Origin of the sequence: Pseudobutyrivibrio sp. OR37, from assembly GCF_900113655.1 — a bacterium.
GTDB lineage: Bacteria > Bacillota > Clostridia > Lachnospirales > Lachnospiraceae > Pseudobutyrivibrio.
On sequence record NZ_FOQF01000001.1, the window covers coordinates 173,014 to 230,308 of the forward strand.

Genomic DNA, 57,295 nt, shown 5'->3' on the forward strand with positions numbered 1-57,295 from the left:
AGCTTACAGCCAGAGTAAAATCCATGCTTCGTCGCTACTATGTATATAAAGGAAAGGAAGCTGCCCCAAACGACAACTATTTTACCTACGATATATTTAAGGTAGCAAAAGATAGAAACGAGGTCTTCATTACATCATCCACTGGTGAAGAAACTGCCGTAGATTTATCAGAGCTTGAGTATCAAATCCTGCGCCTTTTAATAGAAAGTCCTGGAAGGGTATTTCCCGCGCAGCTTATATATGAAAGCATTTGGAACGAACCATATTTTTACAGCTCAAATGCCACTATTATGGTTCATATTAGGAACCTTAGAACTAAGATTGAGGATGATCCATCCAAGCCAACACATCTGCTTACTGTATGGGGAAAGGGATATAAATTACAATGAGAAAACTAAGAAAGCTCACAACAAAATCTTTATATATAGAGCTATGGCTCACCATTGGCTTTGCCATGCTAACAGGCTTGGTTATCTTTCTTCTACTACAACAGGCTAATGAGGCCATCTACTCCTCTAAATGGTGCAAAAAGGTATACGTGCAAAAACGATTGGAGGAATCTATTGAGGATTTCAAAGATTATATTGAAAAAAATAATGTAGATGGGGATGACCCCTTGACAATTCAGGCCTGGGGCACACAAAACCCTTACGTATATTTCTACATCGAAAAAAATGGTAAAGTCACCTACAATTTTTTGATGGATTATACAGATCCAGATTCGGACTATAATATCTCAGATGAAGATTTGGAAGAAAGCTATGAATACAACCCTTACGCAAAAGAATACACCATAGACTTTGCTGATGGCCAGTATATAATGCATGTCTTTGAAGATTTTCAATATGATTTATACAACAAAATCCACATTATAAATCTATTTATAGCAGCCATAATAATCATCACTATTATCACTAGCCTTGTTAGAAAAAAGATTCACTACATCAAGGAGGTTACCTCTGGTATCAACATCCTGGAAGGCGGTGATTTGAACTACAACATTCCTGTAAAGGGCTATGACGAAATTGCAAACGTGGCAACCAGCCTTAATTCCATGCGTGTCGCTGTTATTCAGCAGATGGAAAATGAAAAGAAAGCCCTGCAGGCAAATAACAGCCTTGTCACTGCACTGTCCCATGACCTTCGCACTCCTCTTACAACACAGATGGGATATCTGGAAATCCTAAGGGAGCATCACTACAATTCCCAGGAGGAACTAGATAAATATTTGGATACAGCACTTACTACCTGCCACCAGATAAAAGAAATGTCTGATAGATTGTTTGAGTACTTCCTTGCATTTGAGCCTAATCCTAAAAGAACTGATGATGCCCTTGAGGAATTTGATGGAATGGAATTTTTTATGCAGCTTATATCTGAGCTTACTCCTCCTCTAATGGATCAGGGATTTAGCTTTGATTTTAAGGAACCTGCTGAAAACTTCACTATTAAAGTAAATGCAGATGATGTATTAAGAATCTTTAATAACGTATTTACGAATATTGATAAATATGCTGATGAAACAAAGCCTGTAGAAATCAGCTTTGTTAAAGACAAGGATTACGCTACGGTTATATTTACAAATATTATTAGAAATGAACCTAGAAAAAATGAAAGCGCCAAAATTGGTCTTATTAGTATATCAAGTCTTATGAAAAGACAAGGAGGCTCTAGCTTAACTAGAACCTCCAATAATAAGTTTACTTTAGAGTTAAAGTTTCCTGTTGCTCTTAGCTAAATAATCCAAAGAATTTCTTAACCTTGATTGATACAGGAGCTGACTCCTCAGAATATACTCTATTTGCACCACTACCCTGGTATGAAACAACCTTGTAGTAGTATGTCTTGTTGTTTGCAACTGCAATATCATATAGGCTGTTAAGTCCACTAATTGTAGCAAACTTTGTGTACTTGCCATCCTTAGATGTGCTCTTGTAAACAACGTAGCCATCTGCATTTGCATCCTTAGACCACTTTACATATACACCAAGGATTGTCTGGCTGATGCTGTTAATCTGTGGTGTCTTAAGTACAGGTCTACCTACAGATACAACATCCTCTAAATCCTGTGCTGCAACTACATCTGTAGCTTCATTGTTAAGACCAAGAACCTTTGTCTTGATAGTAGTATCCTGTAAAGAAAGACCAGCCTTAACTGTAAACTGAACAGTCATAAGTGTTCCTGCTGCAGTCTTTGGTGAATCGTTAACGAATGCATAAGCGATTCCCTTTGCTTCTTCATTTTCGTAATTCTTATTTACATCAACGTCACTAAACTTAATTCCCTCAGAATCAGATTTAAGAACTAATACATTTGGGTCGTACTCAACAGCAACTCTACCATCAGAAACAGTTGTCTTATCAAGTGTAAGCTTGTATGTAATCTTCTGGCTGTCTGCCTTTCCAGTAGATGTAACTGTTGTGTGTACTGGTGTAACATTTGCAGCCTTAGCCACATTTGTGTAAGGAGTAGATGTAAATAGTGTTAGCGCTGCCATGCAAAGAACGGCTGCTCTCTTTATTGATTTATTCATCACTTTCTTCTCCTCCTGTTGTTTCTTCTTCAGAAGCAGTGTCATCCTCTGATGGTGTCTCATCGGAAGCCTTTTCCTCTGTAGCTTCTTCTGTAATATCTTCAACTACATCTTCTGCTTCTTCCTTATCCTGGTCATCAGTTGTTTCAGTCTTTTCTTCCTCTGTCTTTTCATCAGATTTCTTTTCAGCCTTCTTAACAACCTTAACCTTTACTTCAGCTGTAAGGTGCTTACCCTTCTTATCAGTTGCAAGTGTTGTTACCTTAACTACTGTCTCACCTTCTGCAACTGCTGTGATAACACCGTTTGCTGAAACCTTAGCAATGCTTTCATCATCGCTTGACCATTCAACAAGATTGTAGTTTTCTGCAAGCCACTTAGGACCAACTGTTGCCTTAACCTGTGTCTGCTTTCCTACCTCAAGCTCAACCTCATCCTTGTCAACTGTAATATCTGTTACAAACTTTGTATCAGCATGTCCTGTGTTGTTGAATCTGTAAACTGATCCGTTAAGAGCGTAATCATATACCTCTACGTAGAATACATCATCTGGAGCATCGATAAGGATTTCCATATCTTTATCTGCTTCTTCCTGATTTACAGCGTACTTGCCAATTACAGTCTTCTTATCGCTAGCGATTACAAGAACTGATGCTGTGTAGCGGTTATCGTAAGCTGTGATAGAGTACTTACCATCCTCAGTCTTAACAGCGTCTGTTACTACTGGTGCTGTGTTATCAATTGCCATTGGTGTCTTGATAAACATACCAGGAGCATTAAGTGTAGAAACATCTTCTACATCATTGTAGTAGCTTGGAATTGCCTGAAGTGAAATCTCAACCTCTGTACCATCTGCAAGTGGGTTACCATTAGCATCTGTACCAGCCCAGTTAAGATCCTGTGCTGCAATGTTCTCAAGCCATCTTCCCTTGCTTGCGCTATAGAACTCAGCGTACTGGTCTTTTTCGATATGCTCGAAATACTTCTCTCCGGTATTCTTATCAGTAATTGTAAGAATCAATCTACCAGCATTTCGCATTAATGAGTAATACTGTGCACCAAGCTTTGTTCCATTTTCAGAGCTGATTGCATTTCTATCTGCAATATACTTAGCATCATCTGCAAAGTAATTTGGAATGTAATACTTCTCGTTATCTATTCCAAGTGGATAGATTGAAAGGAAGTTTGTCTTTGAAATGCCTGAATATGTTGCAGCATTTGCAGCGTATTCTGAATTGTGAACATACTCCTCAAAATCAAAATCCTCAAACATTGATGAATCCATCCAGCTTCCATAGAATGCAAGGAATGGAACTGACATGTCAACGCCACCCTTTACATAGATGAAACCATCTACATACATACCATTTTCGAAGCCAGCTAAATATTCTCTATCGCTGTCTGAAAGGTTGATTGCTACATTAACCTTTGTGCTATCCTTTACCTCCACTACTTCAAGTGCAAGATCAGCTACTGCCTCACCGCCCTTAAGCTGCTTAGATAAAGCGTAAACATCCTTTGTATCTACAAGTCCGTCATTGTTGAAATCATAGTATTCCTGATTCTGTTCAACGATAGCAACGTCACGTGAACCGTTAACAACCTGAAGAAGAATCTTTCTATCCTTGTTGTTTACCTTGCCATCATCGTTAAGATCGTAAACAAGCTTTGTATCATCAGCTGTAAGAGTTACTTCTGGGTTAAGCTTGTGTGAGCTTCCTGAAATGTAAGTTGTACCGTTTCTGTCATAAAGCTCTTCTGTAAGTACTGTTGAATCAAGTACATAATACTGTGCATCCTCGTCCATGTTATAAACATCGAATGAGAATGAGTAGTTACCTGACTTTGTTGGGTCATCACCAAGAACTGCCTTAACCTTACCGTCATTGCCTTCCTTGTCGCCTACTAAGATGTAAGCTGGTGATGAAATAGCGTCCTGAACATTTGCAAGACCAGCACCCTGCGAACGAGGAGAATACTCAAGACCTGTCTTATCGTTATCCTCATAAAGTGGTGTTGCAGTACTCATAATAAGTGACTGTGCAAGTGTTCTAATTGAAATGTCGTTCTTTGCAGCAAGGTCATTTTCCTTGATGTACTGCTGTACAAGAGCACTCTGACCTGCAAGAGATGGAGCTGACATTGATGTACCTGACATCTGTCCGTATGTACCATTGTCTCTTGTTGAGTAGATGTTTCCACCTGGGCCTGTAATTTCTGGCTTAAGATCAAGTGAACCTGGAACACCGTAAGATGAGAAATCACTCATTGTATATCCGCCAGGAACATCTCTGTCTGTTGCAACTGCTGTGTTAATCTTGATTGTTCCTTCGTATACGCCTTCAGCAACCTCTTTACCTGTTGCAGCAACTGCTTCACCCTCTGACTGCTTGATAGAAACTGCTGGAATAACAGCTGTGCTTCCCTGCATTGTCATTGTGATTGTGCCAGGCTGATTGTTAACAATAACAATTGCCTTTGCGCCTGCTGCCTCAGCATTCATCTGCTTCTGACCGAATGTGATTGCACCTCTGTATACAAATACAATCTTATCCTTTACATCAACGCCTTCGTAATCAGCTGGCTCGCCTTTAGCGTTAAGGAATACGAATGGATACTCTGTACCGCTCTTGTCCTCTGACACATCAAGTGTTAAGAACTGAGGAGCAAGTGTATCATTTGCATCTGTATAGAAGATGTTCTTTCCATCAGAAAGTGTAAAGTTGTTAGCTGTCATACCGCTATTTACTGCTGATGCTACTGTAAATGCGTTTGTGTATGATCCAGGTGAACCTACTGTATCAAGGTTTACATCCTTTGAAAGGTTCACGCCATAGGTTGAGCTATCAGACCAACGACCTGCATTACCAGCTGAAATAGAAACAACTGTGCTTGTACCTTCAAGCTTCTTGAAGATTTCATTTACATACTCTTCTTCATCAGATGAGTTACCAGCTGCTGATGAGCCAAGACTTAAGTTGATTGCATCTGCCTTAAGAAGAAGTGCATCTTCGATAGCTGCCATGTAATCATCTGTGTAAGCACCACCGTTTGTACCGAATACCTTCATTGAGATAAGCTGTGCATCTGGTGCGATACCAACAACTCCTGCTGTCTCTCTGGCAAAGCCAGTAGCTGAAGCTGCGTTCTTTACATAATAGTTTGCTGTAGCAATACCAGATACGTGTGTACCGTGGTCACCCTGCTCATCATTGTCATGTGTGATGTCAAGATTCTTGTCTACATAGTTAAATGCGAATGGAACTTTGTCATTATTGAAAAGTTCATCTGCTGTAAGTCCTTCGTACTGCTTTGTAGCATTAAGATTTGGAAGGACATTTTCAATTTCGTCTGCATTAAGAAGATTGTAATCAGAAACGCTCTTGCTAGCTGCCTCTGCTGTCTCCTCTAAATGAGCATCAAATGCATCTGCATCAAATGATGGATGATCGATATCGATACCTGTATCGATAACTGCGATACGAGTACCTGCACCAGTGTAGCCTGTAGCCCATGTCTCGTAGCTGCCAACCATATCACCAGATGTGATTGTGTTTGGCTCTGCCTCTACACATGGCTCATACTGTGATGCAACATAAACAGCCTCTACACCATCTACCTTTTCGATAGCTTCGATATCCTTAAAAGCTACATCTGCTGAAATAGCATTTGTAAGGATTGAGAAGTTAAAGTTTACATCCAACTCTTCGCCATCTAAAGCTTCATTAGAAATCTTTTCTACCTGCTTCTCCTGAGCTGCTTCAATTTTGTCAGCGGCACGCATTGCTGATTTATTTTCAGCTAAATCCTCTGTGTCGTACCCCTTATCAAGGACGCTGTCGCCCTCCATTACAATAATTACTCTAGTCTGTTCGTTAGGATCCACTTCCTCATTTGGTGTTTCAACATCCTCACCATTAAGAACTTCTGTAAGATCCTCGAGCCCCTCTTCCTTAGGGTCTACCTTTTCGAAGACTGGTAAATCTTCTGTTGCTTCTTCAGCTTCTGATTCTGCTTCAGACTGAGTATCATCGGCTTTGTCATTAGTTGTTTCAGATACAACTGTCTCATCTACCTGTTCTTCTACTGGACTAGCTACTGCAGTGACTGTTGGCGACATAGCAAGTGCTGCTGCCATAATCACTGACAATACCTTCTTAGGTATCCAGCTTTTTCTCATGTTCTTACCTCCCTTTAATAGAATTTATAAAAACTATCTACCTGAGAAAAAATAGATAGCTTATAGCGAAATTATATAAAGAATATGCCCCGGATATTTTTTAAAGCGTAATTTAATATATTGATTTAAAGCATTATCGCTTTTAAGTGCTAAAGCATGAGGGCCAAAAAATAAATGCGCCTGAAACGCATTTATCAAATCTAATGATAAAAGTATATGTTCAGTCGCATTTAAAGTCAAGATATAATTATATTTTATAACGAATTCTAAAAAATATTTTTACCGTTTAAATATTCTTAACAAGCCAAGAAGTTTTCTAACATCTTCTCACCCTCTGGAGTCATTATTGATTCTGGATGAAACTGCAGGCCGTAGATGTCATAATCCTTATGCTTTACCGCCATTATCTCACCATCCTCTGCTGTGGCAATTACCTGTAGATTGCTTGGTAAGGTATCTGCTTCAGCAGCTAGTGAATGATAGCGGGCAACCTTTATTTCCTCTGGAAGCCCTTCGAATATTTTGCTTCTTGTATCAACAGCTACCTTTGACTGCTTGCCATGCATCAGCTCTTTTGCATAAGATATAGTTGCACCGAAGGTTTCACAGATAGCCTGATGGCCTAAGCATACACCCAATATAGGAAGCTTTCCTTTGAAGTGGGCGATTACATCCTCGCAAATTCCTGCTTCAATAGGTCGACCAGGACCAGGCGAAATGATTATATGACTTGGATTTAATTTTTCTATATCACATAGACGTAGCTCATCATTTCTAACCACCTTTATATCAGGATTGAACTTTCCTACCAGCTGATAAAGATTGTAGGAAAAACTATCATAGTTATCTATAAGTAGAATCATCTAAAACCTCCCTCAGCTTCCTTCACCGCATTTACCACTGCCTTCGCCTTGTTGATACATTCTATCGCTTCTTTTTCTGGTACGGAATCATAAACTATTCCGGCTCCAGAACGGATGCAAATACTATCATCCTTTTTATATACAAGCCTGATTGCGATGCACACATCAAGGTTTCCCGTAAAATCCAGATAACCTACGGCACCACCATAAATGCCTCGCTTGCTTTGCTCTAACTCATCTATAATCTGGCAGGCTCTAAATTTTGGAGCACCTGAAAGAGTTCCTGCTGGAAGGATGGCATCTACTGCGTCTATCGCATCCTTCCCCACTGATAGCTGTCCTACCACAGTGGAGCCTATGTGCATTACATGGGAAAAGCGTTCTATTTCCATGTATTTATCTACCTTTACAGAACCAAGCTTTGCTATTTTTCCAATATCATTTCTGCCTAAGTCCACCAGCATGTTATGCTCTGCCCGTTCCTTTTCATCCCCCAATAATTCTTCCTCTAAAGCCTTGTCCTCGGCGCTGTCCTTGCCTCTTGGTCTGGTTCCTGCCAGTGGAAAGGTGCTGACTACTCCATTATCAACCTTTACAAGTGTTTCTGGAGAGGCTCCTGCAAGCTCAATATCAGAGCTTGAAAAATAAAACATGTAAGGAGAAGGATTGCTGGCGCGAAGCAATCTATAGGTATCAAACAGGCTACCTGAAGCCTTGGCCGTAAGGGGATTTGAAAGCACTACCTGAAAAATATCGCCCTCTTTGATATAATGCTTGGCCTTTATGACCATCTGTCCATATTCTTCATTTGTAAATTTAGGCTTAATATCTGTCTTAAGATGAATTGGCTCGAAGATTTTCTTTACTCCATTTTGAAGAAGATATTTAATCTCCATAAGCCTAAGCATAGCCTTATCGTAGCTTTCAGCTATATCTCCATCTTCTACCATCACCCCGGTAATTAGATAGATTTTTTGCTTAAAATTATCAAAGGCTATTACATCATCAAAGAGCATCAAATCCATGTCCTTGAAATCGTCCTGCTTGTCACACTTTAGTCCCAGCTTTGGCTCGGCATATTTTATATAATCATAGGAAAAATATCCTACAAGACCTCCTGTAAATGTAGGAAAGCCTTCTAGCCTTGGGGTTTTATATTTTGATAAGATTTCCCTTAAGGTATCGTTAGGATGGGTTACCTTTCTTTCTTCTACAAGAGTTTTGTTGCCAGCTTTGTTCTCTTTAATAAGAAGCTGTCCATCCTGGCAGGTGATTTCCAGTTTTGGGTTGAAGCCTAAAAATGTATATCGTCCCCAGGTCTCTGTTTGGCTAGCGCTCTCTAATAAGTAGCATTGATGAGATGCATTTCTTATGATTCGCATCACTTCTATTGGAGTGTACTCATCAGAAAGCATTTCAAGCATCACTGGAATTCTTTTAAACTCTTTATTTTGGGCAAGTTTTATAACCTCATCAATACTAGGATGCATGGTAAGCCTCCTTCATTTCCTTAACAAAGCTGCCTACCTTCGATGGTGCATCCTTTCCATATTCTTCAATCACCCTTACGATGGCCGAGCCTACAATTGCTCCATCTGAAATATCTGCCATTTTTGCAGCCTGCTCTGGGGTGGAAATACCAAAACCAACAGCACATGGCACATCAGTGTTCTTCCTAACCTGTTCAACAAGATTAGCTATACTTTCATCAAGCTTTGTTCTTGCTCCTGTAACACCAAGGCTGGATACTACATATATAAATCCCTTGGCTTCCTTTGCAATCATGTCGATTCGCTCCTTTGAGGTTGGAGCAATCATTGAAATGAAATCCACATCATATTTTGAAGCTGTTTCTTCAAATTCTGCTTTTTCCTCAAAAGGTACGTCAGGTAAAATGATTCCATCGATTCCTACATTTTTACATTTTTCGAAAAATCTACCTGTACCATAGGAAAAGACAACGTTGGCGTATGTCATAAATACAAGTGGAACCTGCACCTTATATCTCACCCTTTTTACCATGTCAAAAACATCATCTGTTGTTATTTTATTTTTCAAGGCACGGATATTGGCGCCCTGGATTACAGGACCTTCTGCTGTTGGGTCAGAAAATGGGATTCCAAGCTCAATCAAATCTGCTCCATTTTTTTCAAGCTCTACAATAATCTTTTCAGTGGTTTCTAAATCAGGATCTCCACATGTGATAAATGGAATGAATGCCTTTTTATTATTGAATGCCTCTGCTATTTTACTCATGGATATCCTCCCCTCTGTAGCGTGCGATTGCTGCACAATCCTTGTCTCCTCTGCCTGAAACTGTAACGATAATAATCTGATCTTTATTCATTGTTGGGGCCAGCTTCTTCGCATATGCGATAGCATGGCTGGATTCGATTGCTGCAATGATTCCTTCTGTTTTTGCGATGTATTCAAAGGCATCTACTGCCTCGTCATCTGTAACTGGCACATATTTTGCTCTGCCAATATCATGAAGATGTGCATGCTCTGGACCTACCCCTGGGTAATCTAAGCCTGCAGAAATAGAGTAAACCGGAGCAATCTGTCCATATTCATCCTGGCAGAAATATGATTTCATACCATGGAAAATTCCGATTCTTCCTGTGTTTACTGTAGCTGCTGTTTCAAATGTATCAATGCCTCGTCCTGCAGCCTCGCAACCAATCAGCTGAACTCCTTCATCCTCGATGTAGTGATAGAAGGAACCAATTGCATTGCTTCCACCACCAACACATGCGATAACTGCATCCGGAAGTCTTCCCTCTAACTCAAGAATCTGTCTTCTGCTTTCCTTTGAAATAACTGCCTGAAAATCTCTTACAATAGTAGGGAATGGATGTGGTCCCATTACAGAACCTAAGCAATAATGTGTATCATCAATACGAGTTGTCCATTCTCTCATTGCCTCTGAAACTGCATCCTTAAGTGTGGCTGTTCCTGATGTAACTGGGATAACGTCTGCTCCAAGAAGCTTCATACGATATACGTTAAGGGCCTGTCTTTCTGTGTCCTCTTTTCCCATAAATACAACACATTCCATTCCAAGAAGTGCTGCAGCTGTTGCTGTTGCAACGCCGTGCTGGCCTGCGCCAGTTTCTGCAATAAGTCTGGTCTTTCCCATCTTTTTAGCGAGAAGTGCCTGGCCAAGTACGTTGTTAATCTTGTGACTTCCTGTGTGGTTCAAATCTTCTCTTTTAAGATAGATTTTTGCGCCGCCTAAGTCCTCTGTCATCTTTTTAGCATAGTATAAAAGGCTTGGTCTTCCTGCATAGTTGTTAAGTAAATCAGTAAGCTCTTTGTTGAATTCTGGGTCGTCCTTGTAATGGTTGTATGCCTCCTCAAGCTCATTTACTGCATTCATAAGTGTCTCTGGAATATACTGACCGCCGTGAACACCAAAGCGTCCTTTGCTCTTTGAACTTGTACCGTCTTTACGAACTGCACTGACAAAGCTAATCATCTTTTCCTCATCCTTCAAATGATTTGTTTCAATTCCTGTGCTTACATCTACTCCAAATGGCTTTGTGATTTCTATTGCAGAAGCCACATTCTCCTGGTTTAATCCTCCTGCAAGAATGAAAGGTCTGTCTATAAATGTCAAAAGCTTTAAATCCTTAATTGGAACTCCTTCACCATTTCCCGCATCAAGCATTATCATATCGGCGTTTGATTTTTCAGCCTTAATCAGCTCCTCTGGAGAGTTGGCCTTAAAGGTTTTGATTACTGGAATGTTGTTATCCATAAGCTCCTTGATGTAATCCTCGTCCTCGTTGCCATGAAGCTGAGCCACATCGATTATATTTTCGTCAAACAGCTCCTCCACCTGTGAGGCTGGAGCATCTACAAAAACACCTACAGCTTTAATTTCAGGATTTAACATGCTTTTAAGCTGCTTTGCTTTTGCTTTAGTCACGTTTCTTCTGCTTTTGTCATAAAAAACAAAACCGATATATTCTGGCTTTAGCTTGTTTGCAGTTTTTATATCTTCTTCTCTTGTCAGTCCACATAGCTTAATAGTAGTCATTTTAAATCCTCCTCAATTCATTTAGCTTAGCTGTTTTGTCCTCTGCCTTCATAAGTGTTTCACCAATTAATACAGCGTCTACCTTTGCTCCTCGTAAAGCTCTTATATCTTCATTAGCGGTTATTCCACTTTCTGATACAAAGATTATGTCTTCTGGAATCAATTGTCTTAGGCGCTTGCTATTGCCTGTATCCACTGAAAAGTCCTTTAGGTTACGATTGTTTACACCTATTATTCTGGCACCTGCCTTAATCGCCATCTCTATTTCTACCTCATCATGTGCTTCCACCAAGGCGCTGATTCCAAGCTCATCGCAAATCTCAATATATTCTTTTATTTGACGTTGCTCTAATATGGCACATATCAGCAGGATTGCTTTTGCCCCTAGTAGCTTTGCTTCATAAATCATATATTCATCGACGGTGAAATCCTTTCTTATGCAAGGAATTTTTACCGTATTTGCGATTTCTTTAAGATAATCATCACTTCCTAAAAACCATTTTGGTTCAGTCAATACTGATATGCAATCCGCCCCAGCCTTTTCGTAATCCTTTGCTATTTGTAAATAGTCAAAGCTTTTTGCTATTACTCCTTTTGATGGGGATGCCTTTTTGCACTCACAGATAAAAGCTATATCGTTTTTACGAAGTGCCTTTTCAAATTCAAAATTTCCCCTTGGCATATTGCATGCTTCTTTTTTTATTTCTTCTAGTGACTTATTTTTCATTTTCTCAGCGACTCTTTGTTTTGCATGCTCTGCCAATTGCTCAAGTATATTCATGGCATCTCCTTAACAAGCTCCATTCACAGCCTTTGAAATCTCATCAATTTTGTCTTCTGATAGTTCATTGCTAACTATTATGAACTTCTCAAGTGTTTCTAAAGCCTTACCTGAATCGATTATTTCAGCTGCAAGCTTTACTCCATCCTTAAAGCTATCTGCCTTTCCTCCGATGTAAAGAGCTGCTCCTGCATTTAAAAGCACTGCATTTCTTTTATGCCCCTTAGCTCCACTTAAAATATCTCTTGTTATTTTTGCATTTTCTTCAGGAGTGCCACCCTTTAAATCATCCTTTGTACATCTTTCAAATCCAAAATCCTCTGGCTCAATAATATATGTTTTGTACCATCCATCATTTATCTCGCAAATCTTTGTTGGAGCTGAAAGCGAAATCTCATCAAGCTTGTCCTGACCATACACAACCATTCCTCTTTTTACCCCAAGGCTTATAAGTACCTGAGCCAGTGGCTCTACCAAATACTCATCGTAAACTCCAAGAAGCTGCATACTAGGTGTAGCTGGATTTGTCAAAGGTCCAAGGATGTTAAATACTGTTCTAAAACCAAGCTCCTTTCTGATTGCTCCCACGTATTTCATGGATGTGTGATACTTTTGAGCAAAGAAGAAGCACATTCCAACCTCCTTTAAAAGCTCCACACATTTTTCAGGACTTTGATTGATATTTACTCCAAGTGCCTCCAAGCAATCAGCCGTTCCGCAAAGTGATGAAGCAGCTCTGTTACCATGCTTTGCCACCTTCATTCCTGCTGCAGCTGCCACAAGTGCCGAAGTAGTAGAAATGTTAAAGCTATGAGCATTGTCCCCACCTGTTCCAACTATCTCAAAAACATCCATTCCTGTTTCAACCTTTATAGCATGCTCTCTCATTGCGGCAGCACAACCTGCAATTTCATCAGTAGTCTCTGCCTTGGCACTCTTTGTAGAAAGTGCAGCAAGAAAAGCCGCGTTCTGTGTTGGAGAGCTTTCCCCACCCATGATTTCATTCATGACTGTGTAAGCCTCCTCATAAGTTAAATCTCCCTTGTTTACGATTTTTACAATTGCCTCTTTAATCATGTTTACCTCCTATTAAAGGCTTCCCCTTTTTAGTGGGAAGCTGTCAGCGTTGCTGACTGATGAGGGTTTCTATCATACTTTTGTATAAAAAAAGTCCTTGATAGAAACCAGTTTCTAGTTTCTATCAAGGACGAATAATCTAATCCGCGGTGCCACCTTGAATTCATAGGCTAAACCCATGCTCTTAACAGGATACCATCATATCCCTGACTACTAACGTAAGCCTTACGTCGTGCAATACTTTGATTTTAATCATTTCCTCACGCCCTCAGGAGTCCATTCCCAAATCGCTATCATACCGCATCCCACCATCGCGGCTCTCTCTAATGAATCACGAAGAGGTACTCCTCTCCCTCATCGGTTTAATACTTTATTGTGTTGAGGTAAATATACCATTTACTTAATGTGTTGTCAACAATTATTTTCTGAAAAAAAACAGCCGCAATACGAATTGTATTGCAGCTGTTCCTATTTTATCCTCTTATACTGCCAAGAAGAACTTGATTAAGAATAATACTGAAATTACATAAGTAAGTGCTGAAACTTCCTTAGCCTTACCTGTAAATACCTTAATAATTGTGTATGAAATCATTGCAAGACCGATGCCGTGTCCGATTGAGCCAGAGATTGGCATAGCGATAAGCATGATTGTAACTGGTACACAAACTGAAAGATCATCAAAGTTTACCTTCTTAAGACCTGTCATCATAAGCACACCAACATAGATAAGTGCTGCTGATGTAGCTGCTGCTGGAATGATTGCAGCGATAGGTGCAAGGAAAATGCAAACAAGGAATGCAATACCGCATGTAAGTGCTGTAAGACCTGTGCGTCCACCAGCCTCAACACCTGATGCAGATTCAATGAATGTTGTAACTGTAGATGTACCTGTGCATGAACCTACGATTGTACCAATTGAATCTGAAAGAAGTGCTTCCTTCATGTTTGGCATATTACCCTCACGGTCAACCATGCCTGCACGTGATGCAGTACCAACAAGTGTGCCGATTGTATCAAACATATCAATAACGCAGAATGTAATAACAAGTGTGATTGCTGTGAACCAACCCATCTGAGCAAGTCCTGCAAAGTTGAACTTGAATAATGTTGTTGATGCCATGTCACCAAATGCAGGAACAAATGATGCTGTAGCAAGTGAAGCAAATGGATTGTTTCCAAGGAATGCTGCATCGCCAATCCAGTAAATTACCGAAGCTGCAAGCATACCGATAATAACTGCACCCTTAATTCCCTTTGATGCAAGAACAACGATAATGAAAAGACCTACAAACATAGTAACTGCTGAAAGCACCATCATTGGATAAGCATCTGTCATAGTCTGCTTAGCATATCCTGCTGTAAGTGCTCCAAAGAAATCCTTCATTACAAAGAACTGATTGAAGTTTGAATCTGCAATGTAAACATTTGAGCCAAAGCCAATGTTAAGAAGCATAAGACCGATTGCTGGTGAAATACCAAGTCTGATTCCAAGTGGAATAGCATCTACGATCTTGTCACGAATACCTAAAAGTGAAAGAACAAGGAATACTAAACCTTCGATAAGGATGATGCAAAGCATTGCCTGGAATGATTCAACATATCCCATGCCTGTCATTGCAACAAGGTTACCAATTACGATAGCCATGAATGAGTTAAGTCCCATACCTGGTGCCAAACAAAATGGCTTGTTAGCAAGAAATGCCATAACAAACATTGCAACTGCTGATGAAAGGCAGGTAGCAAGGAATACGCCGTTCCAAAGCTCCTGTCCGCCTGCACCGTAGTTGGTAAGCAAGTTTGGATTTAAGGCAATGATGTATGCCATTGTCATGAATGTTGTGAGTCCAGCGATGATCTCTGTCTTCACTGTGGTGTTGTTAGCGCTAAGTTTGAATCTTTTCTCTAACATATTAAATTCTCCTCCTGGTCCGCCTGTTTATTGCAGGCAAATCTTAAATTTATATCTAATTTTTATAATTAGAAACTGTTTTAGGACCCCAGCCGCTGCTTGGGGGATATATTGCCCTCATCCGCCCCTTCGGGGCACCTTCCCCCAATGGGGGAAGGCTTATTATTTAAGGCTTGCTTTAATAAATGCTGAGAATAATGGATGTGGCTTATTTGGACGGCTCTTAAATTCTGGATGGAACTGTACACCAACATGGAACTTATTTGATGAAACCTCGATAGCTTCAACAACCTCATCGTTAGGTGATGTTCCAGAAATTGTAAGACCCTTCTCTGTCATAAGCTCTCTATATGAATTGTTAAACTCGAATCTATGTCTATGACGTTCTGAAATGTTTTCACTTCCATAAGCTTCAAAAAGCTTTGTGTCCTTGCGAACTGCACATGGGTATGCTCCAAGACGCATTGTACCACCCTTTCTAAGAACAGCCATCTGCTCTTCCATAAGGTCGATTACACAATGCTTACCTGTGCTGTTGAACTCTCTTGAATTTGCATCCTCAAGTCCGCAAACGTTACGTGCAAATTCAATTGCAGCAACCTGCATACCAAGGCAGATACCAAGGTATGGAATATCATTGTCACGAGCAAACTGACAAGCGACAATCTTTCCTTCTACACCTCTATCACCGAAACCACCTGGAACTAGGATACCATCGCACATTCCAAGCTTTTCTTTAACATTATCTTTTGTGATTTCTTCTGAATCAACCCATTCAATTTCAACGTGAGCATCGTTTGCATAACCGCCGTGGTAAAGTGCCTCACGAACTGAAAGGTATGCATCATGAAGTGCAACATACTTACCTACGATTGCAATTCTAGTAGTCTTCTTAAGGCCCTTGATAGTATCAACCATCTTCTCCCACTCTTCAATCTTTGGAGCAGGATTATCAAGACCAAGCTCACGGCAAACAACATCATCTAATCCATACTTATGCATCATAAGTGGAGCCTCGTAAAGGCAATCAAGTGTGTCGTTTTCGATTACGCAGTCCTTCTTAACATTACAGAATAATGAAATCTTATCCTTGATAGACTGCTCAAGTGGATGGTCTACACGGCATACAATGATATTAGGAGCAATACCAAGTGACTGAAGCTCCTTAACAGAATGCTGTGTTGGCTTTGACTTGTGTTCTTCTGAACCAGAAAGCCAAGGTACAAGTGTTACGTGAATGAACAAGCAATTCTCACGTCCCTTTTCAAGCGAAACCTGACGAATAGCCTCAAGGAATGGCTGAGACTCGATATCTCCAGTTGTTCCACCGATTTCTGTGATAAGAACATCACAATCAGATGTTTCAGCACCCATATAGATGAAGCGCTTGATTTCTTCTGTGATATGAGGAATAACCTGAACTGTCTGTCCAAGATATTCGCCCTTTCTTTCACGGTTAAGAACGTTCCAATATACCTTACCAGAAGTAAGGTTAGAATATTTGTTTAGACTCTCATCGATGAATCTCTCGTAGTGTCCCAAGTCAAGGTCTGTCTCGGCTCCATCATCAGTAACGAATACCTCTCCATGCTGATATGGGCTCATTGTTCCTGGGTCAACATTCATATAAGGATCAAGCTTCTGTGAAGCTACCTTATAACCTCTCATCTTTAATAAACGTCCTAAAGATGCTGCTGTGATACCCTTACCTAGGCCTGATACTACACCACCAGTTACAAATACATGCTTTGTCATTTTACACTCCTTAATTTTTATTATTCATTGGATTACATCATTAATAGAAATCTTAATTAAGATAAATGTGACATATTTCCTCCTGAAAATAGAAAAAGCGTTTTTTTTTTGAAGGAATTCCTCCAAAAAAATAAACGCTCAATTACTATGAAATATTACAACATGTATTCCAATTTGTAAAGAGGGAAATTTTACAATTTACAACAGCTCAAAATCTAGCAAAAATATTAAAAATGACCTCTTACTTTATTTAGATTTTTTAATCTTTCTCACTAATGAAACATCAAAAATGCCATTATAAAAAGCCACAAATGTATTCTCTATAAAAAAAGCTACTATAAGTGAAACTATAGTAACACCAAGTATAGATATTATAGCACCTACCCCTTTATGAGTTAGTGAACTAAACGGTGCCAATTTGGGTGTAATTATACCTATGCATATGTGATGAATTAAAATCATTCCGTAACTATACTTGCTTAGAAATCTAATGAAAAAATAATTTTTTAAATGCTTTTGTAAATTATATAATAATGCAAATAATCCACAGGCAACAAAATAACGTAAAACTGAAAAATTGCTACTTATAAATACGGAGTCTGAATCATTAATATATATAACCCACATTGCTATAGCCGAAACTATTCCAGCTATAATAAATAATTTATCATATTTTCGTGTTTCATCCTTAGTAAACCAAAATCCCATAATTGCGATAAGGCACCATCCAAGAAGATTCCAAGCTTTTATATCAATTAATTCAATTGGTATACAGATTTCAATAATCGATAGTACGAATAAAAAAATAATCATTTTACTAAGTAACATATAAGAAATGTCTTTTAGCATATACCTTAAAAAGAAAAAAAGAATATATAAAAATAGTAAAACATACATAAACCAGAAATGCAGAGCATGTACGCTTCCAACTTTTCCTGAAATTATTCTACCAATAAGTACACCAATTGAAACTTTTTCAATATTTCCATCAGCTGAAAAGAATAAATAATAAATATAAAAATATAATATAAGCGGAATTGCTATCTTGCTTAATCTCCTTTTTATAAAGAATATCATTTTCTCATCTCGATATTGTAATAATAATGCCCCCGAAAGCATAACAAAAATCACGTTGCAACTACAACATAGCAGCCGAGTAAAATCCAAGTTTCTATATAAATTGCTCTCTTGAATTTCAGCAGCAACTGCTAAATCAGCGCCAATTTTATGTACTGCAACGACCATAATAGAAGCAACACATCTTAAATAATCATAAACCAATACCCTATTATCAGTTTTAAGCGCAATTGTTTGTTTAAGATAATCATCCTGACTTTGTGATTTAATAATTCCAATAATGCAACCACCAATTAAAGATATAATAACAAAGTAATTTATCGTCCCTATCACGCATTTAAATATATAAATACCGCCTAGCAGCACTCCAGCCCAATATAATAAATAAAAAAACTTTCTAATAGATGAATCATTCACTGCACTTCTTCTCCCATCACACTCAATACTGTCTTTATAATTAGACTAATGTCTCTAATTCAATTCAGGCCAATGATTTTCCATTATTCAATAATTTGTTACCCGATATTACTATATATCCTATTCGGACACAAATTATGATATCACTCCATTCTATAGCTCGCAATATAGATATTATTTTGTGTCCTTTTAGGATATCTGTGTTATTCGCACGAATCCTTTTAAGATATACACTAAATTTGATTAAATACGTAGAGGTAAGTAAGTATGGAACTAGATTACAATGCTATAGGTGTTAGAATCAGACGTTTGCGAAAAGAATTGGGGCTTACACAACAGGCTTTAGCTGAACTCTCAAATCAAGAACCTTCAAACATTTCTCATATAGAACGAGGTGCTACTAAGCTGAGTCTACCTACTATAGTTAATATTGCCAATGCACTGGGTGTTACAGTAGATGATTTATTGTGTGACAGTCTTCAAAATGCCACTAGTACATATTCAAATACAGCATCTAATTTATTGAATGATTGTTCTCATGAAGAATTAATATTTATGACTGAAACTATGCGTGCCATCAAGGATAACCTCAGAAAAAATATCACCTCAAACACTTAATAAAACACTTCTATCTAAATATATTTTCTCATTTTTTAACAGATTTAAGCTTTTGTTTATTGTATATTTTTGAGTCTACATTTATAATAGCCCATGTTGAATTAAAAACATTTTAATAAGAAAGAAAAGATTTTTATGGAAAACAAATTATTTAAACTGGGCATTGATATCGGCTCTACAACGGTTAAAATTGCAGTTTTAGATGACGATGACAATCTTTTATTTTCAGATTATCAGAGACACTTTGCTAATATCCAGCAAACTCTCACCGATTTATTAACCCAGGCCAAGTCATCACTTGGTAAGATTCAGGTTCGTCCTATGATTACAGGTTCAGGCGGACTTACACTTGCTAAGCACCTTGGCGTGGAATTTGTACAGGAGGTTATTGCAGTTTCTACTGCCCTTACTCACTATGCTCCTCAAACAGATGTTGCTATCGAGCTTGGTGGTGAGGATGCCAAAATCATCTATTTTGAGAATGGTAATGTAGAACAGCGTATGAATGGTATCTGTGCAGGTGGTACAGGTTCATTTATCGACCAGATGGCTTCTTTACTTCAGACAGATGCCCCAGGTCTTAATACATACGCAAAGGATTATAAGGCACTCTATCCTATAGCTGCCCGTTGTGGTGTTTTCGCCAAGACTGATATTCAGCCTCTTATCAACGAAGGTGCTTCTAAGGAAGATTTGTCTGCTTCTATTTTCCAGGCAGTTGTTAACCAGACTATTTCAGGTCTTGCTTGTGGTAAGCCTATCCGCGGTCACGTTGCATTCCTTGGTGGTCCACTTCACTTTTTGGATCAGCTTAGAGAAGCATTTATCCGTACACTTAAATTAGATGATGAGCACGCTATCCTTCTTGATAACTCTCATCTTTTTGCAGCTATCGGTTCTGCTCTTAATTCAAAGGAAGAAAACAACGTTCCTATGGACGACCTTATCGACAAGCTTTCTGAAGGAATTAAGATGGACTTTGAGGTTGCCAGACTTGAGCCATTATTTGATGGTGAAGATGATTTCAGAGCCTTCAAGGACAGACATGCAAAGGCAGAGGTTAAAAAGGGCGACTTAGCTAACTATCATGGTAATGTTTACCTTGGTATCGATGCTGGTTCTACTACTACAAAGCTTGCGGTTGTTGGTGATGATGGAACACTTCTTTATTCCTTCTACTCAAGCAACAACGGTAGCCCACTAGCTACTTCACTTAAGGCACTTAAAGAGATTTACTCTATCATGCCTGAGGATACACATATCGTACATTCTTGCTCAACAGGTTACGGTGAAGCTTTACTTAAGGCTGCACTTCAGCTTGATGATGGCGAGGTTGAGACAATTGCTCACTACTATGCTGCAGCATTCTTCGACCCTGATGTAGATTGTATCCTCGATATCGGTGGTCAGGATATGAAATGTATCCGCATCAAAAACGGCGTAGTTGATAGCGTACAGCTTAACGAAGCATGTTCTTCTGGTTGTGGTTCTTTCATTGAGACTTTCGCTAAATCACTTGATTTCACAGTTCAGGATTTTGCCGAGGAAGCACTTTTTGCTTTGAACCCAATCGACCTTGGTACACGTTGTACCGTATTTATGAATTCAAAGGTTAAGCAGGCACAGAAGGAAGGCGCATCTGTTGCTGATATTTCTTCAGGTCTTGCTTACTCTGTAATAAAGAACGCACTCTTCAAGGTTATCAAGCTTTCTGATGCATCAGAGCTTGGTAAGAACATCGTTGTTCAGGGTGGTACATTCTACAATGATGCTGTTCTTCGTTCCCTTGAAAAGGTTGCAGGTGTTAATGTAGTTCGTCCTGATATTGCAGGTATCATGGGTGCCTTCGGTTGTGCCCTTATCGCTAAGGAGCGCTACGAGGAAAATCCTACCACTACTACACTTGGCATTGATGAGATTAACAATCTTACATTCGATACAAAGCTTACTCGTTGTCAGGGTTGCGTGAACCACTGCTTACTTACAATCAACAGATTCTCTGGCGGTCGTTCATTCATCACTGGTAACAGATGTGAAAAGGGTGCAGGCGGTGTTAAAAATAAGGAAAACATCCCTAACCTTTACGAATACAAATACAACAGATTATTTGATTATGAGCCTCTTTCAGAGGAAGAAGCTACTCGTGGTACTGTTGGTATTCCACGTGTACTCAACCTTTACGAGAATTACCCATTCTGGGCTACATTCTTTAAGGCTCTTAAGTTTAGAGTAGTTCTCTCTCCTCGTTCAAACCGTAAGGTTTACGAAATGGGTATCGAATCAATCCCATCTGAGTCAGAGTGCTACCCAGCCAAGATGGCACACGGTCATGTTCAGTGGCTCATTAACGAAGGCAATGTGGACTTCATTTACTATCCATGTATTCCATACGAAAGAAATGAGTTCCCAGATTCAAACAACCACTACAACTGCCCTATCGTTACATCTTATGCTGAAAACATTAAGAACAATGTAGACGAAATCACAACTGGCAAGGTTCGTTTCCTTAATCCATTTATGGCATTCTCTTCTGAGGAGATTCTTACAACTCAGCTTGAGAAGGTATTTAAGGATGAATTCGATATTTCAGCTGCTGAGGTTAAGGCTGCCGCACATGCTGCTTGGCTTGAGCAGGAGCATTTCAGAAATGATATGTATGCTAAGGGTCAGGAGGTTCTCAAGTATCTTGAGGAAACAGGAAAGCACGGTATCGTTCTTGCAGGAAGACCTTACCACGTAGACCCTGAGATTAACCACGGTATTCCAGAGCTTATTAACAGCTACGGCATTGCAGTACTTACTGAGGATTCTATTTCAAACCTTGGTGAGGTTGAGCGTCCTCTTATCGTTATGGACCAGTGGATGTTCCACTCTCGTATGTACTCAGCAGCTAACTATGTTAAGAAGCATGACAACTTAGATTTAATTCAGCTTAACTCATTCGGTTGCGGTCTTGATGCCGTTACAACTGATCAGGTTGCTGATATCCTTACTCATTCTGGTAAGATTTACACTTGCCTTAAGATTGATGAGGTTAACAACCTTGGTGCCGCTCGTATCAGAGTTCGTTCTCTTCTTGCTGCACTTCGTGTTAAGAAAAAGAAGAAAGCTGAACGCGAAATCGTACCAGCTAGCTATAACCGTATAGTATTTACAGAGGAAATGAAGAAGAATTACACAATCCTCTGCCCACAGATGTCACCTATCCACTTTGATTTAATCGAGCCTGCATTTAACGCAGCTGGTTACAATCTTGTGATTCCAAACATCCCTACACGTACATGTGTAGATGTGGGACTTAAGTATGTTAACAACGATGCATGCTACCCTTCACTTATGGTAATCGGACAGCTTATGGCTGCTATCGATTCAGGTGAGTTTGATATGAGCCGTACTGCTCTTCTCATCTCACAGACAGGTGGTGGATGTCGTGCTTCCAACTACATCGGTTTCATCAGACGTGCCCTTGCTAAGGCAGGCTATCCTGATGTTCCAGTTATTTCAATGAACCTTAACGGCTTCGAGCCAAACCCTGGATTCAAGCTTACACCTAGCCTTATCCAGCACGGACTTTACGCTCTTACATTTGGCGATATTTTACTTCGCTGTGTATACCGCGTTCGTCCTTACGAAGCAGTTCCTGGTTCTACAGACGAGCTTCACGAAAAGTGGAGAAAGAAGATTGTTGAATTTGTTTCAAACACAAAGGTACTCTCTCATGGCAAGTTCAAGAGAATGTGCCGCGAAATGATTCGCGATTTCGATAATCTTCCTATTATAGAAGGACTTAAGAAGCCACGTGTTGGTATCGTAGGAGAAATCCTTGTTAAGTTCCTTCCAGCAGCCAACAATCAGCTTGCTGAATTACTTGAGCAGGAAGGTGCCGAGGCAGTTGTACCAGACCTTACAGACTTCCTTCTTTACAGTTTCTACAATGCAAACTTTAAGGAAGAAAACCTTGGTGCTAGCCGCAAGACTAAGTTCATGTGCAATCTTGGAATTAAGTTCTTTGAGTGGCTCAGAAGCGCTGCTAGAGATGAATTTAACAAGTCTAAGAGATTCACTGCTCCAGCATACATTACAGATACTGCAGCAAATGCTAAAGAAATCGTATCAATTGGTAACCAGACTGGTGAGGGATGGTTCCTTACAGGTGAAATGCTTGAGCTTATCGAAACTGGTGCAAGCAACATCGTATGCATCCAGCCTTTCGGATGCTTACCTAACCACGTAGTAGGTAAGGGTGTAATCAAACGCATCCGCCATGAGCATCCAGAAGCAAACATCGTAGCCATCGACTACGATCCAGGTGCATCTGAAGTTAACCAGCTGAACCGAATCAAGCTTATGCTTTCTACAGCAAATAAGAATTTAGCTAAAGCATAAAAAAGGCTTCTCCCTCCGGGAGAAGCTGTCACCGCAGGTGACTGATGAGGGAATTCATATAGTTGACCCTCATCCGTCTGCTGCGCAGACACCTTCTTCTCCGCTGCCGCTCCGGTCGGCTCAGAGCAGAGGTCCACTGGACCTCTTGAGCCCCAAAGGGGGAAGGCTATTTTATATGTTGGATGCTACGATGCGGAATTCGTAGGGTTTCAGGAAGTTGTTTTCTACTTCTTCTATATTGTAGTTTCCGAAGACTATTTTGTCTCCATAGAATTCTACGGCTCTATTGTAGCTGGATAGGTTGCAATAAATGTAGAGTCTTTGGTCGATGGATTCGCGAGTGAAAATGTATACATCACTTGGTGATGCTACCCTGCGGTAGGAGCCTTCGTTAAGAGCTTGAGAATTTTTTCTAAATTCTATCATGTGCTTATAGAAATTTAGTATACTTTCCTCATCTACCTTCTCGTCTTCTACATTTATATAGCTTTTATTAGCATTGATTTTTAACCAAGGTGTTCCAGTGGTAAAACCGGCACCTTCTGATGAATCCCATTGAACAGGCGTGCGGGCGTTGTCTCTAGTGGTGCGAAGAATAAGCTTTCTTCTTATTGAATGAACCAGCAACAACTTCTTCATAGATTGATTTATGCTTGATGATTCAATATCCTTTAAATCTCTAAGGCCTCTGAAATCACCGTTAGTCATTCCAATTTCTTCACCTTCGTATATAAAAGGAACTCCCTTAAGGGTAAGATTTAGACCACATAAAAGCTTGGCACTCATTGCCCAAAATCTACCCGTGTTTCCAAAATGATTAACTGAACGTATCTGGTCGTGATTTTCAAGATAGTTGGCAGGAACCTCCAAGGCCTGCTGCCATTTATCCAAAATCTTAATGAGCTTACATGGTTTATAGGCTTTTTTGAACCATTTAATTCCTCTGCTATCTACATCCATGTGCTCAAAAAAGAAAATTGCATCTAACTCTTTTCTGCTTTCATCACTAAGAAGCTTGGCATCGTTAGGTGTCACAAATACGGTTTCACCTACAATAAAGGTTTTGTATTTGCTCCAAACTTCTGAATTGAATCTTTGAATCAACTCATGGCAGCCTTCTGTGTTAAGGTAATGTTCCTTACCTGTAAGAGCAAATCGTCTCTTGCCATCTTCCAAGGATTTCTTATATATAATATTGATAACATCGCATCTAAAGCCTGCTATTCCTTTATCCAGCCAAAAGCGCATGATATCGGTAATTTCTTCATAAACCTGTGGGTTATGCCAATTCAAATCTGGTTGCTTTTTACTAAACAGATGTAGGTAATATTCACCATTTTCTGTTTTGCTCCAGGCCTTTCCTCCAAAGAAGGAACCCCAGTTGTTAGGAGCCTTGCGGCCATTAGGAGATCTGAAATAATAGTAGTCTTTATATTTTTCATCACCGGCTAAAGCCTTTTTAAACCATTCATGCTCATCAGAGGTGTGATTGATAACCAAATCCATAATGATTTTTATTCCCAGTCTTTTAGCACGACTGATAAGCTTTTCCATATCCTCCATAGTTCCAAATTCAGGATTAATGCCCTTATAATCAGAAATATCATAACCATTGTCATAATTAGGGCTGGGATAAACAGGGCTTAACCAGATGACATCTACGCCCAAATCCTTAAGATAATGAAGTTTAGAAATGATACCAGGAATGTCCCCAATTCCATCCCCATTGCTATCACAAAATGATCGTGGATATATTTGGTATACTATAGCATTCTTCCACCATTTTTTTGTATTAGAATTTGCCATAACCGCCCCCCATAATCATAATTCTCTAAAAAATATGATAACGGATTCTTCATACTTTTTCAATGATTTATTCACAAATTCATCACACACTGAAACAAAATTAAGATAATTCAGACTCAATTTATTTTATAGTCAAAAAACGGCAGACGCTTCCGTCTGCCGTTATATTTTTATGCAAGTATAAAATCACGATTTTCTGTATAACTATTCTGACATTACTTCTATTTTGCAAGAAGAGTCATAATCTTGTTTGATCTAGCAATAAACTCTGCCATTGCTTCTGGAGCAAGTGGAGCATTTGCAATCTTAGCAAGATCGTAAAGCTGAGCTGCAAATACAGGAGCATTCTCAGAATCCTTATTGTTAAGGATGTAATTTACTAAATCATTATTAGCATTAAGCACTAATGTTTCTGAAGCCGAACCGAACATGCCCATATCCATACCGCCCATAGCGTACATCTTCATCATATCCTGCATACGACGGCTCTCCTCTGATACAGTAAGCATTGAAGAAAGCTCTTTATTCTTAAACTTCTCAACCTTAACCTCAAGGCCTTCGTTGTTAAGTGCCTTTCTAAATACCTCTGTAAGTGTCTCTGTCTCAGCCTTAAGCTCATCCTCTGATGTCTCTTCAACCATTGAATCTGTAACATCAGCATCGATACGACAGAACTTGTAATTCTCATTACGCTGCTCTAGCTGAGTAATGAAAGAAGTATCAATAGCATGATCAAGAATAACTGCATTCATGCCCTGCTCTTTGAACATGCTTACATACTGGCCCTGCTGATTCATATCAGTTACATAGTAAACTGTCTTTCTATTATCCTCTGGCTCCTTTGTTTCATCAGCAGATTTGTTTTCATCAACAACCTCTGCCTCAACCTTTTCGCCATTTTCATCAGTAGCCTTTTCCTCTTCCTTAACAAGAAGCTCTGGAAGTGTGATGTATTTATCGTTAATATCCTTGAATAAGATGTAATCGTTCATCTTATCGCAGAACTTGTTATCCTTTAAGCAACCAAACTTGATGAATGGAGCGATATCATCCCAATATTTCTCGTAAGCTTCTTTATCTGTCTTGCACATTCCAGTAAGCTTATCAGCCACCTTCTTTGTAATATACTCAGAAATCTTTGTAACAAAGCCATCATTCTGAAGTGCTGAACGAGATACGTTAAGTGGAAGGTCTGGACAATCAATCACACCCTTAAGAAGCATTAAGAACTCTGGGATAACCTCTTTAATGTTATCAGCGATGAATACCTGGTTGTTGTAAAGCTTGATTGTACCTTCGATTGAATCGTACTCTGTATTAATCTTAGGGAAGTATAAGATACCCTTAAGGTTGAATGGGTAATCCATGTTAAGGTGAATCCAGAAAAGTGGCTCCTTGTAATCATGGAATACGTCACGATAGAATGCCTTGTATTCTTCCTCTGTACACTCTGAAGGATTCTTTGTCCAAAGTGGATGTGTCTCATTGAGAGCAACTGGACGCTTAACAATCTTAAGCTTGTCCTTTGCAGGTGAAACCTCTACCTGCTCCTTAGTACCATCTTCCTTTTCCTTCTCTTCGAATTTAGCATCCTCATGAATCTCTTCGATAACCTTATCTGTATCACGCTTATCAGCAGCATCGATTGTCTCGTATTCTTCAGGAGCATCCTTCTTTGAAAGGAAGATTTCTGTAGGCATGAATGAGCAGTACTTTTCGATTACTTCACGTGCTCTGTATTCATTAGCAAATTCAAGACAATCCTCATTTAAGAACAATGTGATTTTTGTACCTACCTGGTCCCAATCACCATCGCCCATTTCAAATTCTGTGCCGCCATCGCACTCCCAGTGAACTGCTGTAGCGCCATCCTTATATGAAAGTGTATCGATGTGAACCTCATCAGCTACCATGAATGCTGAATAGAAACCTAGGCCGAAGTGTCCGATAATCTGATCACTATCTGCCTTATCCTTATACTTCTCAAGGAAATCTGTTGCACCTGAGAATGCAATCTGATTAATGTACTCATCAACCTCTTCTGATGTCATACCAAGACCATTATCAATAAATATAAGAGTCTTGTCCTCTGGGCTAACGATAACCTGAATCTTTGCCTTATAGTCAAGTGGAAGTGAATACTCTCCCATCATATCAAGCTTTTTAAGCTTTGTGATAGCATCGCAACCATTTGAGATAAGCTCTCTATAAAAAATGTCGTGATCAGAATATAACCACTTCTTTATCACTGGAAAAATATTTTCACTTGTAATTGATAAACTACCTTTTTTGTTACTCATTTTCCTCACTCCTTCTATATCTTAAGTGCTGTTAATTACAGCACTTGTCTTACTAATGAGTATGATAATACTACAAAAACCCAAAGTCAATAAAAAATTAGCACTCATTCGCAATGAGTGCTAATAATGTTCATTCTTTATGAAATTCTCGGCTATATGTACTAATACTAACCCTTTACAGCGCCTTCTATCATACCTTCCATAATCTGCTTCTGAGCGATGAAGAATAAGATAAGAATAGGAACAATTGCAAGTAAAGCAGCTGCCAAAATCAAGTTCCACTGCTTAACGTAAGAACCTACGAATGCCTGTACTGCAACTGGTAATGTCTTTACTACACCATTCTGTCCAAGCATCATTGATGGAAGAAGGTAATCGTTCCAGATCCACATACCATTTAAGATAGTTACTGTTGTAATAACTGGCTTAAGAAGTGGCAAAATTACGATGAAGAAAGTCTGCTCTGGTGAACATCCATCGATTGAAGCTGCCTCTTCAAGCTCCATTGGAATACCCTTAATGAAACCATTAAGAATAAATACTGTCATAGCGCCGCCGAATCCAAGGTAAGCAAAAATGATACCAGGAATTGACTGAAGCATTGAGATACCAATGAACTTTCCTACATCTCTGAATGTAGAGATAAGTGGAAGCATAACTACCTGGAAAGGAATAATCATTGATGCAATAAATGTAAAGTAAATAACTACTGACCACTTTGTCTTGTTACGGCAGATTACCCAAGCAGCCATAGCTCCAAGTAAAGCTAAAAGCACTAAAGATAATACTGTGATGATTACTGAGCAACCAAATGCTGACCAGAACATAAAGTGTGTATTGTTAATTACATCTGATAAGTTAGTAATTAAGTTTGAAATAGATACACCATTTAATCCAATTGGGTTTGCTGTGATGTCGTTTGTTGTTTTGCATGAGTTAATCACAACAAGGAAAAATGGGAACAATACGTATACTGCAACAAGCAGTGCTACTACTGTCTTTATAACAACCCTGGAGGTCTTCTCTTTAATTTTCATTATAGCTCTACCTCCTTCTTGTTAGACATACGTACCTGTACGATAGATACAAATGCAAGGATGATGAAGAATAATACGGCCTTTGCTTCACCAAATGCATATTCGTTGTTAATAACTGCAGTGTCATAAATGTTAAGAGCAAGCATCTGAGTACCCTTTGTAAGGTAGCTTCCAAGGAAGCTTGAAACAGAGCCTGTACCATTTGTTAATGCAAGGTTAACATCGAACTGTTTGAATGCACTAGTAAGTGTTAAGAATGTACAGATTGTGATTGTTGGTGCAATCATAGGGATCTTAATCTGGAAAAGTGTCTGGATAGGTGTTGCTCCATCGATAGATGATGCTTCGATAACATCTCCTGGCACCGTATTAAGACCTGTAATATAAATAAGCATTATATAACCTGCGTACTGCCAAATGTAAACAATGATGATTCCAATAAATGCTGTTCTTGTTTCAGATAGCATTGAATATCTGGAATCAAATAAAGCTGTGGTAAATTTGGTAACAACATTTGAGAAAATGAACTGCCAAATATAACCTAATACGATACCACCAATAAGGTTTGGTAAGAAATATGCTGCTCTAAAGAAGCCTAAGCCCTTAAGCCTAGATGTGCAAAGAAGAGCTAACATAAAAGCTACTAAATTAACTAAAATAATGTTGAATACTACGAATAAAAATGTGACTAAAATTGACCAGATAAACTGTGGCTGCTTGAACATTCTAATGTAATTTTCAAGACCAACAACATTTCTGATTCTAATACCATCCCAATCTGTAAATGAATATCCTACACCAAGAATAAGTGGGATGATTACTGTTACCGCAAATGCAAATAGCAATGGGAACAAAAACATAAAATTAATAATACCTCTGTGATGCTTTAATGTTGGGAAGAAATATAATCCAACAAAAAATACAACACACCCAATAATTAGTAACATTCCTCGAATTCCGAGAGCATCTGTTTTTGATATAGCTAAATATAGGCCCATCAGCATAAGCACGATACCTGCAATCATGCAGCCGAATGATGAGATTTTTCTAGTTGCCGAGAACTCGCCCATAATTTTCCCCTTTCGTATGTCTCTTTAAAAGAATAGAGGCAGTGCTAAAACGCCCTGCCCCTAAATAATACCTCAATTAGTTTGCGTAGTAATCCTTAATTACGCTTTCAATTGTAGATACGAAACTATCAGCGTCAAGTTTGCCCTGTGCATAATCTGCAAATACCTGGCAAGTAACATTCTGAAGACCATCCTTCTTAAGCATTGTGTGCCATCCGCTGAACTTACCAGCATCGATATAGCTCTTCATGCTCTTATAGAATGGGTTAACTGCCTCATACTGGCAATCATCAAATGGTGAAACAAGACCTGCATCATTTACTAAGATGTTCTGAGCAGAGTCACCTGAGCACCAGTCAAAGAATTCCTTTGCGCCATCAACATTACCATCATTGTATGCTACCCAGTAGCTTGGTGGTCCAGCGATGATTGTGTCAATACCATCTTCGAATGCATATGGAGCAAATCCACATTCAAAGTCAACATCATCAGGTGATGTTACACACCAGTTACCCTGTGTGATGAATGCATAGTCACCAGCTGTAAATCCAGCAACCTGTGCATCATATGTACCATCTACTAAAAGTTCAGGATCAGAGTACTCATTCATCATTCCGATGAACTCAGCAAAGTGCTTCATTCTGTCCTTATCAATTTGTCCACCGTCATTTAAAAGGTCGATGTATGTTGTATCATCAGCCTTAAGACCTGCATCTAAGTACTGACCAAATACGTGTGTACCTGAACTCCAACCTAAGTTAGCTGGCTCTGCACACCAACCAAGAACTGCCTTGATTCCAAGCTCATCCTTCTTGCTGTCCAGTGTTTCGAAAGCTTCCTTATAAGCTGCTGGGCTTGTAAGTGTTGAAGGATCGATGCCTGCTGCCTCAAGAACGTCTGCGTTGTAGCCAAGTGCTGTTGCCTCAACTGTGTAAGGGAAACCGATTGTTCCCATTTTATCGTTTTCAAGCTCGAACTCAGTCTTGTCTGTCCAAGCAGAACCAGAAAGATCTGCAAGCATTCCGTCCCAAGTATCAGCCTGGTTTGCTTCGATTACGAAGATATCTGGCATGTTGTCTGCCTGATACATTTTCTTTAATTCGTCTGCTGCGTTTGTGTCGCCACCAATTGTCTCAACTACAAGTGTGTTGCCTGTCTCCTCGTTGTAAAGCTTTGCTAAATCCTGAAGCTGAGCATCAATCTCTGGCTTACCATTAAGAAGTCTAACTGATGAACCTTCTGTTGTTGCAGTACCATCTGCTGTGTTTGTATTAGCTTGATCTGTGTTAGGCTGTCCACAAGCTACAAGGCTTGCTGCCATAGCACCAACTAATAGAGTAGAAAGTAACTTCTTCTTCATTTTAATATTCCCTCCTAATACGTTAAAACGTTTTCTTTTTGTGTAGAATATTGAGACGTTTTGTTGTGCATATTGTACAATCCGACATCTCTATTCCGTTCAACTTTTGCGCATAAGTTTGTTGTAACTAAAACATACCATAACAGTTATGATTGGTCAAGTACCATTTTTAATTTTTTGAACCATTGTAAAGTGGAAGCCTTCTAGGCTTTGTCACAGTGTCCCTAATTACAAGCTTTGTAGGCAGTGTAATCTGGGCTGCTGTCTCCTCTCCAGCCACCTTTTTAAGCAGTGTTTCAGCTGCAATAATACCCTTATTTTTAACATCCTGATGAACAGTTGTAAGGGCTGGACGGTATAAGCTTCCTAGCATATTATCATCAAAGCCAGCTATAGAAATTCCCTCTGGCACTCTGATTCCTCTGTCTGTTAATGCAGACATTAATGTAACGGCATAAAGATCTGATACGCACATAATCGCTGTATAATTCATAGCCTTAATGCATATCTCATCCAAACTTTCTTCAATTTCAGCACTTGCAGGTCTGATTTTTAAGAAATCCTCCTGCTCAAACTGTATGCCAGCTTCTTTTAAAGCCTTAATGTAGCCCTGGAATCTGGCTAAATCTACACCGTTTGTATTATCTGAAAGGAATGCTATTTTCCTGTGACCGCAGGAAATCATATATTTAACCATTTCATAGGTTCCACCTAAGTCATCAAGACCTACATTAGTGAAATGCTTCAAGCCTTCCATACTGTATGTATCTATACATACGATAGGCTTTTTGTACTTTTCACTGACACGCACTCCGTCATCATCCAACATACCAAATAGAATAAGACCATCAACATTCCATGTAGAAACATGTCTCATAATCTTCTCTGTATCCCTTGAAATATAAAGCATCATGAAGTATCCGGCGTTTCTGATTGTCTCTTCTATACCACCGATAAGCTCTGATACGAATGGGTCCATAATAAGATTCTCATATTTATCTACTCTGGCCTTAAGGGCTAGTCCGATTATCTTAGATTCATTTTGTGCAAGATTTCTGGCGTTGATGTTTGGAACATAATCAACCTCATTTAAAAATTCCTGCACTTTTTTTCTAGTTTCCTCAGAGACTTCCCCTTCTTTTCCATGAATTACGTTAGATACCGTAGTTGTAGACATATTGAGCCTTTGAGCTATCTCTTTAATAGTTATCATTAAAAAACCTCTTTACAAAATTTGAATTGTATTGTATTGTGATGTCAATATATCACTTATGCGCATAAGTTGTCAATAATGCGCATGTTTACAAAGTTACACATATATTTTTATATCATTTTCACAAAAGAGGTAAGGTTATGAACAAGAATTATGAAACAGTATCTATTGATTTAGCAAGAATCGAAAAGCTTACAGAGCAGGTTGATTCAATTTGCTCTCTTGATATCCCAGCTGATATCCCAAATGGAGATATGCCTGGTGACAAGATTGAAATTGGTGAGTCTCACATTGAAAAGGCTCGTACAATTTTCCCTGAGCTTGTAAAGGAAATTCAAAAGGCTGCAAGCGCAAACCCATATCATCGTGCAACTGTATGTGTATGTGGTGGTTCAGGCGTTGGAAAAAGCGAAATTGCTTCTATCCTTTCATATATGCTTACAAAGGCTGGTGTTAAGAGCTACACAATGAGTGGTGACAACTACCCTCACCGTATTCCTATGTACAATGATGCAGAACGTCTACATACTTTTAGAGAAGGTGGTATGCGTGCACTTGCAGATGCTGGTATCTGCGATGCAAAGGTATTCGAGACAATATCTAAGCTTCAGAAGGATGAAGATGATGCAAACGCTGCACATGTAAATGAGTATGACTGGTTTGAACACTACCTTAATGGTGGTAAAACAGCTTTAACAAACTACCTTGGAACAAATTCTGAAATTGACTTTGGCGAGGTTGATACTATTCTTGATGCATTCTTAAATGGTGCTGATAAGCTTTGGCTTAAGAGAATGGGTCGTGATGAGGCTACACTTTGGTATGATGAGGTTGATATGTCTGAGACATCTGTGCTTATCCTTGAGTGGACACACGGTAACAGCGACAACCTTAACAACGTAAACATCCCTGTTCTTCTTAACAGTACTCCTGCTGAAACATTAGAGCACAGACGCTCACGTAACCGTGATGGCAAATTAGATGCACCATTTACTATGATGGTACTTGAGATTGAGCAGAACAAGTTAAAGGAGCAGGCTCACAAGGCTAAAATCATCATCACAAAAGCTGGTGAGTTAATCGACTTTGATACATTTAAACAATTAATGGACTAATTATAAAGGAGTTTTTCAAATGAGTAACACACGTACCGATAACGGACCTATGCTTAATGCTTATCCTGATAGCATGGGCGCAAATCTTTCTGATATTATTTCTGTACTTAGCAAGCCAGAATTTAAGGATACATTCCAGTCCTTCTACATTTTGCCAAGTATCTATAATACAGATTTAGACAGAGGTTTTTCTGTAATAGACTACGGTCTTAATAAGGAGCTTGTAGCCTCTGATGATTTATCTCACCTTGAGGATTTAGGAATTGATTTAAAGCTTGACTTCATATTAAACCACGCTTCTGTTCTTTCTCCTCAATTCCAGGATTTAATTAAGAACGGTGAAAAATCTAAATACGCTGATTTCTTTATCAACTGGAATAAGTTCTGGGATGGCTATGGCGAAATGACAGAGGGTGGTTACATTCAGCCAGATGAAAAATATATCAAGGATATGTTTTTCAGAAAGCCTGGTCTTCCAATTCTTATGGTTCGTATGCCAGATGGCAAGGATGTTCCTTACTGGAATACCTTCTATCAGGAGGTACGTTACCTTAAGCCTGATGTAATGGATTTAATGGATGTTGCTGAGGTGCAGTACTCTACTGCTGTTAAGCTTTCACACATTATTTCTGATGCAATAGATGCAAAGGTAGCTCCAAAGGATATTGATTTCAAAGAGCTTTCAAAATACAAGGATGTTATTGTAGATTATCTTGAATCTAACAGACGTTACTTAGGTCAGATGGATTTAAATATAAAATCTGATTTAGTTTGGGAGCACTATGACAATACTCTTAAAACACTTTCTAACTACGGTGCAAAAATTGTTCGTCTTGATGCATTTGCTTATGCACCAAAGGAACCAGGAAAGAAGAATTTCTTAAACGAGCCTGATACATGGGATGTACTTGAGAAGGTTAAGCAGCTTGCTGATAAATATAACCTTTCTTTACTTCCAGAAATTCATGCAAGCTATGGAGAAGGAAACTATGAAACAATAGCTTCAAAGGGATATATGACTTACGACTTCTTCCTTCCAGGATTACTTATCTACACATTAGAGCGTCAGTCAGCTGATTTACTTGTTAAGTGGGCTAAGGAGCTTGTAGATAAAAACATCAGAGTTGTAAATATGTTAGGTTGCCATGATGGTATACCTCTTCTAGATTTAAAGGGAATGCTTCCTGAAAACGATATTCAAGATTTAATTGATACAATCGTAGGTCGTGGTGGTTACGTAAAGGATCTTCACGGTGCCAAGAATATGTACTATCAGGTTAACGCAACATACTACAGCGCACTTGGTGAGGATGATAAAAAGATGCTTCTTGCAAGAGCTATTCAAATGTTCATGCCAGGTAAGCCTCAGGTTTGGTATTTAGATTTATTCGTTGGTAAGAATGATCACGAAGCAGTTAAGCGTGCCGGTGAAGGTGGTCACAAGGAAATTAACAGAACCAACCTTTCAATGGCTGACATCGAAGAGTCACTTAAGAAGGATGTTGTAAAGAAGCAGTTAGAATTACTTCGTCTTAGAAATACTCATCCAGCATTTGGATTTGATTCAAACTTTACTGCAAATTCTGATGGAACTAATCTCACACTTGGTTGGGAAAAAGATGGTCACGCAATTAAACTTATTGCAAACCTTGAAGATTATTCATTTGAAATTAAAGAGAACTAAAAAAACAAGCTGTATCGTATATACGATACAGCTTGTTACGTTCCAACACAAAATAAAAAATTAAAGATCTACAGAACCAACACGGTCTTTGTTTGCTACATAATAAATTTTGTTCTCCTCTGGCTTGATGTAGATGTTAATCTCCTCAAGAGCCTCTTTCTTGTAATCCTTCTTGAACTGAGCCTGTGCCTTCTTTAAGCAATCTGCCTCAGAAAACTCTCTGCCCTGGTACTGGATTACAGCTGTTGTAGCAACTGTCTTCTTAGCTTTTGCCTGAGCCTTCTTAACTGTCTTTGTAGCTGTCTTCTTAGCTGCTGTTGCTGTCTTTGTAGCCGTTGCCTTAGCTGCTGTTGCTTTCTTAGAAGCTACTGCTGCTTCCTTCTTAACTTCTTCAACAGCTTTCTTTGTAGCTACTGTAGCATTCGCTGCGGCTGTCTTAACTGTACTAGCAGCTGTTGCAGCTGACTTCTTTACATCATCAACTGTTACCTTTGCGTTTGTTACCATTTTTTCACCCTCCTATATGAGCAAATCTTTTATTTTTTTATTTAAGTCATATTATAGCCATTTGCCTTCACAATTACTAGTGTATTGTGCTAATTTTCTACCAAATTACTAATAAAAAATTAATTCTCCTTTCTTTTTAGTATAATTTGCAAATATTAAGGCGCAGAATATGTCTGCGCCTTGATAAAAAATAAATATTCAATTTATTGTCACTATTCATTTACAAGTTGCTATTTAATGTTTCAAAAAATGTTCCACTTGTAAGCTCAGAAGTGTCTTCTGGAAACTCAACTTCATCCCATAATTTTGTGTTCATATCAGAGAAATATCTCTCCTCCAAATCTGACACAATATCACTTAAAACCTGCTTACGTCGATTCTCAATAATGACTTCTTTATTAGCTTCTGAAAGCTCTTCGTTATACTTGTCCAAGCACTGGAAAAAATAGTAGCCATCATCTGATTTTATAGCCTTTGATATTTCATCTGTATCAAGATTAAATACCACCTCATCTATTTCCTTTGGGTATTCTCCTCTTGCAAAAGTAGCCTGATAATAATCCTTCTCTGTGTAAGAAGATGCAAGTCTTTCAAAGGTATAACCGTAATCAATCATACCCTGTATTTCATTTGCTTTTTTCTCGTCAGATACATACAAAACAAAGGCCTCCATTACCCTTGCTTCATCCTCTGAAACCTCATCATCAACAGAGTTCATAAGGCTCTCATATACCTTTGATGCAATGGCATATCGTAAATACATATTGTAGATATCCTTTTTATGTGCACCAGTAAAAGAACGCTCCTTTGAATTAAGAGATTTATAGTAGGTAGCAGCTGCTTCCTCGCAGGCTTTTTGCTCTGCATCCGAAAGCGCTATCTCATTCTCCTTGGCATACAGATTAAGTACATAAACTCTAGTAAGATGCTCTAATGTCAAATCCTTTATAGAGCCAACCATAGTGTCTACATCATAATCCTCAGACCAAAGGTTTACACCATTTACCGAACCATAAATATTTTTTTCATTTAAAAGATATACAAGTGCCTCTTTTTTAGAGCATTTCATATCACCTATTTTGAATACTGTGTTGCGTCCACTTGAGCCGCCAAAATAAATAGTTTTACCATTTATTTCACAGCCTGAAAAGGTAACGCAAATGCATATCGTAAATACGATAGCCATAAATCTTTTTAATAACTTCATATTGTCCTCCGAGTAAAGCTTAAGAAAAAAGCCTGCTCTTTTTTATTCTTAAATAAATTACACAAGCCAGTATTGTCACTATGAATTCCAGCACGAACAGCTCCCAGGTGCGCAAGGTGGTAAATGGAATCTGGTGAAGCCCCATGTAGGCATTGACAAATCTTACTATTACATAGTGAATCAAAAATGCCTGTGGACTAATATTGCCCAAGGCAATCATGGCAGGATTAGAAATAAGCTTTGTCAGTAAACCCTTTTTCATGGCAAAAACCCATATCCAAGGAAGTGCCATTACGATATATCCGCTTGACCAGTTTTTGATGGCAAGCATTACAGGACTTTCCTCTACTGCCCCAAGCCATAATGAAAACCATATTGAAAAAGCTAACAGACATATTTCTAATATCGTATATACGATAGTGTTATCAGTGTTTTCCTTTTCTGAGGTAAGCATATAGATTCTTCCAAGAACACAGCCGCAGAAGAAATCTACTACCCTGTATGCAGGAAAGCAGTACATAAACCATCTGTATCTTACACCCTCTGCCCCATATCTTAAAGCGAAAGGATATGCCAAAATTATCTGCAAAGCTATTAATAATATTGCAGTAAATACAAGAACTGGAAGCTTTCTCTTTTTCATCCATTTAAGCAAAAATGGAAATTTGATATACAAAAATAGTGCCACTGAAAGATACCAAGCCACACCATTTAATGCAACATTTACGGTGCTGTCTGGATACCAGGACTGAACCAAGAAAATATTTAAAGCAATATTCCTAAGCAACCCGAAAATGGCTTCACGAAGCACACCATTAGTCCTATAAATCCAAAGCTCTATTAACACTACTGCTATCATAGTGATAATATGGAGTGGATATAGCTTTTTAATCTTGCCTAGTGAAAACCTTAGGGCATCTACAATATTACCAGGAAGCTGCCTGTCCCAATAAATATATGTCATGAGAAAGCCCGACATACAAAAGAATATAGATACTCCAAGCCTAGACCAGCCCCAGGCAATTTTGGCATGAACTAAAAATATGCCAATAAATGCCAGTGCTCTAAGGGCCTGTAAAGAATCTATTCTGGCTGTTTTATTTTCCATACTAGCCCTCTACTATTAAATATCTTCCATCCTTAAGTGGGAAAACTTCCTCTGATGATAGGATTTCCTCCTCGGACATACCGCCAATATCCATACCATCCTCTAAGTATGTGATAACCTCTTTTTTATTCTTGCAAACTGTTGCACATACGTCCTCAAGAAACTCTAAGGCTTCTTCATAGTTATCTGCTACCTTTTCTGGAAAAAGCTGAAGCTGATTCTCCAAAAATGTTTCTACTGTTATTTTGTCGTACATAAATTTATACTCCTTTCTAGAGCAAATGAATATATTAAAACTTCCTTTACCTTAACTCCATAGGAAGCCTCTATTGCATTTTTGTATAGCTCTAATTGCCTTTCATATCTTAGCACCAATTGCTGCTCATCGTCTACCTTATCTGTCTTATAATCCAAAAGAACTATTCCGTCCTCTTCCTCCCAGAACACATCGATGATTCCCTGCACAAGAATCATTTCATTAGAGGAAGCATCATCATTAAATAAGCTCTTTGCATCACTGCCGTAAACAAAAGGCTTTTCTTTGTATAGATTGCCATTTGCTGCTGCCATGGACATACGCTTTGCAGAATCATCCTTCAAAAACTTCTTAAGCTTATTAAGATTAATTCTTCCAAATTCATCCTCCGATAAGCACTTAATTTGCTTCATATAACTGAGCTGCTCATCAAAGGAATCTACTAGATTTGGATTAGCAAAATCATAGCATTCAAGGAATCTATGCATTGCAGTTCCATAAAGTGCTCCAACAGGGATTTTCCCTTCTTCAGTATTTTCCTTTAAATCCTGCTGACGCATAAATAGAGGAATATAGCTTTCCTCTTCCTTAACGATAAAAGCAGGAGCCGAATCAGCGTTAAACTGGAATACATCCTCCATAGCCTGATGCTTAATTTCAGAAACTGAATATTTACTCTTATACCCGCTTTCATTTAAGCCATCATACTTAAAGGATAACGTATTTACGATAGGATTACCTGCCCCATCACCTGCAGCATCAATGAGCTTTTCAAGTGCAGCCCTTACCTGTTCCTTCTTAACAGAACGCTCCACCTCATCTATAAACAGATCCTCGCAATCAATGATTCGCTTATTGTAGTGGTAACCTGAAGCATTTAATGATCTGATAATCAGCTCTATGCTTGAAGATGCCTTAAGCTTTGTATTGGTATCAAGAAGACCAGTTTCTCCATCATATTCGCTTAGCTTTTCTATCACTGATTTATCTTTATTTGGCTTGATAGCTGCAGTGATTATCAGCTTGTCCACAGCTCTTGTAAGTGCTACGTAAAGGATTCTTAAATACTCTCCTCTGGCATCTGCGGCCATACGATATTTAACCACGTTAAAGGATGGTGTTTTGTAGGAGATTCGTGTTTTTGGATTACGATAGTTAAGAGCAAGCCCTAGCTTATCGTCATACACAAAGGAACCTGCTTCATTCTTAAATGGTTTACCACAGCCTGCAAGGAATACCACTGGAAATTCCAAGCCCTTACTTTTATGAATAGTCATAATTCTAACTGCTTCATCATTTTCAGAAACAGTTTTTGCAAGACCTAAATCCTCATCATAGGTCTTTAAGCCTTCGATATAGCTAACAAATCTGGACAAGCCTTTAAAGCTTGTGCTTTCAAAGCTTACCGCCTCATCTATTAGCTTGTTTAGATTTGCCGCAGCCATTCTGCCATTTGGCAAAGATTTAGTATAAATTAGATAATCTGTTTCCTCCAAAATATGCTCTATGATTTCATGAATCGGAGTGTCGATTGCCTCATCTCTAAATTTATTTAGTACATCTAAAAAGGCTGCAATATCTTCATCATTATCTGCCTTATATTTTTCCAAGATACATTCATACAAGGAAACCTTTGGGCTAGTAGCTCTAATCTGCGCCAATCTTTCAGAAGAAAAGCCAAACATTGCAGAATGAAGCACTGCCGCCAATGGAATGTCGTTGAAAGGATTATCTATTACATTAAGCATAGATAAAACAGTATCGATTTCCTCCCTGTCGAAAAAGCCAGTTTCCTCAGCCACGTAGGAAGGAATTCCGCAATCCTTTAAGGCTGCAATGTATTTATCAGAATGTCCTTTAACGCCACGCATTAAAATTACAATATCGTTAAGCTTAATAGGGCGCAGACTTCTTCCATCTTCGCCCTTACAGCTTACCTGAAAGTCTGATGCAATAAGCTCCTTTATTCGCTTTGCGATAACAAGAGCCTCCAATGTGTCTCCATCATCTATATCTAATTCCTTCATGGAATCGGCATTTTGAGTCGCAATTAAAACCTCTGCCTCGTACTCGGACTGTTCTCCCTTAAAGGTCTCGTCACCAAGCTTTAAAGCTGCCTGTTCATTATAGGCAACTCCACCTACATCCATCTGCATAAGAGGTGCAAATACCTGGTTACAGAAATTCAGCACCTCATATCTACTTCTAAAATTCTTATCAAGATCAATTCTGATTGAGGATGCTTCTGGCTTTGCATCCATAGGATAAGAATAAAGCTTTTTTATAAACAAGGCTGGGCTGGCCTGTCTAAAGGCATAAATAGACTGCTTTACATCGCCTACGGTAAAGTAGTTATTACCAGAGCTGATGGCTGTAAGTATTTGCTCCTGAAGCTCATTGGAGTCCTGATACTCATCAACCATAATCTCCTTAAAATGATTTGAAAGCTCTATGGCCACAGGGCGCTTTTCATGCTCTACCGATTCTTCGTTTCTAAGAATCCTTAATGCCATGTGCTCAATATCATTAAAGTCATATATATTTCTTTTCTGCTTTTCTTCAAAAAGAGCTGCAGAATATTCTTTGGCAAAATTTATAAGAGCAATAGCCTGAGTTCGGATATATTTAATATCCTCAAGCATATCCTCAAGACTAACTCCATAATAATTATCCTTTATTCCAGTTACGATTTTTTTATAGGCACCCCTGAAATCCTTTGCTCGCTTAACATCGTCCTCGTTAAGACAGGTTCCCTTTGTTCCCCATCGTGTAGAAAAATCAATACCTGAAATTGCATCGAATTTTTCATTAAAGGTATTCTTCGAATAAATACCTTTAATCTGGCCTAGCTCATAGGTGAAAATATCCTTATCCTTTGCGCTGCAATCTTCAGTATAAAGACTTAAGAAACGCTCAAGCTTAGTAACGATTCCGCTTAACTCGCTGTCCGTAAGCTTAAGTATTTCCTCCACCAATTCACTATTTTCCAGCTCCTCTATAGTACTAATATCATAAAGCTTTAGTGCATTGTCATACCATTCCATAGGCCATGCAAAGCTAGCTGCTTTATCATGAAGAGCAAAAACCATATCACGTAAGCCATCTGTATTTCTTCCGTTGATATATGCATCTGCCAAAAGCTTAAAGTCCTCATCCTTTTCCTCCAGCTTCTTTGACAAAAGCTCAGTGAAAATATTATCGTTCAGCATCTTCAGCTCGCCTGATGCCCCAATTCTAAAAGAAGGATCCATATTGATTTCGTAGAAATAATTTTTTACAACCCAACTACAAAAGCTATCAATGGTTCTAATGTGGGCGTTATGAATAAGGGTTGCCTGAGAGCGCAGGCGTGCATCAGAAGCATTTTGCATAACTGCCTTGTCAATAGCCTTTCTGATTCGGTCCTTCATTTCCGCAGCAGCTGCCGTAGTAAAGGTAACCACAAGAATTCTATCAACATCTATTCCGTTTTTTTCGTCTAATATCTGAGATATGATTCGTTCAACCAGCACGAAGGTTTTACCACTACCCGCGGCAGCACTTACAAGCATATTTTTATTTCTTGTGTCTCGTACCAGTATCTGTTCATTAGTTAATGACAATTTATTCTTCCTCTAACTTTTCTTTCATTAAATCTACAATTTCAGAGTTCTTTTTACCTTTTTCAAAGGCACGTGGGCTAAAGCCAGGCTCGTTCTCATCAAAATGGCATACACTCTTGAAGCTACAATAACGACATGCATCGATGCCACCTAGTCTGGCTGGAGATGGTTCAAAATCTCCTGAAATAATATGATTTGCCGTTTCCGCTGCCTTTAGCATTGAATAGTCAATTACTGTCTTCATGGCAGTTCTATCTACTGCATTGGTATCTTTTTCTGATGGATCACCATTGCTCTTAACTGAATAAGGCACGATAGATGAAGTTTTAACCTGCCCCTCATCCTTTCCTACAGTAGAGTCATTTGCCTTTAAATCCTCTGGGGCACTGGAAAGTAAGCCTTCCATCCTGCTTAGCTTAAGTCTCTCCTCTTCAGAGACATTTCTTGCAGATGCCACCTCTAAATATTTATTAGCCATTTCGTAGTAAAGCATTGCTGCTGGATGCAAGGTTGCACCAGGATATTTATCCTTTAGCTTGTCCAAAACCACACCCATGTAGATAGGCAGCTGCAGGGAAAGTCCATGATAGCATTCATTCAAATCCAGCTTATGTCCACTGGATTTATAATCGATGATTCTTACAGCCTTATCATCATTTGCTGTTAAATCGATTCTATCTACCTTGCCCTTAAGATTAGCTAGCGTTTCCTGTGTCTTACTATCCTTGATTTCAGTGCGTATACTCTCTTCAAATAGTTCTGGCTCAAATTCCCCTCTAGACACCTGGGTAGTAATAATTTCAACCACATGTCTTAAAGTATCCTTCATGGACTCTACTATATATCTTTGGGTGCTATCCTCTAGTGTAGAAACCTTGCCCATGTGCTCAAAGGTTTGAGCGATAGCAACCTCAATGTATTTTTCACGTTCTTCTTCTGTTACTGTTTTAAAGCTCTTGCCATCTTCCTTTAGACTGCTTGAATATCGTTCAATAGCCTCGTGGTAAAAGTTACCCATATCGATGCTGGAAAGCTCAAATTCCTCGCGCTCCTTGAGATTTAAAACATAGGTGAGGAAATATTTATAGCTGCATTCATTATATAGCTCAAACTTTGATACAGAGCCGGAAATAGTTTCATCAGCATTTATAGCCTCATTTACAGCAAGCATAATCTGCTCTGAGAAGCTTTCCTTGCCATGCTCGAAAAATGCTCCCTTTAAAAGCAGAGAAAGTTTTTCTGCATCCACGGTCTTGGCCCACTCAATCAAATATATTAAATCCCTGGCCTCATCTTCTTTAAGGCTGTCGTATCCGAAGGTTGTGGTCTTGTTTAAGAGTGAAATCAAATAATCAAAGGTACTTTTTTCAGAAAGAATTCTATCCTCTCCTGTAAAATCTTCGATTTCATTAAGATTAATGCCCTCAAACATATCCTTAATCAAATCCACCAGATATGAAGGATTAACCCCTTTACCATCAGCATCTACTCTAGGCATGGTGATGTACAAGATCTGATTTGGTTTGGTAAGCATAAGATAGAGATAGAATCTCTGTCGAAATGCCTTTTGTCTGTCTGAAGGAGCCAGCTCAAAGCCTAATGATAGCAGCTGCTCACGTTCAAGCTGGGAAAGGATACCTCCGTTTTCCACCTTCTTTGGAATGGCATCATCAGATGCACCTATACAAAAAAGAACCTTTATGTTTGATAATCTGGTTCGTTCTATATCACCTAAAATAACACTATCTGTGGTAGGTGGAATGACACCGATAGAGGCTGCCGAAAGACCTGCCTCGTAAATATCCTTAAACTCATCTAATGCCATTTTTTCATCACCAAGGATTCCTACAAGCTTATCCAAAATATCCATAATTACAGGATAGATTTGGCTGTATTCCTTGGACTTTACCGCATTATTCTTGTCCTCATAGAGCTTGCCACGAGCGTTTATCTTGGCCTCAAAATCAAAGCCTGTTACAAAGGTGTAGAGGGCTACAGCAATATCCCTTACTGTAGAATCTTTATTAATAGCCCTATCAAAAGCCATAAATGGGCCAATAAATTTTTCTCTGATTTCATTTACCTTAAGTAAAGCTTCATCCTCGCTAAAGCTATTTGAACGAATTGCGAAAGGATGAAAATATTTTTTCTTTCCTCGAATACCAGTTGAAATCAGGTAGTTTTCCAAATAATCAATTTCATCTGTAGAAAGCTCTGTCAAACCTGTGCGCAGGAATCTAAACACATCCTCACGTTTGAAATCTCTATCAAAAATATCAAATAGAGCCTCAATAGCCTCCGACATTGGATGGAATAGAATTTCTGTTTTGGCATCTATGAAATAAGGAATATCATATTCATCCCAAATCCCCGAAACCAAATATCTGTAGGACTCCAAATTAGGAGCAACCACTGCTATATCTTTATAATTAAGCCCGCTTCTAACCAGGCGATTAATCTGAATTGCTACGTATCTAAGCTCGTCACGCATGCTTCTAAGACTCACCAGCTTTAGTGAAGCATCAGGGTTTGCCTCGCCCTCATATTTTCTTACGGCATTTCTGAAAATATTTTTTTCAAGATGTGTAAGCACGCTATTTTCTGACAGCCAGCCATCCTTCGATTCTATGAAGGTGATTGGATTAATTTCGGTTTTTGCATTCTTTGCAATTTTATTTAGCTTAATTGCAAATTCTGAAGACATCTCAAAAAGGGCATCATCCCCCTGCTTTGTAAGAAGTGCTGACTCATCATCTGCGGTAATAGTTACCGCTACCTCATCACAAATTTCAAGCATGTGCTCCACCAGCTGATACTGAATAGGTGTAAAGCCTGTAAAGCCGTCCAATACAACTGTTGAGCCCGATACAATATCAGAATCATCCAACATATCATTTAAGGTAGAAAGGATTGATTCTGTGGTAACATATTTTCCATTTATAAAATCCAAAAAAGCCTCGTATAAAACTAACAAATCCGAGGCTTTTCTTTTGAAGCTTTCTGACATGGCAGGTGATGCAATCATCTCTCTTAAACCATCTGTAGTGATATTATACTGAGTCATTTCTGAGATGAGGGATTTCACCTGAGTTATATAGCTGATTTTTGTTATATTCTGACGAAGGGTGGTTAAATCCTTCAGAGACTCATCGATTATTCTACGGATTACAAGGGATTTTCCGGTATCATCCAATACGGCGTTGATACCAGCTCCCAGCTCTTCGAATACACGATAAGCCAAGCGGTTAAATGACAGTACATCTATGTTCATAATGCACTTGTTGGGGTGCATGGATACCAGAAGCTTCTGGGTGGACATGGTGTACTGTTCTGGAACTATGACTAGAAAATTTTTGTCTTTTCTTGCCATGGATTCCTTAATTATTCTTGAATAAAGGGTAGTGGATTTTCCACTACCCGAGCTACCTACTACTATTGATAATGACATTACTACTCCTGAAATTTCTAATAATATAGTCCGCTTATTAAGACTGTGGGAACATGCCGCGGAGCATGGTGGCCATGGATCCGGTGTGGCTGCGCTCGTAAGGTTTTCCTTTGAGATATAGCTCAGAAACTCCAATCTTGTTTAATTCTGATGTTGGAATCTCGTAAGGATTTTTATCCAAAATTACGATGTCGCAGCTCTTACCCATTTCAAGGGTGCCCCTCTCCTTCTCATCAAAAAGAGAATATGCGCCGTTATATGTAGCCATCCTAAGAGCATCATACACAGACACTGATTCCTTAGGATTTCTATTGTTACATGCATCATGAATCCATTTGATAGGGTCTGGATCAGATGCAGGAGCATCTGAATTGAAGCAAATCTTAATTCCCATATCATTCATAGTCTTAAGCGGATTAATGAATTCATATTGGCTTTCTGAAAGCATGCTCTTAATATAAGCATCAATACCATCAATGTTTGTTAAAAGCGATGGTCTTGATGAAATCATGATATTATACTTGCTGCAAATCTTAAGGCATCTTTCAGTAGGAAGAGAACCATGCAGGATTATATGTCTGTGATCATATCTTGGATAATCCTCAAGCGCCATAGAAATGGCATTTACAGCCTGTTCAAAGGCAGCATCACCTACGGCGTGAAGTGCAATCTGGTATCCTGCTCTGTTAGCGTTGACGCAGAATTTCTGCACATCCACATCATCATAATAAGACACGCCTCTATGTTTTGCATCAGCATAATCATCCAAAAGATATGCATCTCTATTTGCAAAGGTTCCATCTAGATTGGCAAATACTACTCTTGTCATATCCTTCTTGGCAATCTTATCTACATTTGAACACTGATAAGCCACGCGAATCTGCATACCATTATCAAGTCCCTTTGCTACAGAACGCTCCATGTCGAAATCATAATCCCTTACGAAGCCAAGTCCACTGGCTGAACAGATAAGGCCTACACCCTTGCTGGCAAGAAAATCAGCTGTTTCCACCATTGAATCTATTACCTTTTTGGTAGATAAGCCATGAGAAACAAATTCAGCAGCTGAAACAAAGGCTTCCTGCTTCAGTTCACCTGTCTCTGGATTAAAGCCTCTAAGGTTTTCAATCTTTGATTTTACAGCGTCAAGGAACATTGTATTGGCAACTGCAGAATGAGCATCATGCTTCAGAATAATGGCTGGCTTGTTTGGGCACGCCTTATCAAGCTGCTCTCTGAGGATTAAGTAACCCTCAGAAACAGCAAATTCGGTAGCGCCAAAGCCAACAACTATATTTTCCTTTGTAGTGCTAGCATATTCCTCCAGTTGCTCAAGAATCTTTGCATTAGAATCTGTATCGCTGATAGGAAACATTCTGTGAAGCACGGAAAATCCTGAATAATGCGCGTGCGTATCAACAAATGCAGGAAGAGCTACTGATGAGCCTAGCTCAATGGGAGGCACAACCTCGTACTGAGTAGGTAGAGTATTTCCGATATAAGCAATTCGCCCTTCTCTTTCAACTAAATAATTTGCGATTGTATTATTTTCATCACATGTAATTATTGTTCCATGAAATACCTGCATCTTACCCCTCCATACTAAATCTATTTGTTCTTTTTCTTTGGTCGGCAAATGTGACGAGGAATACCATCAACCATGATTGGAGCAACATCTCCCTGAATCAATGGTTTTGCATAAGTAATAAACGCCTCTGTAACATAAGTGCCATCATGTGTAATCCAATTTCTTGGAACCAGCTTTTCGTCGTTGGCAATCTTATGAACATCCTTAACCTCTGTTCCACACTGATATGGATCATCAGAGTGACGGATAAGTGTAACCATCTTACCTGTATCCCCTTCATCAGCAGCAAGCACAGCAGCACCACCTACCTGATAAGCCTCAAGGATATCGATACGGGATGCAAGATGTGAACCTGCACGCTGTAAGGTAGAAAGCTCTATTGCTCTAGTCTTGCAGCCTAGCTCTTTTCCAATGTAGTTGCAAAGGTAAGAAGCTGTTCCTGTAAGCTGCTTGTGATTGAAAGCATCTACGAATTCTACGTTGCTACCTAATTCACAAACATATTTGCCTTCCTTTGTATGAATTCCTTCGGAAACGCATACTACAACAGAATGCTGCTGGTTAAGGAGCTTTTCAACTCTCTCTTTAAATTTTTCAATATCAAATGGAACCTCTGGCAGATAGATTAAATCTGGGCCTTCGCAATCCTCTCCCTTTGCAAGGATAGATGCGCCTGTAAGCCATCCTGCATTACGTCCCATAATTTCAACTATAGTAACAAGTCCCTTATCATATTCAAGGCAATGACCATCTCTGATGATTTCCTTAACAGAAGTACCAATGTACTTAGCAGCACTACCATAGCCTGGTGTATGGTCTGTAAGAGCTAAATCATTATCGATTGTCTTAGGACATCCTATAAATCTGATATTTGAACCTGTGATAATTGCATAATCGGAAAGCTTTTTGATGGTGTCCATTGAATCATTTCCACCGATATAAATCAAAGCCTCGATTTCGAGCTTGTTAAGAATCCCGAAGATTTTCTCGTAAGTCTCCATATCTTCGTGAATTTCTGGAAGTTTGAAACGGCATGAGCCAAGATAAGCAGCTGGTGTACGCTTTAAAAGCTCCACATCCAAATCATTTTTAATGTAATCGGAAAGATCTATGTAATCCTCTTCCATTAATCCCTTGATACCATGAAGCATACCATAAATCTTTCCTGCCCCACGGTCTTTTGCTGTCCTGATAACTCCTGCTAAAGAAGAGTTGATAGCGGCGGTCGGTCCACCTGATTGTCCCACAATTACGTTTCCAGTCATTTCATACTACCTCCCTAAATAATTTTTACTATACTAGTCCTCCTCAGGCATCTCTCTAAAGAAGCCCGCGATAATATCACATACACACCAAATACCTCCTCCAATAGTGGATGCGATAAATATCTTAAATATATTGATAATAAGGATACCAGCTGTAAGTGTGCCCCCTGTAAAGCCTGTAACCAGCCAATACACTGGACGAGCAAATAACCAGTAACCTCCAATATATAACCCCAAAACTGTGCCAAGAACGCTAAATAACACAGCTAAAGCCTTCTTTGCATTCTTTTTCATAAAAAACTCCAATATGTAAAAAATATTCTAATTAAAATGGTAGCATAAGAAGACCAAAAACGCCACTAAAAATACCATAACATATAATAGATATTGTAGCTGCAATGGCAAAACCAGCCACAACATCCTTTATAAAGTGCACTCCTCCTACCACTCGTATCACTGCAAGAGCAACTCCCAAAAGACAAATAACTGCCCCTAGGGGAATGGATGCCTGGAAAACTGTAAAAGCTACAATAAATATTGAAAATACATGTCTGCTTGGGAAGCTCTTACCTATTGTGTCCTTTTTAAGGGCAGGTGTAAAATCGTAGACCTCATAAGGTCTAGGTGAGCTTATAAGCTTTCTGTAAATACTTACAATAATAAAGGATACCCCTGGGACAAGAATACTTCTGTATAATAGAAGGCCTTTATCCTCTGGAATCTGTAAGAAGGCAAAAGCCAAGAAACCTAAATATAATAAAACCGTGATATAAGTAATGGCCTTGTCCATTACATTTAGTGTAAGAACAAGACCATTATTATTTTTAATTCGTTCTGAAATTTCTTTATAAGATATCATAAATTAAGCACCTATAGGAAGTGTAATCTTTAAGTGAGACTTGACTGTATCCTCGAATAAATGCTGTGCATATGCAATATCCTTATTCATTGCAAATGCCATTTCCTCATATAGCTTACGGCCTGCAAGATTGAGAACCTTTTCATCCATAGCCATTACCTTTTTACCAGCTGCAATACGGTTCCATTTTCTAATAAGAACTGTCTTAACTACACTAGCCATAGATTCTGGTGTGAATTCAGCCATAACCTCTTTGAATTTTTCCTGAAGGGCACGCTCATTAGTACCCTCGATACACTTGATGTCATCAATGTTGTCAAGAATTCTAGTAAATGTGTCTAGTCCAGCCACAGGACGAAGCCTTACTGTTGAACCAACAATTGGAGTAAATACCTTTGCACCTGCCTTAAAAACTGGAGACATGCAATAGTATGTTTTGCGAGAACCTTTGCCCATAAGCTCCATGTCGTCGATATCCTCGATTTGACATACTCCACTACCCTCATGAACTAAATAATCGCCTACTTGATAATCCATTTTTCACCATCCTTCTAAAACATAACAACAAGTACCTCCATAACTCTATTCCCCTATCGAATAACTTTAGTTATAGTATACCACCTTTTTCGGCAAGAAGGACACAGAAAATTCACATTCGTTAATAATTCCCACTAAAAAATACAATTCACTTATCTTTTTTGTAAATAATGTACTATATTCTGACAATAAATATAAATAAAAGGGTTAGACTGTGAGCCGGGTTATGTCTTTTAAAGTAGTCATCTATCTAGGACCACTGTCGCCAATGGCCTCAAGCGTTCAACCTGGTGCTGGCGGGCCGCGTACGCACCGCTTAGAACTTGCTTCGGATGGGGTTTACATGGCTACCGTTGTTACCAACAGTACGGTGGTCTCTTACACCGCCTTTCCACCCTTACTCATATTGCTATGAGCGGTATATTTCTGTTGCACTATCCTTGGAGTTACCTCCACCAGCCGTTAGCTGGCATCCTTGCCCCGTGAAGCCCGGACTTTCCTCTCCCCTGCCATTACAACAGGGCAGCGACTACTCATCTAGCCCCTTATTTAATTGTTCTAAATCCCGTAGGAAAACGGGAAGACGCACATCTATAATTGCCTTCGGCAATGGGTGCGCTATAAAATACAACTTCCTCCTATAAACTCACGCACCAAGGAATTGTTAGGAATAACATCTGGTGCCATAGGAATGAAGTAATCTAATAATTTAATTAATCGTTTCGCCTCAGCATACATTGGATGGTCTGGTTCTATAGCGTACAACTGAGGATCGACATATAATTTTAACACAGCCATCTCATAAATTAAAGCCGTATTAAACAAATAGTCTGCTTTTTCTTGGAATGGGAAAATATATTTTTCCTCTCCTCTTCTAACTGAATCCCACATTGCGATGGTTTCAGCAGCAGATGTTGCACGTGTTCTTGAATCACGTACAATTCTTCTAATTAATCTTCCATCTGTAGTAGACAGCGGATTGTGCTCATCTATTGAAAGCTGAGTAAGTGCTGACAAATAAATCTTGTATTTACTCTCTGATGGAAGAGATTCGCTCATTTTATCATTAAGACCGTGAATGCCTTCAATAACAAGAATATCATTCTTTCCAAGCTGCATATAATGGTCGTTATATTCACGCTTGCCAGTCTTGAAATTGAAATTAGGCAGAAGCACTCGCTCTCCCTTGAGGAGCTTAACCATACATTCGTTGAAGTATGGAACATCCAAGCCCTCAATGGATTCGAAATCCTTCTCTCCATATTCATCTATAGGCATCTGATCACGGTTTAAATAGAAATCGTCTAGTGGTACAGGATGTGGCACACAGCCGAGAGCTCTTAGCTGAGCTGAAAGCTTGTGGGAAAAGGTGGTTTTGCCAGATGAGGATGGTCCCGCCATCATGACAAACTTAACATCCTTTCTATCTACAATAGTGTGAGCTAATTCACCAATGTTTCGCTCCATAATTGCTTCCTGCGATAAAACGATATCCCTTATTCTGCCTTTGGTAATAGCCTCGTTTAAGGCTCCAACAGTGGAAACTCCAAGGGTCTCACCAAATTTAGAGGCAGCCTGTTGTACTGAAAATAGCTTCATAGGTCTTGAGAATTCTGCGACCGCTCTGGTGTCTCCTGTGAGCTTATTGCCATTTGGGAACATCAGCATTACGCCATTTTCAAATTTTAATAAATCAAAATAGCCCAGGTATCCTGTGGAAGGAACCATGTAACCATAAAAGTAATCCTTGCAACCGTCCAAATCATAGATGTTTATGTTTGAACTGGTACGGTATTTAAGAAGCTGTTCCTTATTAACCATATTGAATTTATGGAACATTTCTCTGGCTTCGCTAGTCTTGATAGTATATTTCTTTAGAGGAATATCTTCTTTTACAAGACGATGCATTTCTTTTTTAAGCTCATCTATCTTATCCTCTGTGATTTCCTCAATACCATCAAATGTGCAGAAATCGCCTTGTCCAAGGGAATGCTCAACCTTAAGATAAGCATGCTTTGGATAAGGATATACCTCCATCAAAGCCCTCTGTAAAAGGAATACAACGCTTCGTCTATAGGCCCTACGCCCATCTTTGTCTGCAGTAGTCAAAAAATCAATGGTTGCACCCTCGGTAATAGTCTTGCCAAGCTCCGCAAGATTGCCATTGCATTTTGCAAGAACTATATCATCCTTAAAATCGCCCTTGTGAACTTTGGCAATTTCAAGCAAGCTTGTGCCATCCTCATAAGTCTCTTCTTTACCGTTAATGATTACTTTAGCCATGGCTACTCCTCCATTTCAAGTTCGAGCCTTTCAATGCAGTTAATAGCATCTTCCAGCTCTTTAATCCTTTTTTGTATAGGTGAATCACTGGCTATATCTTTTTTTGAAACTAATTTTTCTAGAATAGATAAGTATTCATTTTTATTTTTGTTAAGAAGCGTTTTAAATAGTGGAGGCTTCTTTTCAATGATAATCGGACCATATTGAAGCTGAGCTTCAGATAAATCATAATCCTCATCAGGCCTGTAGGAGACCTTTATTATCGGATATATCTTGCCTTCTTCCATGCAAAGTTCCTCCTCCAAAAAGGAAAAATGATTACATGCTAAAAAGGCTCTCAGCCTATCATATTCTGATTGTGGCTCTAAAATAATTGTCTTAGCGCTTTTGGCCACATCAATTCCGGCATCTAATATTCTAGTAATAAGTGCGCCACCCATACCACAAATGCATATGGTATCTGCTTCAGAAACCGAAAGCTTTTTAAGGCCATCCGATAATCTAAAATCCACGCTATCCAAAAGACCATGCAAGCCAACATTTTCCTTTGCAGAATTAAGAGGTCCCTTATTAACATCCATAGCGATTGCGCGGGTTGCGATTCCGCCCTCTAAAAGGGCGATTGTAAGATATCCGTGATCGCACCCCACATCGCAAATGGTGTCGCATTTTGGTACCATACCATATATAATTTGTAATCTTTCCGATAATTTTATCATTTAATTATGTCGATTCTGTTTATTCTTTTTATTGATCTAAGTAATCCTTAAGCTTGCGGCTGCGGCTTGGATGACGGAGCTTTCTAAGAGCCTTTGCCTCAATCTGACGAATACGCTCACGTGTAACGTTGAACTCCTTACCTACCTCTTCAAGGGTACGAGCCTTTCCATCCTCAAGACCAAATCTAAGGATAAGAACTCGCTGCTCACGCTCTGTAAGAGTATCAAGAACCTCGTGAAGCTGTTCCTTGAGAAGTGTGAATGTAGCAGCCTCTGCTGGTACTGGAACATTTTCATCTGGAAGGAAATCACCAAGGTGGCTATCTTCCTCTTCACCGATAGGTGTTTCAAGAGAAACTGGCTCCTGAGAAATCTTAAGAATCTCATGAACTCTCTCTACTGTGATACCCATTGCCTCTGCGATTTCTTCTGGAGTAGGTTCGCGGCCGTACTCCTGTAGTAACTGTCTAGAAACTCTGATGAGTTTGTTGATTGTTTCTACCATATGTACAGGGATACGAATTGTACGAGCCTGATCAGCGATAGCACGTGTGATAGCCTGACGAATCCACCATGTAGCATAAGTAGAGAACTTGTATCCCTTGTGATAATCGAACTTTTCTACAGCCTTCATAAGACCAAGGTTACCTTCCTGAATAAGATCAAGGAAAAGCATACCACGTCCAACGTAACGCTTTGCAATAGAAACAACAAGACGAAGGTTTGCCTCAGCAAGCTTGTTCTTAGCCTCCTGGTCGCCGTCCTCCATACGCTGTGCAAGCTCAACCTCTTCCTCTGCTGAAAGAAGTGGTACCTTACCGATTTCCTTAAGGTACATACGAACTGGATCTTCGATGCTGACAGAATCTGGAACTGACATATCAATGTCTTCCATATCCTCATCATCACTTGCAAGTAAAAGTGCATCAGATGGGCCAGATGAGAAGTTTACATCGATTCCCTTTTTATCAAGGTATGTAAGGATTCTCTCCATCTGCTTTGCATCTATTTTGTAGTCCTTTAAGAATTCTGAGATTTCGTAATCTTCAATGATGCTCTTCTGTGCCTTTGCGATTTTAACAAGCTCTGCAACCTTTGAGTCAAGCTCATCGCTACCAAAAGAATCCTCATCATCGTCATCATCGTCGTCATCAACATCAACTGTTGTCTTTGCTCCAACTGATGCTAAGAATTCATCTACATCATCATCGTCATCTGTCTCATCAATGTTGTCAAAATCATGCTCGTTAAACTCAAGATCCTCAGCTGAGATTTCTTCCATATCTCCGAAATCAACATCCTTGTCATCAGCCTCTGCATCAGCATCATCTTCATCTGCTGCTTCAGCCTCTGCTTCTGCTAAAAATGCATCAGCAGCAGCCTTTAAATCTCCGTTTTCGATTAATTCGTCAACTTTCTTTTTTGCCATTTTTATTCCTTTCTAGATTGAAATGTCTAAGCGTTCAAGACGCTGTAGTTGCTTCTTTCCTTCCACCAAAGCTTTAAGATTTGTGCCACTCTTCTGAGCAAGCTCCAGTGAATTCTTTTTTATTCTAAGCAAGGTTTCCTTGAGGGCCTTGCGAAGATCCGTGTTATCGGTAAGCTCTCCAACTGTTGTGTTGAATAGAGCTGCCACAGTTTTACGCTCTTCCTCTTCCATAAACATATCAACGATTCGAGCAGTATCAACTGATTTACCCTGGCTTAGGCTGTCAAAGACCTCCACCGCCACCTTTTTATATACGCCCTCTTCAAAATCATCAGGGCCAACGTAATCCTTTATCTTAGGATATATTTCTGATTGTTCCACAAGCCATGTGAGAAGCAGGCGCTGGGACATCTTCATGCCATCATCCTTTGGCTTTTTATTAGCACGGCCTGTCTCCCTGGTGCTGTTTGATTTAGCAGTGATACCTGATTGGCCAAGCTCTATTATGTATTTAGCCAAGGCAGCCTTCGGTATATTAAACCTAGCCGCTACGGACTCTGTGTAATTTTCACGCTCAAGCTGAGTAGAAAATTCTGTAACAATCATTCTGGCTACTTCCTTTTGGAAGTCAGATTTCTTTTCAGGATCTGTAAGGTCGTAATTTTTTTCCTTCATTCTGACCTGATACATAAAGCTGTTTTCCGCATTCTGAATACGTTTTTCGTATTCTTCTGCCCCAAGAGCCTTTATGAATTCATCAGGATCCTTGTAAGGCGACATATTAATAATCCTGCAGGATATGCCTGCGCTCTTAAGAATAGGTATCGCTCTAAGTGCCGCCTTTTGACCAGCTCCATCGGAATCGTAGCTAAGGTATACATCCTTGACGTAACGCTTCAGCATACCGGCATGGCCTTCTGTAAGAGCCGTACCAAGTGATGCCACTGCATTATCAAAGCCTGCTTGATGCAAGGATATGACATCCATGTAGCCTTCGCATAGTATAAACTGTTCACGTCTGGTCTTTCTAGCGAAATACAAACCAAATAGGGTCTTTGATTTGTTGAATATTTCCGTTTCTGGGGAGTTTAGATATTTAGGCTCTCCATCTCCCATCACTCGACCACCAAAGGCAACTACCTTGCCATTAGCATCGAAGATTGGAAACATTGCTCTGTTCCAAAACTTATCGTGACCACCACGTTTTTCATCGATGGTGACAAGCCCGCAATCCTTAAGAATTTCATCCTCGTAGCCCTTGCTTCGAAGGTATTTGTACAAGGAATCGGAATATTTGCTGGTGCAGCCCAGACCAAATTTGTGAAGGGTTTCTGCAGTAAGCTCTCGCTTTGTGAAATAGCCAAGCGCCTGCTGCCCCTCAGGTGAACGAAGCATTTTATAGTAGTAGGCCGCGGCTTCCTTGTTTATTTCAAAAAGCCTTGTTCGCCTATCTGCTCTTTGCTTTTCCTGATAAGTCATTTCTCTTTGCGGCAATGTAACGCCACACTTTGGCGCCAAGTCCTCTACTGCTTCCTTGAAGGTCATGTTTTCGTAAGCCATTAAAAAGCTGAAAACATTGCCTCCCGCGCCGCAGCCGAAGCAATAATACATCTGCTTCTGCGGGCTAACAGAAAAGGAACCTGTCTTTTCATTATGAAAGGGACATAAGCCGAAATACTGGCTTCCCTTTTTTTGTAGATTAACATATCTTGAAATTACATCGACGATATCTGTTCTAGAGCGAACTTCTTCGATGATTTCGTCAGAATAATAAGGCATTTATTCTCCCAAAAATTCTAGTTTTATTAATTAAAATCCATCAACTACCCAAGCCTTTGGCATAAAGTATTCGTTGAATTTTGTAATACAATATTGATCGGTCATACCAGAAATGTAATCGCAAATAATGCGTTCCTGGCTGGTGCCCTCCTCTTCCATTGCTCTATATCTATCTGGAAGCTCGGTAAAATGGTAGGTGTAGTATTCGTAAAGCTCACGAATCATACGTTTAGCCTTAACCTCTTCCGTTTTGGCAATAGAATCCTTATAGACATTAGCAAATAAGAAGCTGCGTAAATCAGACATAGCCGCTTCAATCTCTGGCGACATTTTGATAACAGGGCTGTCCTTGCTCTCGATGATTACATCATGTATGAGGGTATCAAGACGAACTGCCGAGGTCATACCAAGGGTCTTTCTGATTTCCATAGGTATATCATCTTCTGTAAGGATGTGCGCTCTGATAGCGTCATCAATATCACTGTTTACATAGGCAATCTTATCTGACAACCTGACAATCTGCCCCTCTGGAGTGGCTGGATGCCCGCTAGTCTGATGATTGCGAATGCCATCGCGAACCTCCCAGGTAAGATTAAGCCCCTGGCCGCCCTTTTCAAGCTTTTCCACAATGCGAACACTTTGGTCTGAATGCACAAAACCAGTAGAGCACATAGCATTAAGCTGTGCCTCACCTGCATGGCCAAATGGTGTATGGCCCAAATCATGACCAAGCGCAATAGCCTCAACCAGGTCTTCATTAAGACGAAGAGCCTTCGCTATTGTTCTGGCATTCTGTGAAACTTCAAGGGTATGAGATAATCTCGTTCTGTAGTGATCACCCTGAGGAGTAAGAAAAACCTGCGTCTTATTCTTAAGACGACGAAACGCCTTGCTGTGAAGGATTCTGTCCCTATCCCTTTGGAATAAAGGTCTGATATCACACTGAGGCTCGTCCTTCTCGCGGCCGCGGGAATTAGCGCTCTGTGTTGCATAAGGGCTAAGAGTCTCCTTCTCCATCTGCTCTATCATTTCTCTGATTGTGCCCATTTTAGCCTCCCTTTTACGCATTAATCGACACTCCTATAAAACATATTACTTGAGAAAAAAGGATATCCTTTTTTTTGAATAAAAAAAACCTAGGTTTTTCAACCTAGGTTCAGAGTGTAGACAAAGTGTCGCGGCTTACGCCGCGACCTTTTCTTTTAATAAGGAGGAACTGGAGTCAGCGGACTCCAGTTCTTTCATTTTTTAAGACTCATAAAAATTGAGAAAGCCTTGATTTTACAAGCTTTTCAGACTCTTTTTTGGTATAATAGAACTATCAATAAAAGGGGTTTGAATAATGATTACAGAACAAAACGAGAAGGCTAGAAAGCAGATTGAATTTGTATGTACGGATGATTTAGTTCCACAAGATCATCTTTTAAGAATCATAGATAAAGCAATTGATTGGTCTTTTATTTATGATTTAGTCAGAGACAAAT

Annotated in this window: 39 protein-coding genes, 1 other RNA gene, 2 pseudogenes and 1 other annotated feature (1 of these 43 cut by a window edge); of the genes and pseudogenes, 7 read left to right on the forward strand and 35 right to left on the reverse strand. The window is 39.3% G+C overall.

From position 1 onward, the window contains the following. Positions 1-389, forward strand: the 3' portion of a protein-coding gene (locus BM097_RS00735; RefSeq protein WP_090544918.1) for a response regulator transcription factor. The gene continues 322 nt to the left of window position 1, outside the view; 389 of the gene's 711 nt are visible here — the last part of the coding sequence; the start codon falls outside the window, past its left edge; it ends in the stop codon at positions 387-389. Beyond that, positions 386-1,738, forward strand: coding sequence for a HAMP domain-containing sensor histidine kinase (locus tag BM097_RS00740; RefSeq protein WP_090544920.1), 1,353 nt, complete (start codon positions 386-388; stop codon positions 1,736-1,738). The genes BM097_RS00735 and BM097_RS00740 overlap by 4 nt, the downstream gene beginning before the upstream one ends. On the opposite strand, the gene BM097_RS00745 is transcribed toward BM097_RS00740, so the two are convergent. From BM097_RS00745 to BM097_RS00795, 12 genes and pseudogenes are all read right to left on the reverse strand, one after another. After that, the gene (locus tag BM097_RS00745; protein WP_090544922.1) at positions 1,731-2,534 is read right to left on the reverse strand and encodes a hypothetical protein; all 804 of its coding nucleotides are present in this window, start codon (positions 2,532-2,534) and stop codon (positions 1,731-1,733) included. The genes BM097_RS00740 and BM097_RS00745 overlap by 8 nt on opposite strands. Further along, positions 2,527-6,714, reverse strand: a complete 4,188-nt coding sequence (locus tag BM097_RS00750) for a S8 family serine peptidase (RefSeq protein ID WP_090544924.1) — start codon at positions 6,712-6,714, stop codon at positions 2,527-2,529. Before BM097_RS00750 ends, BM097_RS00745 begins: the two co-directional genes overlap by 8 nt. A 296-nt stretch (positions 6,715-7,010) precedes the next feature. Next, positions 7,011-7,577, reverse strand: a complete 567-nt coding sequence (locus BM097_RS00755) for an anthranilate synthase component II (protein WP_090544926.1) — start codon at positions 7,575-7,577, stop codon at positions 7,011-7,013. Continuing rightward, positions 7,574-9,067 carry an anthranilate synthase component I gene (gene trpE / locus BM097_RS00760; RefSeq protein WP_090544928.1) on the reverse strand — a complete coding sequence of 498 codons (1,494 nt, stop codon included), beginning with the start codon at positions 9,065-9,067 and terminating at the stop codon, positions 7,574-7,576. The genes BM097_RS00755 and trpE overlap by 4 nt, the downstream gene beginning before the upstream one ends. Beyond that, positions 9,057-9,833, reverse strand: coding sequence for a tryptophan synthase subunit alpha (gene trpA / locus BM097_RS00765; RefSeq protein ID WP_090544930.1), 777 nt, complete (start codon positions 9,831-9,833; stop codon positions 9,057-9,059). Before trpA ends, trpE begins: the two co-directional genes overlap by 11 nt. After that, on the reverse strand, positions 9,826-11,055 hold the full coding sequence (trpB, locus tag BM097_RS00770; protein WP_242944630.1) for a tryptophan synthase subunit beta: 1,230 nt from the start codon (positions 11,053-11,055) through the stop codon (positions 9,826-9,828). The genes trpA and trpB overlap by 8 nt, the downstream gene beginning before the upstream one ends. Further along, a pseudogene (locus tag BM097_RS16895) lies at positions 11,050-11,619 on the reverse strand (phosphoribosylanthranilate isomerase); the annotation flags it as partial. The gene trpB and the pseudogene BM097_RS16895, both read right to left, overlap by 6 nt. 1 nt (position 11,620) lies before the next feature. Further along, positions 11,621-12,400: an indole-3-glycerol phosphate synthase TrpC gene (trpC, locus tag BM097_RS00775; RefSeq protein WP_090544934.1), complete on the reverse strand. Its 780-nt coding sequence runs from the start codon at positions 12,398-12,400 to the stop codon at positions 11,621-11,623. 9 nt (positions 12,401-12,409) lie between these two features. Continuing rightward, a complete protein-coding gene (gene trpD / locus BM097_RS00780) occupies positions 12,410-13,477 on the reverse strand; it encodes an anthranilate phosphoribosyltransferase (protein ID WP_090544936.1) in 1,068 nt (355 codons plus the stop codon). Positions 13,478-13,600: 123 nt separating this feature from the next. Then, positions 13,601-13,844: a binding site (T-box leader), on the reverse strand. 114 nt (positions 13,845-13,958) lie between these two features. Then, on the reverse strand, positions 13,959-15,386 hold the full coding sequence (locus tag BM097_RS00785; RefSeq protein WP_090544937.1) for an NCS2 family permease: 1,428 nt from the start codon (positions 15,384-15,386) through the stop codon (positions 13,959-13,961). A gap of 162 nt (positions 15,387-15,548) precedes the next feature. Continuing rightward, a complete protein-coding gene (locus BM097_RS00790; RefSeq protein ID WP_090544939.1) occupies positions 15,549-17,141 on the reverse strand; it encodes a CTP synthase in 1,593 nt (530 codons plus the stop codon). 246 nt (positions 17,142-17,387) lie between these two features. Further along, positions 17,388-18,635, reverse strand: coding sequence for an acyltransferase (locus BM097_RS00795; RefSeq protein ID WP_090544941.1), 1,248 nt, complete (start codon positions 18,633-18,635; stop codon positions 17,388-17,390). A 267-nt stretch (positions 18,636-18,902) separates the two neighbouring features. Here BM097_RS00795 and BM097_RS00800 point away from each other — a divergent pair, with 267 nt between their 5' ends. Continuing rightward, the gene (locus tag BM097_RS00800; RefSeq protein WP_090544943.1) at positions 18,903-19,253 is read left to right on the forward strand and encodes a helix-turn-helix domain-containing protein; all 351 of its coding nucleotides are present in this window, start codon (positions 18,903-18,905) and stop codon (positions 19,251-19,253) included. A gap of 135 nt (positions 19,254-19,388) precedes the next feature. Then, entirely contained in the window at positions 19,389-23,639 is a 4,251-nt protein-coding gene (locus tag BM097_RS00805; RefSeq protein ID WP_090544945.1) for a 2-hydroxyacyl-CoA dehydratase, read from the forward strand. 171 nt (positions 23,640-23,810) lie between these two features. Here the strand turns inward: BM097_RS00805 and BM097_RS00810 are convergent, their stop codons facing one another. The 6 genes from BM097_RS00810 to BM097_RS00835 all read right to left on the reverse strand — a co-directional run bounded on the left by BM097_RS00810 (position 23,811) and on the right by BM097_RS00835 (position 32,425). Then, entirely contained in the window at positions 23,811-25,445 is a 1,635-nt protein-coding gene (locus tag BM097_RS00810) for a glycoside hydrolase family 13 protein (protein ID WP_090544948.1), read from the reverse strand. A gap of 221 nt (positions 25,446-25,666) precedes the next feature. After that, the gene (gene htpG / locus BM097_RS00815; protein ID WP_090544950.1) at positions 25,667-27,745 is read right to left on the reverse strand and encodes a molecular chaperone HtpG; all 2,079 of its coding nucleotides are present in this window, start codon (positions 27,743-27,745) and stop codon (positions 25,667-25,669) included. Positions 27,746-27,912: 167 nt separating this feature from the next. Continuing rightward, positions 27,913-28,782: a carbohydrate ABC transporter permease gene (locus BM097_RS00820; protein ID WP_090544952.1), complete on the reverse strand. Its 870-nt coding sequence runs from the start codon at positions 28,780-28,782 to the stop codon at positions 27,913-27,915. Next, complete coding sequence (locus BM097_RS00825; protein WP_090544954.1) at positions 28,782-29,852, reverse strand: carbohydrate ABC transporter permease; 1,071 nt, start codon at positions 29,850-29,852, stop codon at positions 28,782-28,784. The genes BM097_RS00820 and BM097_RS00825 overlap by 1 nt, the downstream gene beginning before the upstream one ends. 76 nt (positions 29,853-29,928) lie before the next feature. Beyond that, positions 29,929-31,212 (reverse strand): ABC transporter substrate-binding protein, encoded by a 1,284-nt coding sequence (locus BM097_RS00830; protein ID WP_090544956.1) that lies wholly within the window; start codon positions 31,210-31,212, stop codon positions 29,929-29,931. 169 nt (positions 31,213-31,381) lie between these two features. Beyond that, positions 31,382-32,425 (reverse strand): LacI family DNA-binding transcriptional regulator, encoded by a 1,044-nt coding sequence (locus BM097_RS00835; RefSeq protein WP_090544958.1) that lies wholly within the window; start codon positions 32,423-32,425, stop codon positions 31,382-31,384. Between the two features lie 140 nt (positions 32,426-32,565). Between BM097_RS00835 and BM097_RS00840 the strand changes: the two genes are divergently transcribed. Next, complete coding sequence (locus BM097_RS00840; protein WP_143084934.1) at positions 32,566-33,540, forward strand: adenylyl-sulfate kinase; 975 nt, start codon at positions 32,566-32,568, stop codon at positions 33,538-33,540. Between the two features lie 19 nt (positions 33,541-33,559). Further along, entirely contained in the window at positions 33,560-35,224 is a 1,665-nt protein-coding gene (locus BM097_RS00845; protein WP_090544961.1) for an alpha-amylase family protein, read from the forward strand. A gap of 60 nt (positions 35,225-35,284) precedes the next feature. Here BM097_RS00845 and BM097_RS00850 read toward each other — a convergent pair whose 3' ends face one another. From BM097_RS00850 to BM097_RS00930, 17 genes are all read right to left on the reverse strand, one after another. Continuing rightward, positions 35,285-35,731, reverse strand: a complete 447-nt coding sequence (locus BM097_RS00850) for a DUF6465 family protein (RefSeq protein ID WP_090544963.1) — start codon at positions 35,729-35,731, stop codon at positions 35,285-35,287. Between the two features lie 220 nt (positions 35,732-35,951). Continuing rightward, on the reverse strand, positions 35,952-36,938 hold the full coding sequence (locus tag BM097_RS00855; RefSeq protein WP_090544965.1) for a peptidylprolyl isomerase: 987 nt from the start codon (positions 36,936-36,938) through the stop codon (positions 35,952-35,954). 19 nt (positions 36,939-36,957) lie between these two features. Continuing rightward, entirely contained in the window at positions 36,958-38,046 is a 1,089-nt protein-coding gene (locus BM097_RS00860) for an acyltransferase family protein (protein WP_090544967.1), read from the reverse strand. Position 38,047: 1 nt separating this feature from the next. Further along, the gene (locus BM097_RS00865; protein WP_090544969.1) at positions 38,048-38,302 is read right to left on the reverse strand and encodes a glyoxalase; all 255 of its coding nucleotides are present in this window, start codon (positions 38,300-38,302) and stop codon (positions 38,048-38,050) included. After that, complete coding sequence (addA, locus tag BM097_RS00870; protein WP_090544972.1) at positions 38,287-41,904, reverse strand: helicase-exonuclease AddAB subunit AddA; 3,618 nt, start codon at positions 41,902-41,904, stop codon at positions 38,287-38,289. Before addA ends, BM097_RS00865 begins: the two co-directional genes overlap by 16 nt. Before the next feature lies 1 nt (position 41,905). After that, the gene (locus BM097_RS00875; RefSeq protein ID WP_090544974.1) at positions 41,906-45,352 is read right to left on the reverse strand and encodes a PD-(D/E)XK nuclease family protein; all 3,447 of its coding nucleotides are present in this window, start codon (positions 45,350-45,352) and stop codon (positions 41,906-41,908) included. Positions 45,353-45,389: 37 nt separating this feature from the next. Continuing rightward, entirely contained in the window at positions 45,390-46,940 is a 1,551-nt protein-coding gene (locus tag BM097_RS00880) for an amidohydrolase (RefSeq protein WP_090544976.1), read from the reverse strand. 20 nt (positions 46,941-46,960) lie between these two features. Beyond that, positions 46,961-48,205 (reverse strand): 6-phosphofructokinase, encoded by a 1,245-nt coding sequence (locus BM097_RS00885; protein ID WP_090544978.1) that lies wholly within the window; start codon positions 48,203-48,205, stop codon positions 46,961-46,963. A 33-nt stretch (positions 48,206-48,238) separates the two neighbouring features. Then, the gene (locus tag BM097_RS00890) at positions 48,239-48,499 is read right to left on the reverse strand and encodes a hypothetical protein (protein WP_090544980.1); all 261 of its coding nucleotides are present in this window, start codon (positions 48,497-48,499) and stop codon (positions 48,239-48,241) included. Between the two features lie 31 nt (positions 48,500-48,530). Next, positions 48,531-49,064, reverse strand: a complete 534-nt coding sequence (locus tag BM097_RS00895; protein WP_090544983.1) for a phosphatase PAP2 family protein — start codon at positions 49,062-49,064, stop codon at positions 48,531-48,533. Positions 49,065-49,067: 3 nt separating this feature from the next. After that, positions 49,068-49,601 (reverse strand): CarD family transcriptional regulator, encoded by a 534-nt coding sequence (locus BM097_RS00900; RefSeq protein WP_090544985.1) that lies wholly within the window; start codon positions 49,599-49,601, stop codon positions 49,068-49,070. A 199-nt stretch (positions 49,602-49,800) separates the two neighbouring features. Then, positions 49,801-50,146: RNase P RNA component class A (gene rnpB, locus BM097_RS00905), an RNA gene on the reverse strand. Between the two features lie 73 nt (positions 50,147-50,219). Further along, complete coding sequence (locus tag BM097_RS00910) at positions 50,220-51,884, reverse strand: nucleoside kinase (RefSeq protein WP_090544987.1); 1,665 nt, start codon at positions 51,882-51,884, stop codon at positions 50,220-50,222. Positions 51,885-51,886: 2 nt separating this feature from the next. Further along, positions 51,887-52,603, reverse strand: coding sequence for a tRNA (adenine(22)-N(1))-methyltransferase (locus tag BM097_RS00915; RefSeq protein WP_090544990.1), 717 nt, complete (start codon positions 52,601-52,603; stop codon positions 51,887-51,889). Between the two features lie 28 nt (positions 52,604-52,631). Further along, positions 52,632-54,032: an RNA polymerase sigma factor RpoD gene (gene rpoD, locus BM097_RS00920; protein WP_255406597.1), complete on the reverse strand. Its 1,401-nt coding sequence runs from the start codon at positions 54,030-54,032 to the stop codon at positions 52,632-52,634. Between the two features lie 12 nt (positions 54,033-54,044). Further along, on the reverse strand, positions 54,045-55,811 hold the full coding sequence (dnaG, locus tag BM097_RS00925; protein ID WP_090544992.1) for a DNA primase: 1,767 nt from the start codon (positions 55,809-55,811) through the stop codon (positions 54,045-54,047). 30 nt (positions 55,812-55,841) lie between these two features. Then, positions 55,842-56,858 carry a deoxyguanosinetriphosphate triphosphohydrolase gene (locus BM097_RS00930; RefSeq protein ID WP_090544994.1) on the reverse strand — a complete coding sequence of 339 codons (1,017 nt, stop codon included), beginning with the start codon at positions 56,856-56,858 and terminating at the stop codon, positions 55,842-55,844. A 295-nt stretch (positions 56,859-57,153) separates the two neighbouring features. Here BM097_RS00930 and BM097_RS16585 point away from each other — a divergent pair. Beyond that, a pseudogene (locus BM097_RS16585) lies at positions 57,154-57,295 on the forward strand (IS5/IS1182 family transposase); the annotation flags it as partial.

Coding starts and splice junctions, on each gene's coding strand:
- BM097_RS00740 (WP_090544920.1), top strand. CDS start 386: ATGAGAAAACTAAGAAAGCTCACAACAAAATCTTTATATATAGAGCTA.
- BM097_RS00745 (WP_090544922.1), bottom strand. CDS start 2,534: ATGAATAAATCAATAAAGAGAGCAGCCGTTCTTTGCATGGCAGCGCTA.
- BM097_RS00750 (WP_090544924.1), bottom strand. CDS start 6,714: ATGAGAAAAAGCTGGATACCTAAGAAGGTATTGTCAGTGATTATGGCA.
- BM097_RS00755 (WP_090544926.1), bottom strand. CDS start 7,577: ATGATTCTACTTATAGATAACTATGATAGTTTTTCCTACAATCTTTAT.
- trpE (WP_090544928.1), bottom strand. CDS start 9,067: ATGCATCCTAGTATTGATGAGGTTATAAAACTTGCCCAAAATAAAGAG.
- trpA (WP_090544930.1), bottom strand. CDS start 9,833: ATGAGTAAAATAGCAGAGGCATTCAATAATAAAAAGGCATTCATTCCA.
- trpB (WP_242944630.1), bottom strand. CDS start 11,055: ATGATTAGCTTTGTCAGTGCAGTTCGTAAAGACGGTACAAGTTCAAAG.
- trpC (WP_090544934.1), bottom strand. CDS start 12,400: ATGAATATACTTGAGCAATTGGCAGAGCATGCAAAACAAAGAGTCGCT.
- trpD (WP_090544936.1), bottom strand. CDS start 13,477: ATGATTAAAGAGGCAATTGTAAAAATCGTAAACAAGGGAGATTTAACT.
- BM097_RS00785 (WP_090544937.1), bottom strand. CDS start 15,386: ATGTTAGAGAAAAGATTCAAACTTAGCGCTAACAACACCACAGTGAAG.
- BM097_RS00790 (WP_090544939.1), bottom strand. CDS start 17,141: ATGACAAAGCATGTATTTGTAACTGGTGGTGTAGTATCAGGCCTAGGT.
- BM097_RS00800 (WP_090544943.1), top strand. CDS start 18,903: ATGGAACTAGATTACAATGCTATAGGTGTTAGAATCAGACGTTTGCGA.
- BM097_RS00805 (WP_090544945.1), top strand. CDS start 19,389: ATGGAAAACAAATTATTTAAACTGGGCATTGATATCGGCTCTACAACG.
- BM097_RS00810 (WP_090544948.1), bottom strand. CDS start 25,445: ATGGCAAATTCTAATACAAAAAAATGGTGGAAGAATGCTATAGTATAC.
- htpG (WP_090544950.1), bottom strand. CDS start 27,745: ATGAGTAACAAAAAAGGTAGTTTATCAATTACAAGTGAAAATATTTTT.
- BM097_RS00820 (WP_090544952.1), bottom strand. CDS start 28,782: ATGAAAATTAAAGAGAAGACCTCCAGGGTTGTTATAAAGACAGTAGTA.
- BM097_RS00825 (WP_090544954.1), bottom strand. CDS start 29,852: ATGGGCGAGTTCTCGGCAACTAGAAAAATCTCATCATTCGGCTGCATG.
- BM097_RS00830 (WP_090544956.1), bottom strand. CDS start 31,212: ATGAAGAAGAAGTTACTTTCTACTCTATTAGTTGGTGCTATGGCAGCA.
- BM097_RS00835 (WP_090544958.1), bottom strand. CDS start 32,425: ATGATAACTATTAAAGAGATAGCTCAAAGGCTCAATATGTCTACAACT.
- BM097_RS00840 (WP_143084934.1), top strand. CDS start 32,566: ATGAACAAGAATTATGAAACAGTATCTATTGATTTAGCAAGAATCGAA.
- BM097_RS00845 (WP_090544961.1), top strand. CDS start 33,560: ATGAGTAACACACGTACCGATAACGGACCTATGCTTAATGCTTATCCT.
- BM097_RS00850 (WP_090544963.1), bottom strand. CDS start 35,731: ATGGTAACAAACGCAAAGGTAACAGTTGATGATGTAAAGAAGTCAGCT.
- BM097_RS00855 (WP_090544965.1), bottom strand. CDS start 36,938: ATGAAGTTATTAAAAAGATTTATGGCTATCGTATTTACGATATGCATT.
- BM097_RS00860 (WP_090544967.1), bottom strand. CDS start 38,046: ATGGAAAATAAAACAGCCAGAATAGATTCTTTACAGGCCCTTAGAGCA.
- BM097_RS00865 (WP_090544969.1), bottom strand. CDS start 38,302: ATGTACGACAAAATAACAGTAGAAACATTTTTGGAGAATCAGCTTCAG.
- BM097_RS00875 (WP_090544974.1), bottom strand. CDS start 45,352: ATGTCATTATCAATAGTAGTAGGTAGCTCGGGTAGTGGAAAATCCACT.
- BM097_RS00880 (WP_090544976.1), bottom strand. CDS start 46,940: ATGCAGGTATTTCATGGAACAATAATTACATGTGATGAAAATAATACA.
- BM097_RS00885 (WP_090544978.1), bottom strand. CDS start 48,205: ATGACTGGAAACGTAATTGTGGGACAATCAGGTGGACCGACCGCCGCT.
- BM097_RS00890 (WP_090544980.1), bottom strand. CDS start 48,499: ATGAAAAAGAATGCAAAGAAGGCTTTAGCTGTGTTATTTAGCGTTCTT.
- BM097_RS00895 (WP_090544983.1), bottom strand. CDS start 49,064: ATGATATCTTATAAAGAAATTTCAGAACGAATTAAAAATAATAATGGT.
- BM097_RS00900 (WP_090544985.1), bottom strand. CDS start 49,601: ATGGATTATCAAGTAGGCGATTATTTAGTTCATGAGGGTAGTGGAGTA.
- BM097_RS00910 (WP_090544987.1), bottom strand. CDS start 51,884: ATGGCTAAAGTAATCATTAACGGTAAAGAAGAGACTTATGAGGATGGC.
- BM097_RS00915 (WP_090544990.1), bottom strand. CDS start 52,603: ATGATAAAATTATCGGAAAGATTACAAATTATATATGGTATGGTACCA.
- rpoD (WP_255406597.1), bottom strand. CDS start 54,032: ATGGCAAAAAAGAAAGTTGACGAATTAATCGAAAACGGAGATTTAAAG.
- dnaG (WP_090544992.1), bottom strand. CDS start 55,811: ATGCCTTATTATTCTGACGAAATCATCGAAGAAGTTCGCTCTAGAACA.
- BM097_RS00930 (WP_090544994.1), bottom strand. CDS start 56,858: ATGGGCACAATCAGAGAAATGATAGAGCAGATGGAGAAGGAGACTCTT.